The 48076-nt window shown below is 74.1% G+C and carries 38 protein-coding genes and 2 pseudogenes; 18 read left to right on the top strand and 22 right to left on the bottom strand.

Annotated features, from left to right (window positions below; genetic code table 11):
- Positions 1-208 (bottom strand): beta-ketoacyl synthase N-terminal-like domain-containing protein (locus B7P34_RS18015; protein ID WP_286157487.1); only part of this gene is annotated, 208 nt, incomplete at its 3' end.
- Entirely contained in the window at positions 208-1218 is a 1011-nt protein-coding gene (locus tag B7P34_RS18010) for a diiron oxygenase (RefSeq protein WP_106677733.1), read from the bottom strand. The genes B7P34_RS18010 and B7P34_RS18015, both read right to left, overlap by 1 nt.
- 244 nt (positions 1219-1462) lie before the next feature.
- Between B7P34_RS18010 and B7P34_RS18005 the strand changes: the two genes are divergently transcribed.
- On the top strand, positions 1463-3184 hold the full coding sequence (locus B7P34_RS18005; protein ID WP_106677732.1) for an acyl-CoA dehydrogenase family protein: 1722 nt from the start codon (positions 1463-1465) through the stop codon (positions 3182-3184).
- A gap of 21 nt (positions 3185-3205) precedes the next feature.
- On the opposite strand, the gene B7P34_RS18000 is transcribed toward B7P34_RS18005, so the two are convergent.
- From B7P34_RS18000 to B7P34_RS17980, 5 genes are all read right to left on the bottom strand, one after another.
- Positions 3206-3823 (bottom strand): maleylpyruvate isomerase family mycothiol-dependent enzyme, encoded by a 618-nt coding sequence (locus tag B7P34_RS18000; RefSeq protein ID WP_106677730.1) that lies wholly within the window; start codon positions 3821-3823, stop codon positions 3206-3208.
- 164 nt (positions 3824-3987) lie between these two features.
- Positions 3988-4359 carry an aspartate 1-decarboxylase gene (gene panD, locus B7P34_RS17995; protein WP_106677729.1) on the bottom strand — a complete coding sequence of 124 codons (372 nt, stop codon included), beginning with the start codon at positions 4357-4359 and terminating at the stop codon, positions 3988-3990.
- A 73-nt stretch (positions 4360-4432) separates the two neighbouring features.
- Complete coding sequence (locus B7P34_RS17990) at positions 4433-5713, bottom strand: beta-ketoacyl-[acyl-carrier-protein] synthase family protein (RefSeq protein WP_106677728.1); 1281 nt, start codon at positions 5711-5713, stop codon at positions 4433-4435.
- Positions 5710-5922, bottom strand: a complete 213-nt coding sequence (locus tag B7P34_RS17985) for an MbtH family protein (RefSeq protein ID WP_106677726.1) — start codon at positions 5920-5922, stop codon at positions 5710-5712. Before B7P34_RS17985 ends, B7P34_RS17990 begins: the two co-directional genes overlap by 4 nt.
- 78 nt (positions 5923-6000) lie before the next feature.
- Complete coding sequence (locus B7P34_RS17980) at positions 6001-12186, bottom strand: non-ribosomal peptide synthetase (RefSeq protein ID WP_223267962.1); 6186 nt, start codon at positions 12184-12186, stop codon at positions 6001-6003.
- Between the two features lie 384 nt (positions 12187-12570).
- On the opposite strand from B7P34_RS17980, the gene B7P34_RS17975 reads away from it, so the two are divergent.
- Both B7P34_RS17975 and B7P34_RS17970 read left to right on the top strand, forming a co-directional pair.
- On the top strand, positions 12571-13860 hold the full coding sequence (locus B7P34_RS17975) for a sensor histidine kinase (RefSeq protein WP_223267961.1): 1290 nt from the start codon (positions 12571-12573) through the stop codon (positions 13858-13860).
- A gap of 532 nt (positions 13861-14392) precedes the next feature.
- Entirely contained in the window at positions 14393-15751 is a 1359-nt protein-coding gene (locus B7P34_RS17970; protein ID WP_146166847.1) for a helix-turn-helix domain-containing protein, read from the top strand.
- 57 nt (positions 15752-15808) lie between these two features.
- Here the strand turns inward: B7P34_RS17970 and B7P34_RS17965 are convergent, their stop codons facing one another.
- The 5 genes from B7P34_RS17965 to B7P34_RS17945 form a co-directional block, all read right to left on the bottom strand.
- The gene (locus tag B7P34_RS17965; protein WP_106677722.1) at positions 15809-17056 is read right to left on the bottom strand and encodes an aminotransferase class III-fold pyridoxal phosphate-dependent enzyme; all 1248 of its coding nucleotides are present in this window, start codon (positions 17054-17056) and stop codon (positions 15809-15811) included.
- A gap of 236 nt (positions 17057-17292) precedes the next feature.
- Entirely contained in the window at positions 17293-18246 is a 954-nt protein-coding gene (locus B7P34_RS17960) for a TauD/TfdA family dioxygenase (protein ID WP_106677720.1), read from the bottom strand.
- Positions 18243-18509, bottom strand: a complete 267-nt coding sequence (locus B7P34_RS17955) for a phosphopantetheine-binding protein (RefSeq protein ID WP_223267960.1) — start codon at positions 18507-18509, stop codon at positions 18243-18245. Before B7P34_RS17955 ends, B7P34_RS17960 begins: the two co-directional genes overlap by 4 nt.
- A complete protein-coding gene (locus B7P34_RS17950) occupies positions 18506-19276 on the bottom strand; it encodes a thioesterase II family protein (protein ID WP_223267959.1) in 771 nt (256 codons plus the stop codon). The genes B7P34_RS17955 and B7P34_RS17950 overlap by 4 nt, the downstream gene beginning before the upstream one ends.
- Positions 19277-19683: 407 nt before the next feature.
- Positions 19684-21252, bottom strand: a complete 1569-nt coding sequence (locus B7P34_RS17945; protein WP_106677718.1) for a condensation domain-containing protein — start codon at positions 21250-21252, stop codon at positions 19684-19686.
- A 319-nt stretch (positions 21253-21571) separates the two neighbouring features.
- Between B7P34_RS17945 and B7P34_RS17940 the strand changes: the two genes are divergently transcribed.
- On the top strand, positions 21572-22990 hold the full coding sequence (locus B7P34_RS17940) for an MFS transporter (protein WP_106677716.1): 1419 nt from the start codon (positions 21572-21574) through the stop codon (positions 22988-22990).
- A gap of 67 nt (positions 22991-23057) precedes the next feature.
- Here B7P34_RS17940 and B7P34_RS17935 read toward each other — a convergent pair whose 3' ends face one another.
- Positions 23058-24446 carry an erythromycin esterase family protein gene (locus B7P34_RS17935; RefSeq protein ID WP_189382860.1) on the bottom strand — a complete coding sequence of 463 codons (1389 nt, stop codon included), beginning with the start codon at positions 24444-24446 and terminating at the stop codon, positions 23058-23060.
- 73 nt (positions 24447-24519) lie between these two features.
- Here B7P34_RS17935 and B7P34_RS17930 point away from each other — a divergent pair, with 73 nt between their 5' ends.
- The 4 genes from B7P34_RS17930 (at position 24520) to B7P34_RS17915 (ending at position 27802) form a co-directional block, all read left to right on the top strand.
- Positions 24520-26100, top strand: a complete 1581-nt coding sequence (locus B7P34_RS17930) for an alpha/beta hydrolase (protein WP_189382858.1) — start codon at positions 24520-24522, stop codon at positions 26098-26100.
- Positions 26101-26104: 4 nt separating this feature from the next.
- Positions 26105-26413, top strand: coding sequence for a DUF6980 family protein (locus B7P34_RS17925; protein WP_106677711.1), 309 nt, complete (start codon positions 26105-26107; stop codon positions 26411-26413).
- Between the two features lie 148 nt (positions 26414-26561).
- Positions 26562-26945 carry a hypothetical protein gene (locus B7P34_RS17920; RefSeq protein ID WP_106677710.1) on the top strand — a complete coding sequence of 128 codons (384 nt, stop codon included), beginning with the start codon at positions 26562-26564 and terminating at the stop codon, positions 26943-26945.
- A 41-nt stretch (positions 26946-26986) separates the two neighbouring features.
- Positions 26987-27802, top strand: coding sequence for a hypothetical protein (locus B7P34_RS17915; RefSeq protein ID WP_106677708.1), 816 nt, complete (start codon positions 26987-26989; stop codon positions 27800-27802).
- A 21-nt stretch (positions 27803-27823) separates the two neighbouring features.
- Here the strand turns inward: B7P34_RS17915 and B7P34_RS17910 are convergent, their stop codons facing one another.
- Positions 27824-28495, bottom strand: coding sequence for a LysE family translocator (locus B7P34_RS17910; RefSeq protein ID WP_106677707.1), 672 nt, complete (start codon positions 28493-28495; stop codon positions 27824-27826).
- Positions 28496-28577: 82 nt separating this feature from the next.
- On the opposite strand from B7P34_RS17910, the gene B7P34_RS17905 reads away from it, so the two are divergent.
- The 4 genes and pseudogenes from B7P34_RS17905 to B7P34_RS17890 all read left to right on the top strand — a co-directional run.
- Entirely contained in the window at positions 28578-29291 is a 714-nt protein-coding gene (locus tag B7P34_RS17905; protein WP_106677705.1) for an MOSC domain-containing protein, read from the top strand.
- An 882-nt stretch (positions 29292-30173) separates the two neighbouring features.
- A complete protein-coding gene (locus tag B7P34_RS17900) occupies positions 30174-30956 on the top strand; it encodes an ABC transporter ATP-binding protein (RefSeq protein ID WP_435693968.1) in 783 nt (260 codons plus the stop codon).
- Entirely contained in the window at positions 30950-33397 is a 2448-nt protein-coding gene (locus tag B7P34_RS17895; protein ID WP_106677702.1) for an FtsX-like permease family protein, read from the top strand. The genes B7P34_RS17900 and B7P34_RS17895 overlap by 7 nt, the downstream gene beginning before the upstream one ends.
- A 51-nt stretch (positions 33398-33448) precedes the next feature.
- Positions 33449-33607 (top strand): annotated as a pseudogene (locus B7P34_RS17890) (TROVE domain-containing protein); the annotation flags it as partial.
- 156 nt (positions 33608-33763) lie between these two features.
- On the opposite strand, the gene B7P34_RS17885 reads toward B7P34_RS17890, so the two are convergent.
- Positions 33764-34306: a hypothetical protein gene (locus B7P34_RS17885; RefSeq protein ID WP_146166845.1), complete on the bottom strand. Its 543-nt coding sequence runs from the start codon at positions 34304-34306 to the stop codon at positions 33764-33766.
- A gap of 368 nt (positions 34307-34674) precedes the next feature.
- Between B7P34_RS17885 and B7P34_RS17880 the strand changes: the two genes are divergently transcribed.
- The gene (locus B7P34_RS17880; protein ID WP_106677699.1) at positions 34675-35868 is read left to right on the top strand and encodes a saccharopine dehydrogenase family protein; all 1194 of its coding nucleotides are present in this window, start codon (positions 34675-34677) and stop codon (positions 35866-35868) included.
- A 164-nt stretch (positions 35869-36032) separates the two neighbouring features.
- Here the strand turns inward: B7P34_RS17880 and B7P34_RS17875 are convergent, their stop codons facing one another.
- Positions 36033-36998, bottom strand: a complete 966-nt coding sequence (locus B7P34_RS17875) for an alpha/beta fold hydrolase (protein ID WP_106677698.1) — start codon at positions 36996-36998, stop codon at positions 36033-36035.
- 150 nt (positions 36999-37148) lie between these two features.
- Between B7P34_RS17875 and B7P34_RS17870 the strand changes: the two genes are divergently transcribed.
- The 3 genes from B7P34_RS17870 to B7P34_RS17860 all read left to right on the top strand — a co-directional run bounded on the left by B7P34_RS17870 (position 37149) and on the right by B7P34_RS17860 (position 40270).
- Complete coding sequence (locus B7P34_RS17870; protein ID WP_106677697.1) at positions 37149-39152, top strand: glycosyltransferase family 2 protein; 2004 nt, start codon at positions 37149-37151, stop codon at positions 39150-39152.
- Positions 39153-39287: 135 nt separating this feature from the next.
- Positions 39288-39872 (top strand): hypothetical protein, encoded by a 585-nt coding sequence (locus B7P34_RS17865; RefSeq protein WP_223267956.1) that lies wholly within the window; start codon positions 39288-39290, stop codon positions 39870-39872.
- Positions 39873-39919: 47 nt separating this feature from the next.
- The gene (locus tag B7P34_RS17860; protein ID WP_106677736.1) at positions 39920-40270 is read left to right on the top strand and encodes a hypothetical protein; all 351 of its coding nucleotides are present in this window, start codon (positions 39920-39922) and stop codon (positions 40268-40270) included.
- Positions 40271-40291: 21 nt separating this feature from the next.
- On the opposite strand, the pseudogene B7P34_RS38655 reads toward B7P34_RS17860, so the two are convergent.
- Positions 40292-40396 (bottom strand): annotated as a pseudogene (locus B7P34_RS38655) (IS5/IS1182 family transposase); the annotation flags it as partial.
- A gap of 82 nt (positions 40397-40478) precedes the next feature.
- Positions 40479-41699, bottom strand: coding sequence for a beta-ketoacyl-[acyl-carrier-protein] synthase family protein (locus B7P34_RS17855; RefSeq protein ID WP_106677695.1), 1221 nt, complete (start codon positions 41697-41699; stop codon positions 40479-40481).
- Between the two features lie 186 nt (positions 41700-41885).
- On the opposite strand from B7P34_RS17855, the gene B7P34_RS17850 reads away from it, so the two are divergent.
- Positions 41886-43019 (top strand): permease, encoded by a 1134-nt coding sequence (locus B7P34_RS17850; protein WP_106677694.1) that lies wholly within the window; start codon positions 41886-41888, stop codon positions 43017-43019.
- A 26-nt stretch (positions 43020-43045) separates the two neighbouring features.
- On the opposite strand, the gene B7P34_RS17845 is transcribed toward B7P34_RS17850, so the two are convergent.
- The 4 genes from B7P34_RS17845 to B7P34_RS17830 all read right to left on the bottom strand — a co-directional run bounded on the left by B7P34_RS17845 (position 43046) and on the right by B7P34_RS17830 (position 47260).
- The gene (locus tag B7P34_RS17845) at positions 43046-43747 is read right to left on the bottom strand and encodes a lipoprotein (protein WP_106677692.1); all 702 of its coding nucleotides are present in this window, start codon (positions 43745-43747) and stop codon (positions 43046-43048) included.
- 102 nt (positions 43748-43849) lie between these two features.
- Complete coding sequence (locus B7P34_RS39410) at positions 43850-45763, bottom strand: caspase family protein (RefSeq protein WP_106677691.1); 1914 nt, start codon at positions 45761-45763, stop codon at positions 43850-43852.
- The gene (locus tag B7P34_RS17835) at positions 45760-46233 is read right to left on the bottom strand and encodes a hypothetical protein (protein WP_189382856.1); all 474 of its coding nucleotides are present in this window, start codon (positions 46231-46233) and stop codon (positions 45760-45762) included. Before B7P34_RS17835 ends, B7P34_RS39410 begins: the two co-directional genes overlap by 4 nt.
- Positions 46234-46351: 118 nt before the next feature.
- The gene (locus tag B7P34_RS17830) at positions 46352-47260 is read right to left on the bottom strand and encodes a LysR family transcriptional regulator (protein WP_106677735.1); all 909 of its coding nucleotides are present in this window, start codon (positions 47258-47260) and stop codon (positions 46352-46354) included.
- Between the two features lie 132 nt (positions 47261-47392).
- Here B7P34_RS17830 and B7P34_RS17825 point away from each other — a divergent pair.
- Positions 47393-48076, top strand: a 684-nt coding sequence (locus B7P34_RS17825; protein WP_146166844.1) for an MFS transporter, incomplete at its 3' end; no start/stop codon positions are given.

Here is a 48076-nt window from a genome sequence, read left to right as displayed (position 1 = left end):
GGGCCTCGGTGCGGCCCAGGACTCCGGCGGGGTCGACGGCGGCCGTCGCCGCCACCCGGGCCGGCAGGCCCGCGGCCCACTCCTCGGTGAGCGCACGGGCCCCGGACCGGCCCGCGAGGAGCGCCGCCCAGGTGGCCGCCGCGTCGCCGCCCAGCGGGGTGGTGGCGCCCAGCCCGGTGACGACCACCTCCTCGGTGCCGGCGCGCATCACGGCATACCGTGGAACGCCTCCGGCCGGGCCAGGGACTCGGCCAGGAAGAGGTCGCGGAGCTTGGGCGACAGCAGCCCGAGCTGCCGCAGGATGTGGATGACCTGCTGGAACAGCAGCTGCCGGTAGCCGTACATCATCGGGTCGGTGCGGGCGAAGCGCAGGCCGCGCTCGACGTCGAGGTCCATGCGCTCCCACACCTCGCGCAGCAGGAAGCGGCGCGACATCAGGTGGATCGCCTCCAGCAGGAACTCCTCGCGCCGGTTCATCTCGGCGCTCGTCATGTCCTCGTACATGCCGTTGAGGGAGACCGTGCCGAACGCGATGTGCCGGGCCTCGTCACGGGCGATCATGCGGGTGATCGAGGTGATGATCGGGTCGCCGAAGCCGCTGCTGGCCAGGCGGGTCGCGGCGAGCGCGAGCCCCTCGACGATCACCTGCATGCCGAGGTAGACGATGTCCCACTCGGACTCGGCCAGCAGGTCGCGCAGGAGCGCCTTCAGACCGGGGTTGATGGGGTAGGAGACGCCGAGCTTCTCGTCGATGTAGCGGGCGTACGCCTCGACGTGCCGGGCCTCGTCGGCGACCTGGGAGGCGGCGTAGACCTTGGCCTCCATGTCGGGGACGGTCTCCACCAGCCGGGCGGTGGCCACGAGGGCGCCCTGCTCGCCGTGGAGGAACTGGCTGACCATCCAGGCCTGGTACTCCCAGCGGAACTGGTTGAGCAGCTCGCGCGGCACGGGGCTGTCGTTGCCGACGACGAACGAGGCGACGCCCGCGCTGTGCTCGTCCTGCAGCTCGGCGCCGAAGCGCACGTCGTAGTCCCAGTCGATGTCCGTGGCGGCGTTCCACTGGGCGGTCTTGTTCTTCTCGTACAGGCTCCAGATCCGGTTGTTCCGCTCCCCGTAGTCCCAGTTGAGACAGGCGCGGAAGACCGCGTCGACCTCCATGAGGTCCGCCCTGGTCCGGTCGAGGGTGAAGAGCGTTGCGTCGTCGGGAGTAGTCGTCATCGGGGTGGAGGTTCCTTTCGGCCTGGCCGGCCCGCTCGGCACGGTCGCCCACCCCGGACTCTCCGCCCGCGCCGCCCCCTTCTCCAGGAAGGGCGCTGGGCAACTTGGCGGCAGGCCCGATTGCCGGTCGCTTGCCTGGGCCCGCCCCGTACCGCGCGTGACGATGGCGGGATCACCGTCGTGTCCGCACGCCGGCGGCCCTGTTGCGGGCCGCACGGCGCGACCCGCAACAGGAGCTGCCCTGATGACGCCGCCGCCCGCCGCCCCCGCACGGCCGACCCACCGGCTCGTCGCCGACTTCGAACGGGTCCTCGGCGATCCGCTCGCCGCCGGGGGGCCGTTCGCCTTCGCCGGCACCGTGGAGCACGAGGAGCGGGACGAACTCCCGCCCGGCGCCGTGGAGCTGCTGCGCGAGTGGGGCCTGGCGACGTGCTTCATCCCGGAGCGGGACGGCGGCCGGCTGCGCAACCTGGAGACCGCCTTCGGCCTGACCCGCTCGCTGTCGCGCCGCAACCTCACGCTCGCGGTGATGTTCGGCTCGGCCGCGCTCGGCGCCCAGCCGGTGTGGCTGTGGGGCGACGAGGAGCAGCGCGCGCTGGTCGCCGGCGGGATGCTGGCCGGTGACCTGGCGTGCTTCGGCGCGTCGGAGCCCGACCACGGCAGCGACCTGAACGCCAACGAGACGGTCGCGGTCGCCGACGGCGAGGAGCTCGTGCTCACGGGCGAGAAGTGGCCGGTGGGCAACGCGACCCGCGGGCGCTTCGTCACCGTCCTCGCGCGCCTGGAGGGCCGCGGCCACTCCCTGGTCCTCGTCGACAAGGAACGGCTGGCGGAGGGGGAGTGGAGCCACCGCCCGTTCGTCCGGCCGGTGGGCCTGCGCGGCCACGACCTGAGCGGCATCGTCCTGCACGGCGCCCGGGTCCCGCGCACGCACCTGGTGGGCCGGCCCGGACAGGGCCTGGTCGAGGTCCTCAAGACCCTGCAGATCACCCGCACGGCCATCGGCGCGATGTCGCTGGGCACGATGGACTCGGCCCTGCGCATCGGCCTGGACTACGCGCACGAGCGGCAGCTCTACGGCGGCGGCATCTACCGCCTCCCGGTGATCCGCGAACACCTCGTGGGCGCCCACCTGGACCTGCTCGCCGCCGAGTGCACGGCGCTGCCGGTGGCCCGCGCGCTGTCGGTCGTCCCCTCGCGCATGAGCCTGTGGTCCTCGGTGGTGAAGTACCTGGTGCCGGTCGTCGGCGAGGAGGTGACCGCCCACGTCGGCCGGGTCCTCGGGGCCCGGAGCTACCTGCGCGAGGGCGTGGCCGGCGGGGCGTTCCAGAAGCTGCAGCGCGACCACGCGGTGGCGAGCATCTTCGAGGGCACCACCCACGTCAACCTGCACAACATCGCCACCCAGCTGCCGCACGTCGCCGGGTTCGCGGGAACGCCCGCCGAGGGCGCCGACGCGGTGCTGCGGACCCTCTTCGACTGGTCGCAGGAGGCCCCCGTGTGGGAGCCCTCGGGCCGCGAGCTGCAGCTGACCAACGCCAGCCAGGACGAGATCACCCGCGGCTGGGGACCGGCCGTGGCCGCGCTCGCCCGCGAGGCCGGGGACCGGCTCGGCGCCGGAGAGGCCCGCGACCTCGCCCGCGCGGTGGCCGCCCTCGACGCCCGCCGCACCGCCTTCTACGCGGGCGTCGCCGAGCAGGGCCTGGACCCGGCGTCCACGGAGGCGGCCCGCACGGCCGCGGAGCACTGCGTGTACCACGCCGCCGTGTCGTGCGTGCTGGCCTGGCTGCACAACGCGCCCGGCCGCAGCGGAGCGGGCTGGCTGATCCTCGTCCTCCAGCGGCTCCTGCAGCGCCTGGACCCGGCAGCGCGCCTGGACTACGCGTACGTGCCCCAGGTCGAGCGCGTGATGGAGGAGTGCCGCGCGTCGGGGACGTACTTCTCGGTGACGGAGTTCCTGCGCTGACGCGCCGTGCGGCCGGCGGGCTCAGCCCGCGGCGGCGGCCCGCGGCACCGCGCCCCTGAGCCGGCCCTCCGGCAGCCTGCGCCCGAACGCGAACAGGAGCAGGTCCTGTGCCGGGCCGGTCAGGGGCGTCCCGGTGCCGAAGGACCAGTCGAGGTCGTCGGCCCGCAGCTGAAGACCGGTCAGGTCGGCGCCGAAGAACCGTGCGCCCTTGTGCGTCACGCCGTCCAGGAGCACCCGCAGGCGGTCCTCGGGCACCTGCCGGTCCAGGCCGAGCGCGACGGTGATGTCCAGGCCGTGCACCACGTCGTGGCCCAGGGCCGAGACGAGGCCGCCGACCGGCGGCGTCCAGGGGTGACGGGCATTGTCCCGCAGCCAGCCGGCCAGTTGGCCCGTGCTCGCGGCGGCCGCGTCGTGGCGGGCCAGGCGGTCGGTCATGCGGTGCAGGCTGCCGCGCGCCCTGACGAAGTGCGCGAGCACCTGGGGGAGCGAGTAGCGGAAGCCCATCGACATGTGGGCGGCGACGTCCCGCACCCGCCAGCCCGCGCACAGGCTCGGGGCCTCCCACTGCTGCGCCGTCAGCCCGTCCAGCAGGTCGGCGAACTCCCGCCGTTCGGCGGCGATCATGCTCGTGAGGTCCATGCCTCCACGATCACCTCCCGGCCGCCATAAGTCCAAGAGCGGATTCTTCTCACTCCCAGAACCAGTGGTTATGGAGTGGAAGCAGCCGCGGTGCTTCACCGAGGACACCATGCGCGAAGGGCCCCCTCCTCGGAGGGGGCCCTTCGCGCGTCCTGCCGCTACGGTCAGACCGACGGGTCGTCGCCGACGCTGACGGCCTTGTTGTTCTCGTCGACGAACACCACGCGCGGCTTCACGTCCGCGGCCTCGCCGTCCTCCACGGAGGCGTAGGCGATGATGATGACGATGTCGCCGGGGGCCACGAGGCGGGCCGCGGCGCCGTTGATGCAGACCACGCCGGAGCCGCGCTCGCCCTCGATGACGTAGGTCTCCAGGCGGGAGCCGTTGTTGACGTCGACGATGTGGATCTGCTCGCCGGGCAGCAGGTCGGCCTGCTCCATCAGGACGGGGTCGAGGGTCAGCGAGCCGATGTAGTTGAGGTCGGCCTCGGTGACGGTCGCGCGGTGGATCTTGGACTTGAGCATGATGCGGCGCATGGTGGCGTGCCTTTCGTACAGCAGTAACGGGTGTGACGGGAGGGATGAGCGAAAAAGGAAGGGGCGCGGCGGGTCAGGCCGCGGGGCGGAACGCGAGCACCACGTTGTGCCCGCCGAACCCGGACGCGTTGGCGATCACGGCGGCGTCGCCGGCCGGCAGCGGGCGCGGTGCGCTCCCCACCACGTCCAGGTCGAGGCCCTCGTCGAGGACGTCGAGGTTGGCGGTGGGCGGCGCGACGCGCCGGTGCAGGGCGAGCACGCTGGTGAGCGCCCCGAGCGCGCCGGCCGCGCCGAGCAGGTGACCGGTCATCGACTTGACCGCCGACACGGGGGCCGCGCCCGGCCCGAGGACCGCGCTGATGGCGCGGCCTTCGACCAGGTCGCCGCCCACGGTCGAGGTGGCGTGCGCGTTGACGTGCGCGACGTCGGCCGGGGCCAGCCCGGCCTCGGCGAGGGCCTTGCGCAGGGCGGAGGCCATGCCGCGGCCGCCGGGCTCCGGGCGGGCCATGTGGTGGGCGTCGGCGCTGAGTCCGGCGCCCGCGAGCTCGCAGTAGACGCGGGCGCCGCGGGCCCGGGCGTGCTCGGCGCTCTCCAGGACGAGGACGGCGGCGCCCTCGCCCATGACGAAGCCGTCGCGGGAGCGGTCGAAGGGGCGCGAGGCGCCCGCCGGGTCGTGGTGCCGCGCGGACAGCGCGCCCATGTTCGCGAACCCGGCGATCGCCAGCGGGTGGACGGCGGCGTCGGCGCCGCCCACCACGACCACGTCGGCCCGGCCCAGCCGGATCATGTCGAGGCCCGCCGCGACGGCCTCGGCGCCCGCCGCGCAGGCGGTGGACGGGGCGTGCAGGGCGGCGCGGGCGCCGATCGCCATGCTCGCCTGGGCGGCGGGGCTGTTGGCCATGAGCATCGGCAGGGCGACCGGCGAGACGAGCCGGGGCCCGCGCTCGCGCAGCTGGTCGTAGTTGCCGGTGACGGTGTGCAGGCCGCCGATGCCGCTGCCGATGACGACGCCCACCCGCTCGGCGTCGGGGGCCGCCGCCTCGCCCTCGCCGGGCTCGCGGGCGGGGCCGGTGAACCCGGCGTCCGCCCACGCCTCGCGCAGGGCGACCACGCAGAACTGGGCGGCGCGGTCCAGCCGCCGGGCCTCCACGCGGTCGAGCAGCAGGGACGGCTCGGCGGCCGCCCGCGCGGCGATGCGCACGGGCAGCCCGGCCGCCCACTCCTCGGTGAGCGCGGCGGTGGCGCTCCGCCCCGCGAGCAGTGCCGCCCAGGTGGCGGCGGTGTCCCCGCCGAGCGGCGTCGTGGCCCCGAGGCCGGTGACGACGACGGCGGGGGTCCGGGCGGGGCTCGTCATGCGGCGTTCATCGCTTCGACGAGGCTCTTGGGGCGCATGTCGGTCCAGTTGGCCTCCACGAAGTCGACGCAGGCCTGCCGGGTGTCCTCGGGGTGCGCGACGGTCCAGCCGGCGGGCACCTCCGCGAACGAGGGCCACAGGGAGTGCTGTCCCTCGTCGTTGGTGAGCACCAGGAAGCGGCCCTCGGCGTTGTCGAAGGGGTTGTCCATCTTTTCTTCCTCGGGTTCGGGTCCCGGCCGGTGCGGCCGGGGCGGTGGGTGGGCGAAGGGGTTCGGTGGCCCGGCCGGTCAGGCGAGCAGCGCGGCCAGGCCGCGCGGGGTGGGCCGGCGGAAGACCTCGCGGACGTCCAGCCGGGCGCCGAGGGCCGTCTCGACGCGGCCCGCGAGGCGCAGGGCGAGCAGCGAGTCGCCGCCGAGGGCGAAGAAGTCCTCGTCCTCGCCGACGGATCCGGCGCCCAGGACGGCGGCGAAGAGCGCGGCGAGCGCCGCGGCGTCCACCGGTGCCGGGATCCGGGTGGATCCGGCGAGGTCCAGGAGCCGGCCGACGGGGGCGTCGGGCTCCGCGCCGAGCGCGGCCAGGATCCGCAGCAGCCGCGCACCGGCGCGGGCCGCGGTCTCCCCGGCCACGAGGTCGGGCCGGTGGCTGAGCTCCAGGTAGAGGCGCTCTCCGGGCACGGCCATGAGCTTGAGCGGGTAGTGGTAGGCGTCGCGGCCCGAGAAGCCGGTGACGGTGAGCGACCCGGGTGCGGAGGGCAGTTCGGACGCGGTCGGGTAGTTCTCGAAGACGACGGAGGTGTCGAAGAGCTCGCCGGCACCCGCCAGGCGGCGGATCGCCGCGAGGCCCAGGTGGTGGTGGCCGCTCAGCGCCGCCTGCTCGTCCTGGACGCGCCGGAGCAGGGCTCCGAGGCCGTCGGCCGGGTCGAGCCGTACGCGTACGGGCACGGTGTTGATGAGCAGGCCGACGATGTCCTCGACGCCGGCCAGCTCCGGCGGGCGGCCGGAGACGGTGGCGCCGAAGACGATGTCGCGGCCCCCGGTCGCGGCGGCGAGCGTCAGCGCCCACGCGGCCTGCACGACCGTGTTGAGCGTGACGCCGTGGGCCCGCGCGGTCCGGGTCAGCGCGGCCGTCGCCGCCTCGTCCAGTTCGTGCGTGGTGCGTTCGGGCAGCGCCGGGACCTGCGCGGTCTCGGCGCCCGGTGCGACGAGGGTGGGGCCCGGCAGGCCGGCGAGGGCCGACCGCCAGGCCTCCTCGGCCGCGGCCGTGTCCTGCCCCGCGAGCCAGGCGAGGTGCGCGCGGTGCGGTGCGACGCTCCGCAGGCCCGGCACCGGGGCGTTCGAGCCGCGGTGGACGTAGAGCCGGAAGAGCTCGTCCAGCAGGATCGACGTCGACCAGCCGTCCGTCAGGATGTGATGGTTCGTCAGGACGAAGGCGTGCCGGTCCGGCGCGAGCGTGACCAGCAGGCCCCGCACCAGCGGCGGCGCGGCCAGGTCGAAGGCGCGGCGCCGGTCCTCGGCGAGCAGGGCGTCCAGGCGGGCGCGCTGGTCCCCGGCTGCGAGCCCGCTGAGGTCGGTCTCCTGCCAGGGCACGTCCGCCGTCGCGGCGATCACCTGGACGGGCTCGCCGTCGGGCAGGAGCGTGAACCCGGCCCGCAGCGCGGGGTGCCGGGCCACCAGCTGCCCGCACGCGGCGCGCAGGGCTCCGGCGTCGAGGGAGCCGCTCAGCTCGAAGACGAGCTGGATGTTGTGCACGTCCAGCGCCCGGTGGTCGTACCGCGCGTGGAAGAGCAGCCCTTCCTGCAGCGGGGACAGCGGCAGCACGTCGGCCAGGGCGTGCGGCGCCGTGAGCGCGGCGAGCCCGTCCAGCTCCTCCTGGCCGATCGTCACCAGCGGGGTGTCCGAGGGCGTGAGGCCGCCCGCTCCCGGGCGGGCGGCGTGCCGCACGAGGCCGCGCAGCGCCGCGGTCCACGCGTCGGCGAGGCCGCGCACGTCGTCCTCGGCGAGCAGTTCGCCGGGCCACGACCAGGTGGCGACGAGGTGCGGTCCCTCCGGTCGGTCCTCGGTGACGGCGTTGACCTCGACGGTGTGGGCCATCGGCATGCGGCCGTCGACGCCGGGGGCGACCGCTGCCGACTCGGGGGCGACGCTCCACTCGGCGCCGTCGCCCGCCGCGGCGTAGCGGCCCAGGTAGTTGAAGCCGATCTGGGGCGCGGGGAGGCCGGCGAGGGCGGGCGCGGTGCGCGGGTTGAGGTGGCGGAGCATGCCGTGGCCGATGCCGTGGCCGGGCACGGCGCGCAGCTGCTCCTTGACGCGCTTGAGGGCGCGGCCGGCCTCGGGGCCGCCGGCCAGGGCGTCGTCCCAGTCGGTGATGCCGGTGTCCAGGCGTACGGGGTACAGGCTCGTGAGCCAGCCGACCGTGCGCGCGAGGTCGGGTCCGGCGCCGACCGGCTCGCGGCCGTGGCCCTCCAGGTCGACGAGGACGGTGGTCCCGTCGCCCGTGCCGCGGTCCCGGCGCCAGGAGGCGACGGCCAGGGCGAGGGCGGTCAGGAGCACGTCGTCGGGTCCGGCGCGGAACGCGGCCGGGACGGTGGTGAGCAGGGCGTCGGTGTCCTCGGGCCCCAGGGCGACGGTGAGGCTGCCGGCGCCGGCGTGGACGTCGCGCGCGGGGTCGAGCGGCCGGGCGGCGAGGGCGGGGTCGTCGCCGGGCGTCCGCCCCCGCCAGTAGTCCAGTTCGGCTTCGCGGGCCGCGGTCACGGCGTCGGAGGCGAGGGCCCGGCCCCAGGCGTGCAGGGAGGTGGGCACGGGATCGAGGGCGGCCGGCTCGCCCCGCCCGGCGGCCTTCCACGCGGCGTGCAGGTCCGGCAGGAGGATGCGCCAGGAGACGCCGTCGACGGCCAGGTGGTGGACGACGACGAGCAGCCGTCCGGACCGGTCCGGGCCGGCGTCGAACCAGACGACCTGCACGACGTTGCCGCTGCGGGGCGCGAGCCGGGCCACGGCCGCCGCGGACTGCTCGCCGACGGCGGCGGTCAGGGCGTCCCCGTCCAGCGCGGTGCAGTCGACGCGCGTGACGCGGTCGGCCGCGCGGACGGTGCCGGGCCCGGCGACGGTCAGGGTCCAGTCGTCGCCCAGGACGAGGCGGAGCGCGCCGTGGTGGTCGAGGACGGACTGGACGGCGGCGACGAGCCGGTCGTGGCCGAGCCCGCCGGGCACGGTCAGCAGCGTGGACTGGTTGAACGCGTCGACGGGACCGCCGAGTTCGCGCAGCCAGTGCACGATCGGCGTGGGCGGCACGGTGCCGGTGCCCGCGTCGTGCCGGGCGGGCGCCGCCCCGGGCCGCCCCGCGACGGCGGCGAGGGCCGCCGGGGTGCGGTGCGTGAACACGTCCTTCGGGGTCAGGACGAGACCGGCCTTGCGGGCCCTGGCCACGAGCTGGATGGAGAGGATCGAGTCGCCGCCGAGGTCGAAGAACGCGTCGTCGGCACCGGCCCGTTCGATGCCGAGGACCTCGGCGAACAGCGCGCACAGCGCCTCCTCCGCCTCGGTGCGCGGCTCCCGGCCCGCCGGGGCGGCGGGCGCGGCGGCGGCCTGCGGCGAGGGCAGCGCCTTGCGGTCCAGCTTCCCGTTCGGGGTCAGCGGCAGCTCCGCGAGCTCCACCAGGGCCGCGGGCACCATGTACGCGGGCAGGCGGGCCTCCAGGCGCTCGCGCAGCGCCGCGGTGTCGACGCGCAGGCCGGGCGCGGGCACGGCGTACCCGACCAGGCGGGGCGCGCCCGGGCGCTCCCCGTCGACGACGACCACGGCGCTCGCGACGGACGGGTCCGCGGCCATGGCGGTCTCGATCTCGCCGGGCTCGATGCGGTAGCCGCGGACCTTGACCTGGTCGTCGGCGCGCCCGCCGTAGACGAGTTCGCCGTCGGGCCGCCACCAGGCGATGTCCCCGGTGCGGTACATGCGCGTGCCCGGCGCCCCGAACGGGTCGGCGACGAAGCGCTCCGCGGTCAGGCCGGGCCGGTTCACGTACCCGCGGGCGAGCCCGGCCCCCGCGACGTACAGCTCGCCGGGGACGCCCGTGGGCACGGGGCGCAGCCGGCGGTCGAGCACGTAGACCCGGGCGCCCGCGATCGGCCGGCCGATGGGCACGGCGCCGGGTGCCGGCGTCTCGCCGGGGCCGATGCGGTACTCCATGCAGCCGACGGTGGCCTCGGTCGGCCCGTACTCGTTGATGACCGTGGTGCCCGGGTGGAGCTCGCGCCAGGCGCACAGGGCCTCGCCGGTCAGCTGCTCACCGCCCACCACGAGGTCGCTGCCGGGGGAGAGGCGCGGGTCGGCGGAGGCCAGCAGCGGCAGGTGGCTGGGCGTCGCCTTGAGGAAGGCGGGGGCGCCGGGCGCCGTGGGCGGCGGCCCGTCGAGGTCGTGCAGGTGGACTTCGCCGCCCGCGGTGAGGGTGCCGAAGATCCCGGTGACGGTCAGGTCGAAGGACACGGGCGAGTGGACGAGGGCGCGCCCGGCGAGGCCCGGGTAGGCGCGGCGGGCGAAGTCCAGGTAGGCCACCGCCGAACGGTGCTCCACGAGCACGCCCTTGGGGCGGCCGGTGGAGCCGGAGGTGTAGATGACGTAGGCGCCGTGGGAGGGCCGGGCCGGGGCCGGGCGCTCGGCGGCGGTGAGGCCGTGGGCCGGCCGTGCGGCGAGCGCGTCGCGGACGCCGGGCGCGTCGAGGACGAGGTCGCCGGGGCGGGCGGCGGGGCCGGAGAGGCACACGCCCGTCACGGGGGCGGCGTCGGCGAGCATGAAGGCGACGCGCTCGGCCGGCAGCCCCGGGTCGACGGGCAGGTAGGCGGCGCCCGTCTTCAGGACGGCGAGGAGCGCGACCACCAGGTCGGCCGAGCGCGGCAGGGTCACGGCGACGAGCCGCTCGGGCCCGGCGCCGCGGGCCAGCAGCTCGCGGGCCGTGCGGTTGGCGGCCGCGTCCAGCTCCGCGTACGTCAGCGTGACGTCGCCCGCGGTCAGCGCGGGGGCCCCGGGGGTGCGCCGAGCCTGCTCCTCGAACAGCTCCGGCAGCGTCGTCGCGGGGGCCTCCGGGGCGGGGCCGGTGCCCTGGGCGAAGAGCTGCTCCCGTTCCGCCCCGGTGAGCAGGGCGATGCTGCCGACCGGTGTCCCGGGTGCGTTCGCGAACGTCTCCAGGAACAGGCGCAGCCGCGTGTGAATGCGGTCGATCTCGTCGGCGGGGAAGAGGTCGGCGCGGTGGTTGAGCAGGAGCGCCAGCCGGGGGCCGGGGACGGCGACGAGGCTGAGCGGGTAGTGCGTCGAGCCGCTGACGCCGGTGTCTTCCCCGGCGTTCGCGCCGGCGCCCGCGTCCAGTGTGCCGATCCGCAGCCCGGGCACGGGCAGGCTGAGGTCGTCCCCGCCCGAGGGCGCGTTGCCGAAGCCGACGGAGGTGTCGAAGAGCTCGCCGGTGCCGGCGATGCGCTGGACCTCGGCGAGGCCGAGGTACTGGTGGTCGGCGAGCGCGGCCTGCTCGTCCTGCAGCCGGGCCAGCAGGGCCTCGAACGGCTCGGCGGGATCCAGTCGTACGCGCACGGGGGCGGCGTTCATGAGGAGGCCGACCATCTCCTCGACGCCGCGCAGGCGCGGTGGCCGGCCGGAGACGGTGTGGCCGAAGACGACGTCGTCGCGCCCGGTCAGGGTGGCCAGCAGCAGCGCCCAGGCGCCCTCGACCACGGTGTTGAGGGTCAGGCCCCGCCGCCGTGCGGCCGCGGTGAGCGCGGCGGTGGTCTCCTCCGGCAGCTCGGCCGCGGCCAGCCGGGGCATGGCGGCGGTGCCGTCCGCGCCCGAGCCGGGCGCCACCAGCGTCGGCCCGGCGAGGCCGGCGAGGGCCGCGCGCCAGGCCTCCTCGGCCGCGCCGCGGTCCTGCCGGGCGAGCCAGGCCAGGTAGTCGCGGTAGGGCACGGCGGGCGGCAGCGCCGCGTCGTCCCCGCCGGCAGCGTAGAGCGCGAAGAGGTCGCGCAGCACCAGGGGGACGGACCAGCCGTCGAGCAGGATGTGGTGGTACGTCAGGGCCAGGACGTGGCGGTCGCCGGCGGTACGGGCCAGGGTGAAGCGCATGAGCGGCGGGGCGGCCGGGTCGAAGCGCCGCAGCCGTTCCTCCTCCAGGTAGCGCAGGAGCTCCTTGCGCCGGGTGTCCGCGTCGTGCTCCCGCAGGTCCAGCAGGGTCCAGGGGAGGTCGACCGCGCGCCGCACGAGCTGCACGGGCTGCCCGTTGGCGCGCAGCTGGAAGCCGGTCCGCAGCACGGGGTGGCGGCGCAGGAGCGCGGCGCAGGCCGTCCGCAGCCGCTCCGCGTCGAGCTCTCCCTCCAGGGGGAAGGCCACCTGGATGGTGTAGACGTCGACGCCGCCCTCGTCGTAGAGGGCGTGGAAGAGCATGCCCTCCTGCAGCGGGGACAGGGGGAGGACGGTTTCCAGTGGCGACTGTTTCACTTCGGGATCTCCAGGGTGCTTTCGCTCTGTGCCGGGCCCGCCTGAGGTCCGCCCGCCCCACGATGCTGACGGCCGGGCACCCCCCGTCACCAGGCAGCCGACCGGCAATCGGTGTTGCTGGTGCCTACCGGCAGCGCGGCCGGAGTTACCGGTCGGCCGGCGGCACTCCTCCGCCGTGCCTCCGCCATGCCTCTGTGCCGCCGGGCTCTCCACCCTTCTCCACCCCTGGGTGGAGAAGGGATCTCCACCCAGGAGCCGAGGCGGCCGGGCCGGGCGGGCTCGTACGGTGGTGCACGCACCGCTGATCTCCCCGCCCTCCCTCCTTCGCTGACGCTCCATCAGCAACGGCCCGCCCCTTCGTACGTGGTCCGGTAGCCTCCCCGCTTGCCGCGGCGGCTCACCGACGGCATGAGCACCGGCACCACGGCGAGCGGAGCGAGCACGATGGCACGACAGGTCACCTGGACCTCCTGGCCCTCCCCCGGGGCCCGGTACCGGTTCGACAGCCCCCGGATGCGTCTGGCCGGCCGCCGGCTGCGGGACGTCCTCACCGTGCTGGTGCTGGTGGTGGCCGTGGTCAAGCTGCCGGGCGGCGCCCACCCCGCCGGCCACCGCGTCGCCCTCGGCGGTCTGGGGCTGGCCGTGGCCGCCGCCGGTCACGCGGCGCGCCGGGCCGCCTTCCGCCGGGACGCGGCCGGGCTCGCCGGCTGCCTGGCCTTCCTGGCGGCCTCGGCGGCGGCCTGCGAGCTGCTGGGGTCCGAGTTCCTGGCGCTGGCCGTGCTGTGCGTCCCGGTCGTCTGGCTGATGCACCTGGCCCCGGCCGGGCTGGCCGTGGCGTACGCGGCGGCCGCCTGCTGCGCGGTGTCCGCCGCGGGGGGCGGCGGGTTGTGGGAGCCCGTCTCGGTGCTCGCCCTGAACTGCGTGCTGGGCGGCTATCTGAGCCGCCAGGACCGCGAGGCCCGGGCCTGCACCCGCAGGCTGCTGGAGCAGGAGCGCGCCGCCCGGGCCGCCGAGCGGGCGGCGCACGCCGCGCAGGCGGAGTCGGCGGCCCTCGCGGAGCGGGCCCGCATCGCCCGGGACATGCACGACGTGCTGGCCCACAGCCTCTCGGCCCAGCTCGTCCACCTGGAGGCGGCCAGGCTGCTGCTGGACCGGCCCGGCCCGGAGGGCTCCCGGGAGCTGGTGCGCGAGCGGGTGGTGACGGCCCGCCGGATGGCCGAGGAGGGGATGGCGGAGGCCCGCCGGGCCCTGTCGGCGCTGCGCGGCGAGGCCGTGCCGGTGGCGGGACTGGTGCGGGAGCTCGCCGAGGAGCAGGGGGCGCGTTTCCGTGCCGAGGGCACGCCGCGCCCCCTGGGGGAGGAGTGCGCGCAGACCGTCCGCCGCGTGGCCCAGGAGGCCCTGACGAACGCCCGCAAGCACGCGCCCGCCCATGACGTGACGGTGCGGCTGGTCTATGCTCCCGGCTCGGTTCTGCTGGAGGTGTGCGACCGGCCGTCACCGGAGCGGGCGGGGGAGGCGTCCTGTGCCCGGTCCGCGGCGGTGGAGGGCCTGGCCGGCGCGGGCAGCGGTCTGGGGCTGCTGGGCATGCGGGAGCGGGCCGCGCTGCTGGGCGGCTCCCTGCACGCGGGGCCGGCCGGGGAGGGCTTCCGCGTCGTCCTGGACGTGCCCGCCTGACTTCCCGTGCGGCCGGGCCGGCTCCTTACCGGACCGGAGGGTACGAATCCCATTCGGTGCGTCGCGTACGTCAATTCTGTGTCATGCCAGTGGTAATCGTTAGCAAGAGTACTTGCACATGACACACTTGCCTGAAGGGAAGTCAGGCCGTAATGTTCGCTTCCGGAAGTTACTGGTAGTTTCCGGGGCCCCGGCGGTGTACACCGCTTTACCCGCAGGTTGACAGGAATTCATTTCTGCGGGGGCCGCGGCTTCGACCGGTGCCGGGCGGGACCGGCTCGCACACCTTGGCCTGGAGCGGGGCCTGTTGCGGGGGCGGTCCGGGCTCTTCGTCCTATGGGGCGGCGAAGGGTTTCCGGAGTGAAAAGAATCAGAAAAGAATCGGCAAAGCCTTCCTCGGGGGAGTGGGCGAATTCACGGAAACGTGTGCGTCCGGCTCTTGAGTGGGCGCGGCGTCCGGCTCTCATCGGTTTTCCGGCGGGGGCGGGCGCCTGGGAGATCCGGGACCACCCGGGGACACCTTGGGGGTAAATTGAACATCGATCAGATTCGCACTCTCCTGCTGACCCAGCGCAAGGCGGTCGGCTGGAGTCAGGAGGAACTCGCGGAACGCTCCGGAGTCAGCGTCCGCACCATCCGGAACCTGGAGACCGGCACCAACAGGAACCCGCGCCGCGTCTCCGTCGAACTGCTCCTCGCGGCCTTCGAGGGGGCGTCGCTGCCCCTGCCGCTCGCCGCACTCGCCCACTTTCCCACCGACCCGGCCCCGCGCTCCTTTCCGCACTCCCCCCACGCGGAGACGGAGGACGGGCCGGAGGAGGACGGCGCGTCCTGCCGGGCCAGCTGGCGGGGCATCCGCCCCCGCCCGGACTCGATGGTGGGCCGCCAGGCCGACCTGCGGCACGTCCTCGACACCGCGCGCCGCAGCCGCCTCGTGGTCCTCACCGGGCCCGGCGGCGTCGGCAAGACACGGCTCGCCCTCGCCGCCGCCGAGGAGATGGCGCCCCTGTTCCGCGACGGGGTGGCCGTCGTCGAGCTCGGCTCCCTGACCGCCGAGGCGGGCGACGGCCGGGCGGCGTTCGAGGAGGTGCGCAGGACGGTCGACGCCGTCGTGGCCCTGGACCCCACCCTCGACGACCCCGCGCCCGCGGACGTCCGGATGCTGCTCGTCATCGACAACGCCGAGCACGTCATCGACTGCGTCTCGTTCCTGACGCAGCGCCTGCTCGACACCTACCCGGGGCTGCAGGTCCTGGTGACGTCGCGCCGGCCCCTCAACGTCTTCTCCGCCGACGCCTGGGACGTGGCACCGCTGGAGATCGACCCCCTGGACGGCCGGGCACCCACCCAGTCGGCCGCGGTCGAGCTCTTCCTGCGCCGCACCCGGTCCAGTGTCCCCACCCTGGACCTCGGCGACCGGCTGACGATGGTGGCCGAGGTGTGCCGCCGGCTCGCCGGGCTGCCGCTGGCCATCGAGATCGCCGCCCACCGGCTGCGCTCCGTCCCGCTGGAGGCGATGCTGCGGGAAGGGCCCATCCTGCCCATCCTGGACCAGGTCAACCTGGGCGGGCTGTCGCACCACCGGCCGCTGTCCGGCACCGTCAAATGGGGCTACGACCTGCTCGACAAGCCCCAGCGCAGCCTCCTGCACCACCTTGCGCACCAGCCGCACGCCTTCACCATCGAGGACGTCGTCGGCACGGCCCCCTTCGGCAGCAAGAACGGGGCCAGCAACATCAACCTCCTGGCGGAGCTCGTCGACGCCTCGATGGTGCAGGTGCGCCGCGGCCGGAACTACGAGTACCACGTCCTCGGCTTCGTCCGGGAGTACGTCAACGGCCTCGCGCACGGCCCGGCACCCGTGCCCGAGCGGGCCACGGTCAGCGCCTGACGCGGCAGGGCACGGCCCCCGGGCGGGGGCCGTGCCGCGGTCCGCGGTCCGCGGTCCTCAGCGGACCGTCTTGCGCTCCACGGCGCGGCAGGCCGCCAGCAGCGCGGAGGCCGCCTGCTCCCACTGCTCCGCGGTGGTCACCACCGGCGGCAGCATGCGCAGCACCCGGGGCGCGGTCAGGCACTGGGCCAGCAGCAGGCCGCGCCGGGACGCCTCCAGCAGGGCCAGCCCCGCCTGGGCCTCCGTGGCGAACTCCAGCGCGCCGAACAGCCCCTGGACCCGCGTCTCCACAAGCACCCGCGGATGCTCCCGGCGGGCCGCGGCGACCGCGCCGGCCAGGGCCTCGCCCGCCGCCGGGAACAGCTCCGCCGACGCGTCGAGCAGGTCGAGCGCCGCCAGGCCCGCGGCACAGGACAGCGGGTGCCCCGCGAACGTCGCTGTGTGGAAGTACGGGTCCTCCACCAGCGGCGCGAACAGCTCGTCCGTGGTGAGCGCCGCCGACAGGGGCATGACCCCGCCCCCGAGCGCCTTCCCGAACAGCACCGCGTCCGGCCGCATCCCCGCCTCCACCGACAGCGACACCGCCCCGCACCGGCGCAGCCCGCACTGGATCTCGTCGGCGATCACGAACGCCCCGGCCGCATGGGCGTCCTCGCTCCAGCGGCGCAGCAGCTCCGCCGGGAACGCCCGCCCGCCGCCCTCGCCCTGCACCGGCTCCACGATCAGCGCGGCGAACGGCTCCTCCGCCGCGGCGCGGGCCACGGCGTCCGGCTCGGCCGGAACGTGCCGGACCGCGCCCAGGAACCCCTGGACGGCCTTGCGGCGCTCGGGGTCGAAGGTCGTGGCGAGGGCGCCCAGCGTCTTGCCGTGGAAGCCGCCCTCGACGGCGAGGACCGTGCTGCGCCCGGTGCGGGCGAGGGCCAGCTTCAGCGCGGCCTCCACCGCGTCGGAGCCGTTGAGGCCCAGCCAGGCCCGGTTCAGGCGGCCCGGGTCGACCGTCTGCGCCAGCCTGGCGGCCAGCCGGGCCGCGTAGGGGTTGGCCAGCAGCCGGGTGGAGACCGGCATGGTGTCGAGGGCGTCACGTACCGCCCCGGTCACGGGTTCCGGCCGGTGCCCGAACAGGGGCACCGCGTAGCTGCCGAAGTCGAGGACCTTCCGGCCGCTGGAGAGGTGGACCTCGGCGCCCTCGGCGCCGGCTTCGAAGGCGCCGAGGCCGAGGAGCCGGTGGCGGTCGGCCATGCCGGGGACCAGGTGGCCGGCGGCGCCGGCCCACACGTCGGTTGCGCTGTCCGCGAGTGGTTGCATGATCCCAGTACCTCAGGGGCGGGACGGCGGCACCAGGAAGGGCGGTCGGCATCTTCCCTGCCGCCCGGTTGCCGAGGCGTTGCCTGCGGGAGGCGGGAGGCGGGAGGCGGGAGGCGGGGAGGCGGGGAGGCGCGTTAGGCGCAGGGTGCGCGGACGTGCGGAAACGCGGGACGGGTCCGGAAGCCGGGCGGCCTCCGGACCCGTCACCCGCCCGCACCCGCGCGGGCGGTCACGCCTCACGCCTCCCGGCTGATCGCGTCGGACATCGACACGAGGATGCGCCGCTCGCCCGTGAACGCCTCACGGCCGTGCGACCAGCGCATGTTGTCGATGACCAGCAGGTCGCCCGGGCGCCAGGAGAAGCGCCGGGTGTGCCGCGCGAACGCGCCCCGGACCGCGTCGACCACGGCGTCCGGGATCGGCGTGCCGTCCCCGTACAGCACGTCGTTGGGCAGCCGGTCCTCACCCAGGACGGCGATCAGGGCCTCGCGGATCTCCGGCCGCAGCGCCGACTGGTGGAAGAGCACGAGGTGGTTGAACCAGACGGGCACGCCGGTGCGCGGGTGCACGGCGAGCCCGGGCGCGTGCCGCACCGTCCGCAGGCAGTCGTCCTCCAGCCACTCCCACGACAGCCCGCCCGCGGCGCAGAACCGCTCGACGTCCTCCCGTGACTCCGTCTGGAACGCCGCCCGCCAGTCCAGGCCGACGCCGCTCCCGTAGTTCCGCACGTAGCGCAGGCCGCGGGCGCGCACCGTCTCGACGACGTCGGCGGGCACGTCGCGCAGCACGGCGGCGACGTCGGCGATGGGCGTGGCGCCGCCGCTCTCGGGGGCCGTCGCGCAGAAGAACGCGAGCCGGCCCGGCCAGGCGCCTGCGTAGGAGGACTCGCAGTGCTGCGGGATGACCTCGCGGGCGGGGTACTCGGTCGAGGTGTACACCCCGGACGTGACCTCGTCGCGCGGCGTCGACCGCTCGGTGTAGGGCAGCGGGGCGAACCCGAGGGCGTCCACGACGCGCCGGAACTCCTCGGGGCCGCCGCCGGCGCAGCCCCGCACCAGGAACGCGCCGTGCTCGGCCAGCGCCCGGCCGAGCTCCTCGGCGCGGCTCGCGACGAAGGCGGCGAGGTCGCCGCCGGGCGCCTCGGTCACGGCGATCCCGGCGAGGTCGTCCGTAGCGGCCTGCGCCGTCATCGGCCCTCCTCCTGCGCCGCCTTGGCGGCCACGAAGCGGGTGACGGCGTCCGGGGAGCCGAAGTTGGCGAAGGTGAGCTCCTCGGTGTGCACGGTCACGCCGAAGGCCTCCTCGACGAACGTGACGAGCTGGATGACGAAGAGGGAACTGGCCAGGCCGGCGGCGAAGATGTCCTCGTCGTCACCGATCCTCTGGCCGATGTACTCCTCCATGTAGGCGCGGGTCCGCTCGCGGACGGTGTCGGGCTGTGCGGAAGTGGTCAACGGACGGCTTCTTTCTGTGGATTCTCTTGGGCGAGGGCCGGGAGGGCGGCGAGCGCGGCGAGCACGGCCGGCGCGCCGGTGTACGGGTACGAGTGGCCGCCCGGCAGCAGGGTCAGGGTGTGTTCCCCGGCGGCGCACGCGCTCCACCGGGCGAGCTGGTCCGCGGGCACCAGCTGGTCCTCGGTCCCGCCGAACACGTGCAGCGGCGTCCGGACGCGCACGGGGTCCGGTGCGTGGTAGCGCTCGGCGAGCCCGAGGTCCGCGCGGATGACGCGCAGCGCGTGACGGAGGTAGGCGGGGTACCGGAGCAGGTCCTGCGGGATGCCGCCGATGGCGGTGAGCCAGGCGAGGAGGGCCTGGTCGTCACGGCCGGACACGCGGGCGGTGACCGGGACGTGGGGCGCGCGCGACGCGGACACCAGGAGGGCGAGCGGCGGGCGCAGGCCGCGCCGCTCGATGCGCACGGCGAGCTCGTAGGCGACCAGGGCGCCCATGCTGTGCCCGAACAGCGCGTACGGCATGCCGAGTTCGGGGGCTAGGGCGTCGGCCAGCCGGTCGGCGAGGGTACCGAGGCCGGCCGGCAGGGGCTCCGCGCCGCGCGTGCCCCGGCCGGGCAGGTCGACGGCGGCGAGCTCGAAGCCGGGCGGCAGGTGGCCGCGCCACGACGAGAACGTGCCCGCACTGCCGCCCGCCTGCGGCAGGCAGATCAGCCGTACGCGGGGCTCACCGGCGGCGACGCGGCCCACGACCGGGCTGGTGGACGGCACGGCGGCTGTGGTCGCCGGGGGAGCGGTTGGAGTCGCGGCCGGAGCGGCGGCAGGGGTCCGGGGAGCGGCCGAGGGCGTGGCAGGTGTCCGGGGAGCGGCCGGGGACGTGGCAGGTGTCTGGGGAGCGGCCGGGGGCGCCGGAGACGTGGCGAGGGCTGCGCCGGAAGGCATGCCCTGCCGGCCCGGCAGCCAGCCGATGGCGGTGAGCAGCGCGTCCAGCGGCCCGTCACCGGGACCGGAATCCGTACCGCTGCCGCTGCCTCTACCGCTGGTGGTCGTGCTCTCGGTGGCTGCCACGCCCGTGTCTCCTCCTCGTCCCTGTGCTGCCTGTCGCCGTTTCCGCCTGCCGCCGGTTCTGCCTGCCGCCGCCGGGCCTGGTCGCCGTTCCGCCGCGGGCCGTGCCCAGGTCAGGCGAGGTACGTCGTCAGCCGGGCGGTGAAGCGCTCGGCCAGCGAGCGGCAGAAGTCCCCGCTCGCCCGGTCCGGCTGGTAGCCGATCACCAGGCGGGCGCTGCCGTCCGCGGCGGGCCACACCTCGGTGTAGACCTCGCTGGCGACGCCCGGGTAGTCGGGGCGGAAGAAGTCGCTGCGCAGCCCGTCGAGGGGCAGGTCGCCCGGGTTGTTGTCCTGCAGCACGAACATCGTCTGGAACAGCGCGTTGCGCGACGCGGAGGCCGGGGCGCGCTTCATGTCGGCCACCTCGGAGACCGGCACGTCCTGCGCGGCGAAGGCGTCCAGGACGGCCCGCGCCGTACCCGTGACGGCCTCTTCGACGGGGGTCTGCGGGTCGGTCTCCGGGCGCAGGCACAGGATGTCGATGGCACAGCCGACCGTGTCGAACATGACCGTGTTGCCGCGCCGGTTGACGGGCGTGCCGACGCCGAAGCCCGAGCTGCCGGTCAGCTCGGCCATGGTCTGGCCGTACGCGCTCAGGTAGACCGCGAACGGGCTCACGCCGAGCCGGCGGGCCAGGGTCCGTACCCCGGTCACGGTGCCGTCGGGCAGCGGGGCCTCGACCATCCGGCAGGGGGTGCCGCGCGGGGCCTCGCCGCCTCCGGGGAAGTCGGCCTGTGTCACGTCCCGCACCGCCTCGCGCCAGTACGCGCGCTGCGCGTCGAGGTCGACGTGCGGCAGGTGCGCGTCGCGCGCGGCGGCGACCGCGGCGAGGGCGGGCGCCGGGGCCGGATCGGGCTCGGCGCCGGCCTTGAACGCGTTGTAGGCGCGCGCCAGGTCGCCGGCCATGAGCCCGGCCGAGCCGCCGTCGAAGGCGACGTGGTGGACGGCGAAGCCGAACAGCGTCAGGTGCTCCTGCCGCACGGCCACGAACACGGCGCGCCACACCTGGCCCGTCACCAGGTTGAACGGCCGGGCCAGCTCGCGGGCCAGGACCGCGCGGGCGTCCTTCTCGGTCTCCACGAGGAACTCGGCGAGCGGCGGCGCCGGCACGTCCACCGGCTTCGCGTACGGCACGTCCTTGAACTGGTACTCGGCGCTCAGGTAGCGGTGCTTGCCGTGGACGTGGGCGACGGCGGCCCGCAGAGCCGCGCGGTCCGGGCGCCCGGCGATGCGCCAGCTGCGCACGCAGTGCAGCGACAGGTCGCCCGGGTTGAAGACGTGCTTCATGAACATGAACGCCTGGGTCGCCGACAACGGCGCCTGCGCGTCGGGGGCGTGGAGGGCGGGAGCGGCCGGGGCGGCGTCCGCGTCCGCGGCCGGAGCGGTCGTCTCCAGCCAGGCGGCCAGGCTTTCGACCGTCGGCGTGCGGTACATCTGGGAGAGCGGGACGGGCCGTTCCAGGACGGTGCCGAGCCGCGCGCAGACGCGGCCGATCTCCAGCGACGTCGCGCCGAGCGCGGTCAGCGTGACGTCCGCGGGCACGTCCCCGACCGGCGTGCCGGTCACCTCGCTGACGCTCTCCGCGATGGTCCGCCGCAGCCGGGCACCGGCGCTGGCGTCGTGACGGGTACCGGCAGGCATGTTCGGACTCCCTCTGTGCTTCAAGTGGGCGCCTCGCCGGCGGCACGGGACCGGCCGCGGGGACGCAGGGGTGGCCGCCGCACGCGCCGGGTGCGGCGCCGCACCGCGCGGAGGATCCACGGCCAGGCCGGAATCATGTCAGCGGCCCCGGCGCGCGCTCCAGGCAAGCACCCGGCAACTGACGGGGAAACCGGACCCGCACCGGTCTGCCGGTTGATTGCCTGGCAGGCCCGGGAGGGGGAGGGAGAGCATCGACGGCGGGGCGGCGGGCCCGCCGCGCCGGTCGCCCGCAGACCGGCCGCCGACGGAAGAAGAACCGATGCCACACGCCGAGCCGCAGCCGACCGCCGTCCGGGAGCCCGCCGCTCCTGGGGAGCCCGAGCCCACGGCTTCCCAGGAGGAGGCTGCTTCCCCGGAAGGGGCCGCTTCCCGGGAAGCGGCCGCGCCGCCCTCGCTCTGGCGCAACCGCGACTACATGGCCTGGTGGACCGGGAACGGCCTCTCCGTCCTCGGCAACAGCGTCTCGTCGATCTCCTACCCGCTGCTGGTGCTCGCCACCACGGGCTCCGTCGCGCGGGCGGGCGTCATCACCGCCGCCACCATGCTCGGCTCCCTGCTGACGACGCTCCTGGGCGGCGCCCTCGCCGACCGCGTCTCGCGCCGCGCCATCCTCCTGTGCAGCCCGCTCGTCCAGGCGCTCGTGCTCGGCACGATCGCCCTGCTGGTGCGGTCCGGGGAGGTGTCCGTGCCGCTGCTGGCCGCCGCCGCGGCCGTCAGCGGCATGGCCTCGGGGCTGGCCATGGGAGCGATGACGCCCGCGCTGCGCCGGATCGTCCCCCGCGAACAGGTGGGCGCGGCCACCGCGCAGGGCCTGGGCCGCGACATGACGGCCCAGCTGGTGGGCTCGCCGCTGGGCGGCCTGCTGTTCTCCGTCTCCCGCTGGTTCCCGTTCGCGGCCGACGCGGTGTCATATCTCTTCGCGGCGCTGGGGGTCGCGCTGGTGAGGAAGCCGCTGGGGCCGGGCGGCGAAGCGGGGGAGGTGGGGGAGGCGGACAAGAGCAAGAAGAGCAAGGACGGCCTCTTCGCCGACATGGCCGCCGGCCTGCGCCTGGTGCGCAGTCACCCCTACCTGCGGTTCACCGTGGTGTGGGGAGCCCTGCTCAACGCCGTTGCGCAAGGCTTCTTCCTGCTCTTCGTCGCCCTGGTCAAACACCGCGGCGGCGGCCCCGCCACGGTCGGCCTGGTCAACTCGATGGCCCTGGCCGGCGGCGTCCTCGGCGCGATCGCGGGCCCGCTGGTCCTCAAGCGGATGCGGGCCCGCCGCGTCGTGATCGTGGCCCTGTGGGTGTTCGTCGAGTCCTTCGCGGTCGTCGCCTTCGTCCCCGAGCCCTGGCAGATCGGCTGCGTCCTGCTCGTCGCCATGACCACGATGGTGCCGCTGAACGTGGTCCTGGAGTCGTACGAGGTGCGCCTCGTGCCGGACGAGTACAGCGGCCGGGTCGCCGCGGTCACCCGCTTCGGCATGCAGGCCCTGCAGTGGACGGGCCCGCTGGCCGCGGGCTTCCTGGCCGACGCCTTCGACGTGCCCGGCGCGATCCTCGCCCTGATGGTGGTGATGGCGGGCCTCGCCGTCTCCCTCCACCTCAGCCGCCCCACCCTGGCCGTCCTCGACCGCCCGCTGGACGAGGTCGAGGAGATGGCCGTCCCCGGGGCCGAGCGCCGGTCACGTACCCGCTGACCGCCCGGCGCCGACCGCGGCGCCGAGGGCGGCGAAGGGGTGCGGCCGTGGCGGCCAAGGGGCGCGGTTACCGCGCCGGAGCCACCGGCACGGACGCCCGCACGTGGTGTAGGTGCACCACGACGTCGAACGCGCGGCCCAGTGCGAGCGGCGGCGCCGGCTGGTTGGGGTAGCGGCCGGGGATGACGAACGTGGGGCGCGCTGTGGTCAGCCAGCCGCCCACGACCGGGTCGCGGCCCGCCGCCCGCAGGTCGACGTAGAAGTCGCGGTGACGCACCTTGTCGAGCGTGTACTCGTTGCTGCCGGGCGCGGCCGGGCCGACGCTGTACGTGCCTTCCCCGCCCGTCGCCGTCCTGGCGCGGTAGTCGCCGCCGTAGAGGGAGGTGCCGACGGCGAGGTACTTGCGGCCGGCGAGCTCGCGCAGGTCCGCGCCCATCGTGACGGGGTAGGCCTCGGGCATCACGGTCTCGTAGGAGACGTGGCCGTCGTGGGCCGAGACGGCGATCCGCTCGCCGGTCTGCCGCTGCCACCACACGGCGGTCTCGGCCATGGTCCGGTCGCGCAGGCGGCTCGCGGCCTTCGCCTGGGCCGGGTCGCTCCAGTCGACTGTGTACTCGGCGGCCATGTGTGAGAGGACCAGCGCCTCCTGCAGCACCCAGGGATCCCGCTTTCCGGCCCCGGACAGCAGCTGGTGGGCGGCCGCCGCGTCCTTCGCCATCGTCTTCTTCTCGGCGAGAGGAAGGGCGTTGTACGCGGCCATGCGCGCGGCCACGCCGGTGGGCAGGGCGCGCAGCGCGGCGTAGCGGCGGCGGAGCTCGGGCAGGAGGGCGGGTTCGTTGCGCTCCGCCCAGGTGAGGATGCGGTCGTACTGCTCGGGGTCGGCGTCGGAGTAGTCCAGGCCCACGACCCGCAGCTGCCGGCCGCCGCCGCGGTTGTGCTCGCGCATCCAGCTGAACAGGTGCGCGAGCTCCTCGGTGTTGAGCAGGGAGTACCCGTCCTGGAACTCGTCCCGCATGATCTGCCGGACGTCGCCCTCGCCGGTGGCGAGGTACGTGTTGAGGCGGACGGCCGCCGACCAGCTGATCTCCATGGCGTACGCGGAGAAGCCCTCGTGCTCGGCCAGCTGCCGGAACAGCCGCTCCTTGACGGTGAAGACGTCCTTCGAACCGTGCGAGGCCTCGCCGAGGCCGACGATGTCCGCGCCCCGGGTCATCCGCCCGAACGCCCGCAAGTCGTCCATGGACCCGCCGGGCTCGGTGCTGCGCAGCGGGTGGGCGTACCGCTCCAGCCCGGCCACTACGGCGCGGTCGTCCGCGCTGGCGGCAGGGGCGGGCCGGGACCCGGCCGCCGGCGTGACTGCCGCCGCACCGCCGGCGGCCGGGCCGAGAAGGGCCGTCAGGGCGAGCGCCACGGTCATGGCCGGTACCAGGGAACGCCGTCGTGATATGTGTGCCATGCAGTCGTTATACAGGGTGCCGTGAATCCACTTGCCGGGGTGATCGCAACCGGGCTGGGATAGGTCTATGTTCATGAACAAGACCCGGACACAGACCCGGACTCGGCACCGGCGCACTCCGCGCCCCGTACGCCACGGCGTGGCCCTCGGCGCCCTGACCTTACTGGCGACGACCGCGCTCGCCCCCGCGACTCAGGCGGCCCCTGCCCCGACGCCTTCCGTCCCGGCGCCTTCCGTCGCGTGGCAGCCCTGTGCCGAGGCCCCCGCCGGATACCCCGTCCAGTGCGGCACGATGCGCGTACCGCTCGACTGGAAGAAGCCGGCCGGAGAGCAGACCGACGTCAAGGTCGCCCGCGTGCCGGCCCGGGACCAGGAACACCGCGTCGGCGCGCTGTTCTTCAACCCCGGCGGCCCCGGCGGTCAGGGAGCCTCCATGCTCGCCTACGGCTACGCCGACACGCTCTTCAAGGGACCGCTGCGGGACCGGTTCGACATCGTCAGCCTCGACCCGCGCGGAACCGGAGGCAGCCGGCCGCTCGACTGCGGGCCCGTGCTCGACCCCGGCCAGGTCGTCCTGCCCAAGAGCGCCCGCGAGTACGAGGAGATGAAGCGGAACAGCCGGGCCAGGGGCGATCGGTGCCTGGCCCGCCACGGCGACTTCGTCCGGCGCGTCGACACCGCCTCGGTCGCCCGCGACATGGACGCCTTCCGCGCCGCGCTCGGCGAGCAGCGCCTCACCTACCTCGGCGTGTCCTACGGCACCTACCTCGGCGCGACCTACGCCCAGCTGTTCCCGCACCGGATCCGGGCCATGGTGCTGGACGGCCCGCTCGACCACGCCTCGGGCTCCAGTCGCTTCATGCTGGAGGAAGCCGCCGTCATGGAGGGCGAGTTCGACCGCTTCTCCGCATGGTGCGCCGCGACCGCTTCGTGCGCCCTGCACGGCGAGGACGCCGGGAAGGTCTACGACCGGGTGGTCGCCCGGGCCGACCGCACCCCGATCCCCGCGCCCGGCGCGAAGGGACAGCCCGCCGTCAACGGCGACTGGATCCGCATGGCCCTGCCGAACCAGCTCGTGCGCGTCCGCCTGCTGGAGGACACCCTGGGCTTCGACGCGTGGGCGAAGCTGGCCGAGCGGCTGGCCGCCGCGGACCGGAAGAACGACGCCACGGGCCTCGTCGAAGGCGGAAGCTACGTCGGCGACCAGGAGATCGCCTACACCGCCGTCTCCTGCCTGGACCTCCCGCCGCAGTTCACCGGCTACGCCGACGCGGCGGCCCGTCTCGCGCAGGCCCGCAAGGTCGCTCCGCGCACGGGCGCCGCCGTGGAGGGCTGGGTCATCTCCGCCAGCTGCGCGGACTGGCCCGTCGAGCCGACCAGCCCGTGGCAGCCGACGACCGTGCGTGGCGCGCCCCCCGTTCTGATCGCCGCCAACACCCACGACCCGTCCACGCCCCTGGCCGGCGGCCGCCGCCTCCAGCGGGAGATCGACGGCAGCCGGCTGCTGGTCACCGACGTGAACGGCCACGTCTCCTACTACAACTCCGCCTGCGCGAGGGAGCGCGAGACCGCATACCTGATCAGCACCAAGATCCCGGAGCAGCTCACCTGTCCGGCCCCGGGGACGGCGGCCGCCGCTGGTGGGAGAGAATGAGCGGATGTACGACCACTGCTGTGAAGAGATGACGCGCCAGGTTGACTGGCACTGCGACACCCATGCCGACCCGTACGCCTGCCCCGATGCGCTCGTCAACTTCAGCGCGAAGTTCCGGGAGTACGGCCTGATCATCCACGACGGCGGTACGGCGTGCAGCGGCATCGACTTCTGCCCGTGGTGCGGCCGGCGCCTTCCCGAGTCGCAGCGGGACCGGTGGTTCGAGGAGATGGAGGCCCGCGGCATCGACCCGTGGGAGGACGAGGTTCCCGCGGAGTTCGAGGACGGCAGCTGGCTGGCGTCCTCCTCCTGAAACGCGGGGCGCATGGGGCCCTCTCAGGGCCCCATGCACAGGAACTGCGCCGGCGGCTGGGACGCCCAGGCGAGATGGATCCCTCGCACGCACATGTCGTACGTCTATGCTGAACATGACGCGAATGCGGGGCAGTTGGGGGCGGGGGATGGACGAGCGAAGCGCGCTGGGCGAGTTGTGCGGCCTGCTGCCGGACCTGCGGAACCGCTGGAGCGGGGCCCGGCTCGCACTCCTGGAGGAGGGCATCGACGGGCTGCGCACCGGGACGGTCTCCGCCGTCGAGGTGTGCGCACGGGTCGGGATCCCGCTCCCGCCCGTCACCCGCGGCACCCTGCCGGGCGCGCCTTCGCCCAATGCCTACAGCCCGCTGCCCGGCCTGGAGCCGCCCCGCATCCCTGTCAGCACGTACACGTGCCCCCGGCGGCAGTGCGGCCGCCGCGAAGGACGCGACGCGGACGGCAGGATCCCCGCCTGCGTGCTCTTCGAGGAACCGCTGCGGCTGCGCCCCGGCGCCACGGGCGACGGTGGCTGACGGGTGAGGGGCCGGCCGGCAGGGCGGGCGAGGGGCGGGCCGTGGGCGGCTTCCTGACCCACCTGGCCGACAAGCTGGCCGAGAAGTGGCTCAGCCTGCTGGTCCTGCCGGGCCTGCTCTTCCTCGCGGCGGCGTCCTGCGCCCGCCTGCTGCACCACGGCGCCCCGTTCGACCACCGGCCCCTGACCGCGGCCCTGCGGCACGTGGGGCCGCGGCTGCACGAGCCGGCGTCCGCCGTCCTCGCGCTGGCGGGCGTGCTGCTGGCCGCGGCCGCGGCGGGCCTGGCCGCGCGCTGCCTCGCCGCGCTCGTGCAACGGGTATGGGCCGGGCCCTGGCCGGCCTGGGCCGCCCCGGCGGCCCGGGTGATCACCCGCAGCCGCCGCAGCCGCGCCGCACGATCGCCCGAGCCCCCGGCCGTCACCCGCTACCTGCCCGACCGCCCCACCTGGATCGCCGACCGCCTGCGGCTCGTCGACGACCGGGTGCACGCCGAGTACGGGCTGCGCATCGCGCTGCTGTGGCCACGCCTGTGGCTGGCCCTCCCGCCCGAGCAGCGCGCCCCCGTGGACGCGGCGCGCACCGCGTTCGCCGAGGCGGCCGCCCTCACCGCGTGGGGCCTGCTCTACCTGCCCCTCGGGCTCGCCTGGTGGCCGGCGGGCCTGGCCGGCCTGGTGGCCGCGGCGGCGGGGGTCCGGCAGGGGCGGGCCGGCGCCGCGGCCTTCGCCGACCTGGCCGAGGCGGCCGTGGACGTCAACCAGCAGCTGATCGCGAGCCTGTTCGGCCTGACGCTGCGCGACGGGCGCATCACTCCGGACGACGGAGCCCGCGTCAACGATCGCCTCAACAAAGGCGCGTGACGGACCGTACGGCCGTGAGGTTCAGTCGCCGAGGGCGAGCCGGACCCCGAAGGCGGCGATGACGGTGCCGGTGACCCGGTCCAGGACCCGGCGCGCCGAGGGCTTCCGGAGGGTGGTGCGGAGCGCCCGCGCGAAGGCGATCAGAACGGCCGCCCAGAGCGAGGCGAACACGATGTGCACGCCGGCCAGCAGGGTGCCGGTCGCCACGTGCGGGGCGCCGGCCGGGATGAACTGAGGCAGGACGGCCACATAGAAGGCGCCCATCTTGGGGTTGAGCAGGTTGGTCACGACGCCGCGCCGCCAGCCGGCGCGGAAGCCGCCGCCGGCGTCCGAGGCGTCTTCCGTGTCGTCCGCGTCTTCCGCGTCTTCCGCAGCAGCGGACTCCGCCGCGCTGCCGCTCCGGCGCAGGGCCGGTATGAGCATCCGGCCTCCCATCCACACCAGGTAGGCGGCGCCCACCCAGCGGAGGATTGTGTAGGCGAGGTGGGAGGCGGTCAGCAGGGCGGTGATGCCCAGCGAGCTGAGCACGCCCCAGACGAGCGTGCCGGTCTGGATCCCGAGCACCACGCCCCAGGCGCGACTGCGGTGGCCGAGGGCGGCGGTGCGCAGGATGAGGGCGGTGTCGAGACCGGGCGTGAGCGTGAGGAGCCCCACGATCAGGGCGAAGGACCCCAGGGCGGAGAGTGTGATCATGGGCTGCCACTGTACCGCCGGAACCGCGAACTCCCTATTTTCTGCCCGTAATCGGGCAGGAATCCAAGATATCGTCGATCAAATGACAGAACTGATAGGAACGATCGAGGCCATCTGGTGCTATCCGATCAAATCGACGGGCGGTGAACGGCTACAGCACGCGCACGTCGGTACGCGAGGCATCGCGGGCGACCGCCTGTTCGCGGTGCGGGACGCCGAAGGCAGGCTCGGCTCGGGAAAGAACACCCGCCGCTTCCGCCGCATGCCTGGCCTGCTGCACCTGCGCTCCTGCTACCCGGACGGCCCCGAGGGTCGGCCCGAACTCCTGGACCCGCACGGCGCCGCCGTACCCGACCCGGACGCCTACCTCCGCCGCTACCTCGGCCGGGACGACGTCGGACTGGCCCGCGAGGAGACCGTCTCCCACTTCGACCAGCTCCCCCTCAGCGTCCTCACCACCGCCACCCTCGACTGGGTGCGCGCGGCCGTTCCCGGCGTCCCGGCCGACGAACGCCGCTTCCGCCCGAACCTCGTGGTCCGGACCCCACCGGGCACCCGCCCGTTCACCGAGGACGACTGGCTCGGGCACACGGCCCGGATCGGGGACACCCTGCGCGTGCAGTTCATGCGCTCCAGCGAACGCTGCGCGATGACCAACGAGGCCCAGCAGGACCTCCCGCACTCACCGCTGATCCTGCGAGCCATAGCCCGAGCCCACGACACCCGCCTGGACGCCCTGGCCACGGTGGCGACACCGGGCCCGGTGAACACCGGTGACGTCATCCGCCTGACGTGATTCCACCCGGCACGCCCCCACTCGGCGCCCGGCGGGGGCGTCCGGCCCGGCAAGCTTGGGGCGCCGGGAACGCGTACGCGAGCCGTCGGACGCGGAGGAACGCCACCAGGTCAGCAGTCATGGTTGACGCCTCGGCCGACCGCCCTTGCGCGCGACGTTCAGCCAGTTCCTTCTCCGCGGCCTCCAGGCCGGCGAGGTCTCGGTCGTCGCCATGTTCACGTACGCGGCTGCGCATGTGGTCAAGGAGGTCGCCTGTGCGCTCAGTGCCGAGCCGCTCGCAGATGCGTCCGTAGGCGTTCCAGAGCAGGTCAGGGACACGGATGGGCTGGGCGTCGTATGCCTGGGCGCGGTGGCCTCGGGTGCGTCCGCCACGGCCACCGCTCCTGGTACGGCCGCCACGCCACCAAGGCCTGCCGCACCGCACACCTCGGCGCCGACGCCATCAAGGTCTGGACCCGGCACCGCACTACAGGACAAGTGGATCCACGCCCACGTGTACGCCCCCACCGACCCCGCCCTGTACGCCGCGCTCCAGACCTGCACGGCCACCCGCCACCTCGCAGCCGCGACGTTGGCAAGGTCATGGTCACCGTCGCCTGCGACGACGGAAGGCATCCTCGGCCAGCAGGTCGACGGCCAGGCGGCCGGCGTCGTAGTAAGCCGTCACAGCCGGGCGCGGCTGGTGCGCCGACGAAGGCGAACTCCGAACTCACCACCGGGCTGTCATAGCCGCCACGAGTAATGAAAGGGCTCAAACGCGAGCTGGTCAGGGTCGGTTTGAGGGTGGTCTCAGGGTGGACCCGGAGGCACCGCCATCGCGGCAACACCTAGCGTGAGCGTGATGTTTCGTGAACACCCCGAGGAAAAGGCGCGAGAGTGTTTCTGAGCAAGAGTGGGCGGACGCCGTCTCCCTCCGGCGCAGCGGTGGGCGGCCGTGCGGTCGTCAGCTTGTCCGCCGCGTACAGGAAATACGGAAGCGGTGAGAATCAGGTAACTGCGCTCGCCGGAGTCGATCTGTCTTTCTTCTCGGGCACGTTCACGGCCATCATGGGCCCGTCCGGGTCCGGCAAGTCGACATTGCTGCAGTGCGCCGCCGGACTGGACCGGGTGGACAGCGGTCAGGTGCTTCTGGCCGGCACCGACCCGGCCCGGATGTCCGAGACGGCACTGACGGTGCTTCGCCGCGAGAAGATCGGTTTCGTCTTCCAGCAGTTCAACCTGCTGCCGTCACTGACTGCCCGTCAGAACGTGGAGCTGCCTCTGCGTCTCGCCGGACGGTCACCGCGCCGTGACGACGTGGACCAGGTACTCAAGGACGTGGGCATCCGGGATCGCGCCGGGCACCTGCCGAGTGAACTGTCCGGCGGCCAGCAGCAGCGCGTGGCCATCGCCCGCGCGCTGGTCACCCGCCCCGAGGTGCTCTTCGCCGACGAACCGACCGGCGCGCTCGACTCCAAGACTTCCCGCGACGTGCTCTCCCTGATGCGGCGGATCGTCGCCGAGCGCGGCCAGACCATCATCATGGTCACCCACGACCCGGTCGCCGCCTCCTATGCCGGGCGAGCGGTCTTCCTGGCCGACGGCCGGATCGTGGACGAGATCGACCGTCCCACCGCCGAAGGCGTCGCCGCTCGCATGGCGCGCCTCGAGGTGACGCCGTGCTGAGCATCGCCATGGCCACCGTCCGCACCCGGTGGGTCAGCTTCCTGGGCGCGTTCGTCGCGCTCGCTCTCGGCACCGCCATGATCGCGATGATGGCCCTCACCCTCTTCGCCACCACGGGGACTCCGCACTCCGGGCCGCAGCGCTTCAGCCGGGCGGACAGCGTGGTGGTGCCCGCCGATCCTCGCGGTGATCCCGTGCGCCGGCCCGCAGCCGTCCCCGCCCGCACGGTCGCGCGCATCGCCACCGACGCCGAGGTGACTGCCGACCGCACCTTCGATGTGACGCACGACGGTTCGGCGGGCGTGGGCCACGGCTGGTCCGTCGCCCGGTTCGCGCCGTACCGCCTCGCTGCGGGCCACGCCCCGACGGCCCGGGACCAGGTCGTCATCGGCGGCGGATCCCGGTCCCGGCTCGGCCGCACCGTGCAGATCAGCACCCCGGCCGGTGTCGGCGCCTATCAGGTCGTCGGTGTCACCGATCAGGTCTGGTTCGAGGACGCGGTGTTCTTCACGGACGCCGAGGCGGCCCGGATCTCGCCGCCCGTCAACGCCCTGGTGGTCACCGGGAACGCGGACGTCGAAGACATCAGGAAGGCCGCCGGCCACGGCATGCTCGTCCTCGACGGGAACGACCGCGTGAAAGCCGACCCCGACCCGTCCGGCGGCGCGAACGCGCTGGCCGGCGCCAGCTCCATGGCGGGTACCACGATGGCCATCGCCACGTCGGTGGCGGCCTTCATCGTCATCGCCACCTTCGCCTTCGTCGTGGACCAGCGCCGCCGCGAACTGGCCCTGCTCCGCCTGGTGGGCGGCACACCCCGGCAGGTACGCCGCATGGTGCTGACCGAGTCCGCCCTGGTGGGTGCCGCCGCGGCCGCCGTGGGCTGTGTCCTGGGCACGGTCGCCTCGGGCGCCCTGAACACCTGGATGATCGACCACGGGGTCGCCCCGCGATGGTTCGAGATCGGGGTCAATCCCTTCGCGCTCCTCCTCGCCTTCCTCCTGGGCGTCGCCTCAGCCCTGGCCGGAGCGGCCACCGTCGCCCTGCGCGCCTCCAGGGTGCGCCCGGTCGAGGCGCTGCGCGACGCCGCCGCGAACCGCCGTTCCATGACCGCGCCGCGCTGGCTGCTCGGTCTCGGCATGCTGGCCGGCGCGGTCATCACGGGCTACGCGCTCCGGGACACCCCGGAGATCGCGGTCAACCCGCGCAAGTACGGCGCGGTCCCCCTCCTGTTCACAGGCGCCTTCGCACTGCTGTCCCCGGTCGTCGTCTGGCCGATCGCCCGCCTGCTGACCTGGCCGCTGACCCGCTTCGGCGCCGGCCCCCTCCTGGTGCGCCAGAACATGCTCAACGCCCGCCGCCGCACCGTCTCCACCGTCGTTCCCGTCGTGGTCGCCGTGGGCCTGGTGGCCACCATGCTGTGCGTCCAGGTCGCGGGCGACCGGGCCAGGGTCGATCAGGCCCGCCGGCAGACCCGGGCCGATTTCGTCGTCACCCCCCAGCAGGGCTCGGCCCTGAACGACCAGACCGTCCAGGCCCTGCGTGCCGTGCCCGGCACCACGGTGACGACGGTGGCCCCCATGCGGATCTACGTGAGCACCCTGAAGGGCGAGGTCGTCGACACCCTCACCGGCCAGGCCGTTCCCTCCCGCGCCCTGGGCAGCGTCTTCACCCCTAAGGTGATCGAGGGATCCCTGAAGAACCTGGGCGACGACTTCCTCGTCATCGACGAGAGGACCGCCAAGAGCGACAACCTCACCCTCGGACAGCACGTCTACACCTGGCTGCCGGACGGCTCCCGCCGCCCGGCGAGGATCGGCGCCATCATCCAGACCGGCCTCGACGGGGACGCCACCTTCCTGTCCGCCGCCCGGGCACCCGCCGGCACGGACGTGAAGCATGCCTGGGTGACGCTCCGCCCCGGTGCCGACATCAAGGACGTACGGCAGCGACTGGCCGCCGCCCTCGCCCACCAGCCGGTCGAAACCGGCCCGGCGGAGGCCTACTTCGCCCGCGTGAAGGACGCCCACGCGCAGAAGACAGCCACGGCAGCGACGGTCATCCTCGGCATCTCGGTGGGCTACTCACTGATCTCGGTCGCCAACACCCTCATCATGGCGGCGGCCGGCCGACGCCGCGAACTCGCCGCTCTCCATCTCGCCGGTGGCACCCGCGCCCAGACGCTGCGCATGGTGGGCGCGGAGGCGGTACTGGCAGCGGCGATCGGAACGGTCCTGGCGCTCGGCGCCGGCGCTGCCGTGATCGCCACGCAGAGACTGTCACTGGAGCGCATCGTCACGTCCCCCCGACTGACCGTCCCCTGGCCGGATATCTGGCACACCGCGGCACTGTGCATGGTCGTCGCGACGGTTGCGGCGGTCCTGTCGACCTGGCGCACGACACAGGGACGAGCCATCGACGTCATGGGCATGCGGGAATAACCCCCGCCTCCCGCACACAAGGGCGTGTCGGCGGGCTGGCTGCAGGGGCCGATGGACGCGGCGGCGCGGGAGGCCGTCATCCCGTCCATGGGGACCATGGCCCTGGTCCGCAACCTGCGCAACTTCGACCAGGCCGGCGTCAGTGACGAGGTCGCCGGGCAGGCGGCCGCGCGGATCGCCGACCCCGAAGAGGTCGCCCGCTCCGGGCAGTTCCCCTTCCGCCCGACGAGGCGTTCCGCATGGTGCCGCTGCTGGAGCGCGGCCGCGACGCCCGCCGGCCCTGGGAGGACTGAACCGCTTTGCGGGGCGCGGCGCCGTAGCGGACGGACATCCGGGTCCCCCGGTCACCCGGGGGACCCGGGGCGCCTAGGACGATATCGACCACTTCAGCGGCGCCGGCGCCGACGCCGGGCTGCCGGTGTACTTCGTGGTGTACGCGGGCGCCTTGCCGTAGTCGTCGCCGCTGCTGCCCAGGTACCAGCCGTTCCCCTCGTTCTTGACGAGCTTGGTGGAGGCGTCGTAGGACCACTTGAGCTGCGGGGGAGCGGAGGCCGGGTCGCCCGTGTACTTGGTGGTGTACGCGGGGGCCTTGTCGGACGAGGAGTCGCCGCCGCTGCCCAGGTACCAGCCGTTCGCCTCGTTCTTGATGAGCTTGGTCGAGGCGTCGTAGGACCACTTCAGGTTGCCGGGCGCCGACGCCGGCTCGCCCGTGTACTTCGTCGTGTACGAGGGCGCCTTCGCGGAGGAGGTGTCACCGCCGCTGTCGAGGTACCACCCGGCCCCCTCGTTCTTGATCGGCGCCGGTGCCGGGGAGTCGGCCCGGGCCGTGCCGGGGGCCAGGGCGGCCAGTGTTGCGGCGGCCACGAGGATCGCGGACCGCCGGGCGAGCGGGAGCGGGTGCACTGGCATGGTCGTCCTGCCGTTTCTGCGCGTGGTGCCGGGGAGGCGAACCGTTCGCCCCTGAGAACCGCGCTGTTCGCACATGAGCATGGGCCCGGCGGCCGTTGCGCCCCCACCGGAACCGTTCCCCACCACCGGTTCGTGCATGGGCATACGGGTCCGCCGCGTGCGCGGCCGCGGCGCCGCGCGTCCGGGGGCGCCGGGCGTGCGGCCGGTGCCGGTGCGGGCCGGAAGCGGGGCGTCGGTGCGGAAGCGGGGCGTCGGTGTTTCCTGAGCGCACGTCAGCCGGATGTGGACAATGGGTTCGATGCTGTTCGGACGCGAGAAGGGACGTATGCCCGGTGACTTCGATCGCAGCGGACTCGGCCGGAGGCTCCATGAACCGGCGGAACGGCTCTGAACGGCCGTACGACCTCGTGCTCTTCGGCGCCACGGGGTTCGTCGGGCAGCTCACCGCCGAATACCTGCTGGAGAACGCCCCCGAGGGGCTCCGGTGGGCCCTCGCCGGGCGCAGCCGCGCGAAGCTGGAGCGGCTCCGCGAGCGGCTGGCCGCGCTCGACCCCGTACGGGCCGCTGAGCCGGATCTCGTGACGGCAGATGCGGCCGATCCAGACGCCATGCGCGAGCTGGCCGGGTCCGCGCACGTCGTCGCCTCGACCGTCGGCCCGTACATCCGCCACGGCCGGGAGCTGGTGGCGGCCTGCGCGGAAGCCGGCACCGACTACACCGACCTCACCGGCGAGCCGGAGTTCGTGGACCTCACGTACGTGCGCCACGATGCCGAGGCACGCAGGACCGGCGCGCGGATCGTGCACGCCTGCGGCTTCGACTCCGTCCCGCACGACCTCCTCGCGTACTTCACCGTCCAGCAGCTGCCGGAAGGGGTGCCGCTGACGGTCGACGGCTTCGTCCGGGCGTCGGGGCTCATCTCCGGCGGGACGCTGGCCACGTCGATGCTGATCGCCGCGCGGCAGCGGCAGGCGAAGGCCGCGGCGGAGGAACGGAGCCGGTACGAGCCGCAGCCGGCCGGGCGCCGGGTCCGGGCCCCGCTGGGCGCGCCGCGGTTCAGCAAGGAGACGGGCACGTGGGCGCTGCCGATGCCCACGCTCGACCCCCAGGTCGTGCGCCGCTCGGCCGCGGCCCTGGAACGCTACGGCCCCGACTTCCGCTACCGGCACTACGCGTCCGTGAAGACGCTGCCCATGGCCCTGGCCGGGCCGGTGGGCCTGGCCGCGCTGGCGGCCGCCGCGCAGGTCGCTCCCGTCCGCTCCTGGATCTCCCGCCGCTGGGAGCCGGGCCGGGGGCCGAGCGAGGAGCAGCGGGCCCGCGCCTGGTTCCAGGTGCGGGCCGTCGGGGAAGGCGGCGGACGGCGCGTGTTCACCGAGGTCACGGGCGGCGACCCGGGCTACGGCGAGACGGCGAAGATCCTCGCGGAGGCGTCGCTGTGCCTCGCCCTGGACGACCTGCCGAAGACCTCGGGGCAGGTCACGACGGCCACGGCGATGGGGGACGCGCTGATCGGGCGGCTGGAGGCGGCGGGCATCCGGTTCCGCGTCCGGCACAGCCGCTGACGCGTCGCCGACTGACGCGTCGCCGTAGCCTCAGAGGCGCGTGCTCAGCACTGTGGGCGCCTGCCGTGGTTCGCGGCCTTGCGGCGGGCGCGGGCCTTCTTCTTGCGGCGTCGCTTGGAGGACATGCGGGTCTCCTCTCGTGGACCTCCGCCTAATCTATCCCGCTATGGCGTGACCTGCCCGTTCTGTTCCCATTGATCCCGCTGCCCCGCCGCCTCCAGCAGGCGTTCCACCTCCGCCACGATGATGCCGGGTTCCGCCGTCGGCACCATGTGATCCGCGTGCCGCGCGAGCACGTGCCGCCCGCGGGGCGACTGCCCGGCCCGGTGGGCGTGCGCCGCGTTGATGGACGCGCGGGCCTGTGCGTTCATCCCCGGGGTGGGCAGGGTCGCGGAGATGACGGTGACGGGGATGTCACCGAGGACCGGCGGGTCGTCGCGCAGGGCGCGCAGGTCCGCCGCGATGCCGGCCTGCTCGGCGCCCATCGTGCGCATCGTCGCGACGGTGAACGCCTCCGCACGCATGTCGGCGGCCGCGTCGGGCGGCAGGGCGGCCGTCACCTTGCGGAAGAGGAGGCCGAGCAGCCCCAGGCGCGCCAGCAGCAGGGCGGCCCCGTACCGGACCTTCTCCAGGCGGCGAATGGAGTTGTCGAAGAGCAGGTCGCAGGCCTCGTCCGTGGGGTCGACCAGCACCAGGCCGGCGATCCGCCCGGGCCGGGCCGCCGCGGCGAGCCGTATGACCGGGCCGCCCCAGCTGTGCCCGACCAGCACGTACGGGCCCGGCCCGAGGCGGTCGAGCAGGTCACCCAAGTCGTCGGCGAGCCGGGCGAGACGGCGTTGCCCCGACGGGTCGGGGGCGCTGCGGCCGAGGCCGCTGCGGTCGTAGACCACCGCTCGCGCCGAGCCCGCCACGGCTTGCTGGACGAGCGCCCAGTACGAGCGGACCGACGCCAGGCCGCCTTCGAACACCACCGTCACGGGGGCGTCCACCTCCGTGACGGGGGCGTCCACGGCCGTCGCGGAGGCGTCGCCGCCGACCGGTCCGGCGAGCTCCATGAAGTGCAACTCCCGGCCGTCACGGGTCCGTGCGATACCGGGTGTGCCCTGGCTGTGCTGCTGCAGTCGCTGCATCGTGACCGTCCTCGACGAAGGGGGACTTAGGTTAACCTAAGTTGCGGGTGGGGCGGCTCTGATGGCGACTTTTCCCCGATAAAGCCATTCCGGGCTGCGGATTCTGCGGAACTGTGGAGTCCGCGGGGCCCGCGGGCGGAGCCTGGTGCCGTGCCTGGGCCCGAAGTCACGGTCATCATCGCCGCGTTCGACGCCATGCCGTACGTGACCCGCAGCGTCGGCTCCGTCCTCCGCCAGTCCCTCGGGGCGGACCGGATCGAGCTCATAGCCGTCGACGACGGTTCCACGGACGGTACGGCGGCCGAGCTGGACCGCCTGGCGGAGCGGGCGCCGCTGATGCACGTGATCCACCAACCCAACTCCGGCGGCCCGGCGGGCCCGCGCAACCTCGGGCTGGACCGGGCGACCGGGCGCTACGTCTTCTTCCTCGACGCGGACGACCATCTCGGCCCCGAGGCCCTGGAGCGCATGGTCGCGGCGGCGGACGAGAACGGCTCCGACGTCGTCCTCGGGCGGATCGTGGGGGAGGGTGGCCGCCGCGCGCCCGGGTCGATGTTCCGCCGGAACCAGCCCCGGACGGACGTCTTCTCCTCCCGGGTCTACTGGACGCTCAACCCGATGAAGCTGTTCCGCCGCGAGCTGATCGACCGGCTCGGGCTCCGCTTCGACACCGGCCTGTCGATCGGCGAGGACCAGCCGTTCGTCGCCACCGCCTACCTGGAGGCCGCCGCGATCTCCGTCGTCGCCGACCACGACTGCGTCCACTGGGTCGCCCGCGAGGACGGCAACAACATCACCGCGGAGGAGCACGCCGCGCGGACGCGCGTCGACCTCTTCCGGAAGATGACCGGGCTCGTCGCCGCACGCGTCCCCGCCGGCCCCGGCCGCGACACGCTGATGCACCGGCACTACGCGATCGAACTGCGCGACGCCGTCCTCCAGCTGAGCCGCGAACCGCAGCGCGAGACCCAGGACAAACTGCTCTACGAGCTGGCCGACTTGGTCGCCCTGCACTGGACCGACGGCCTGGCCGCCCGCCTGCCCGCCGTGGTCCGCCTGCGCTGCCACCTCATCCGCCACCGGCTCCTCGACGAACTCCTCACCCTCGTCCACTGGGAGCTCGACCGGGGCGCCGCGACGTACGGCATCACCACCCTCGCCGCCAAGGTCGCCACGGGCCCGGAGCTCCGGATCGAGGCGGGCCGGGCTTACGCCCTCTACCCGTACTTCCGCGATCCCGCGCTCAACATCCCCGAGGACTGCTACGACATCACCGCCGAACTGCCCGTCCGCCACCGCGTCGACTCCGCCGGCATCAGCGCCACGGGCCTGCGCCTCACGGGTCACGCCCGCATCCACCGCATCTCCACGCGGGACGTCACCACCGAACTCGTCCTCCGCAAGCGCGGGACGGACGCGGAGCGCCGTCTCCCCGTCCATCACACCCCGACGCCGGGCCTGGGCGCCGACGAGGACGGCGGCCTGTACACCTACGACCTGGCCGGGTACGACGTGACGGTCGACCTCGCGTCCCTGACGCCCGGCCTCTGGGACCTCTCACTCGCCGTCGGCGCCCAGGGCATCGTGAAGGAAGTCCGCCTCGGCAGCAGCCGCGCGGACTCCGTGACCACGGCGACGACCATGCTCGTCACGGACACGGGCACGGCGGTCGCCCTCTACACCACCAAGCCTTACGGCAACCTCACCCTGGACGTGGGCGAGACCCGCCACCGCGTACGGCCGCACCTGCGTGTCACCGGCGCGGAGTGGTCCGCCGACGCCCCGGCCACCCTCGTCGTGAAGGGCCGCTGCGGCCTGGCGAGCCGGCCTCAGGGCGCCCTGACCGTACGAGCCGCGGGGCCGCACGGCGAGGAGGAGCGCATCCGGGTCGAACCCGCGCCCTCCGACGGGACTTTCACCGTACGGATCCCCTGCACGATCCCCGGCGAACGGGAACTGACGCTCAGCCTCGCCGTGGCGGACAAGGAGTGGTCCGTACCCGTACCGCCCCAGCCGTCCCTGAAGCCCGCCCGCTGGCGGCGATTCGGCCTCCCTTGGTATGCGAAGCCGCTCCCGGGACGCGACGCCCTGACCCTGCGCGTCGGCCGCGTGGAACTGCTGAAGGCGGTGCGCAGGCGGCTGGCGAAGCGTTGAGCCCCTCCGTGTGCCGTTAGTGTGACGGCGATGAGTGAAACGAGTGGACGGCAGGGGCAGGAGACAATGGGCGGGCGCGAGGCGACGACCGTGGTACCCGGTGGAACGGTCAAAGGTCCGGTGTACCGCCCGCCAGTGCCTGTGTCCGGCGCACGGAAGGCCCTCGGGTCCCTGCTGTGGGCCGTCGGGCTCACCGCCCTGCTGTTGTTCGGCGCCGGGCTCGCCCAGTGGGTGCTGTTGCTCGGTGTGGTCGTCATGATGGCGGGGGTCGCGGTCACCGCCTGTCTGATCGGGGGCGTCTGGCACCGCGCCGGGGCCGCGACGCTCGCCTCGGTCGGCGGCTTCGCGCTGATGCTCTTCGCGGGCCCCGCGATGTACGAGGTCTACATGAAGACCGTGGGCGAGCCGGTCCCGGCCGTGGTGACCGAGGTGACCGACCGGCACGCCCGGAAGGGCGCCAGCATGTTCTGCACCGTCGAGGAGACCGGCGGCGGCCACGAGAAGCACTCGGTGTCCGAGCAGCAGAACTGCTTCGGACAGGCCCGGGAAGGCGACCGCGTCGAGATCCGCAAGGACCCGCTCGGCCTGCTCGAACCCCGGCTGCCCGACGGCCCCGACCAGCAGGACAGCACCCGCATCGCGGTCTACGCCTCCGCGGGCCTCGGCCTGCTGACCGCCGCCACCATCTTCTACGGGGGACAGCGCCGCCGGGCCGGTTAGGGCCTGTCCGGCGGATCATGTTCGGGCAGGGCTCGGTAGGTGGCTGCATGTCTTCTGCACTTGTTGTTGGTTACGACCCGCAAGCGATACCTGGCGTCGACGGAGAGGCTCCTCGTGCGGCGCTCGACGCGGAGCTGGCCCGGTTCGGTGAACACGGCATCGACGCGGCCATGACTCTGATCGTGTTCGACGAATCGGCAGAGTCCACCCTCGTCGCATCGTTGACCAAGCAGCCGTGGGATGTCGTGGTCGTCGGCGGCGGGATCCGCAAGGCCGAGCCACTGCTTCCGCTCTTCGAACAGATCGTGAACCTGATCCGGCGCCATGCGCCCCAGGCCGCGATAGCGTTCAACACCAGTGGCGGGGACAGTGTCGAGGCGGCACAGCGGTGGCTCTGAATCCCGGCCGCCCGACCACGTCCTGAGCCACAGCCGGATCGTGGCAACGGTAACGGTAACGGTGCCGTGGAAGACGTAGACGCGCTTGTCGAACCTCGTGGCCACGGCCCGGAAGCTTTTGGTACGCCTTGTCACCGCTGAGATGGTCCGGTCGGGTGCGGGGACGCCCGCCGCCGTCCTCGCGGATCACCACGAGGCTCCGGGCCGGCTAACCCTCGCGGGTCACCACGAGGCTGACGTTGTGACCGCCGAAGCCGAAGGAGTTCACCAGCCCCGCCGACCAGTCGCCGGCCCGGCTCTCGCCGTGGACGACATCCAGGTCGATGCCCGCGCCGGGCGTCTCGAAGTTGCGGGTCGCGGGCAGCACGCCGTCCCGGAGCGTGAGCAGGGCGGCGATCGCGGCCACCGCGCCCGACGCGCCCAGCATGTGACCGGTCATCGACTTCGTGGCCGTGACCGCCACGTGCCCGCCGAGCGCGCTCGCGATCGCCTGCGCCTCGGCCAGGTCCCCGGACTCCGTGGACGTGGCGTGCGCGTGCACGTTGTCGATGTCCCGCGGCCCGAGGCCCGCGTCGCGCAGCGCCGTCCGGACGGCGTGCACCTGGCCCTCCGCGTCCGAAGCGGTGATGTGGTGCGCGCTGGAGGACACGGCGGCCCCGGCCAGCTTCCCGTATGCCCGGGCCGAGCGGGCCCGCGCGAACCCGGCGCGCTCCAGGACCACCACGCCCGACCCCTCGGCCATGACGAAGCCGCTGCGGGCGGCGTCGAACGGCCGGGAGACCGCCGCCGGGTCGCCGTCGTCCGTGGACAGGGCCTTCATCTGCGCGAACGCGGCGACGCAGAACGGGTGCAGGGACGCCTCGACGCCTCCCGCGACCACCACGTCGGCGCGCCCGGCCCGGATCAGGTCGAGGCCCATGGCGATCGCCTCCGCCCCGGAAGCGCACGCGCTCACCGGCGTCCGCGCGCCGCCCCGCGCACCCAGCTCCATGCTGACCCAGGCGGCCGGGCCGTTCGGCATCAGCATGGGCACGGCGTACGGGGAGAGCCGGCGCGGGCCCGACCGCTCGTAGACGTCGTCCTGCCCGAGGGTGGTGAGGATGCCGCCGGTCCCCGTGCCGATGACGACGGCCAGCCGCTCGGGCTCCACCTCCGGCTCCCCGGCGTCCCGCCACGCCTCACGCGCACCGATCATCGCGAGCTGCTCGCACCGGTCCCACTTACGGGCCTCCACGCGCTCCAGCAGCGACAGCGGATCCACGGCGGCCGCACCGGCCACCCTCACCGGCAGGTCCGCCGGCCACTCCTCGCCGAGCCGCGTCACGCCGGACTCGCCGGCGACCATCCCCTTCCACGACTGCGCCATGTCCGCGCCCAGCGGGGTGATCCCGCCGACGCCCGTCACGAGCACCTCGGTGTTGCTGCTCATCCTCGCCCCTCCATGCACAAGTAGGAAGTCAACAAGCCGCCGCCGTATGCGCGCAGCTTGATCCGTACGGCATGAACACGAGACTGCCAGCATGTTGCGGGTGAACCTGCTCGATCCGGTCCACCGAATCGAAGGCGGGAATCTGTATGGTCAAGACAATGACGGGAGAAGAGGGGGCGGAGACACATGCAGGCGATCGCGCACGCGCTGTCCATCGCCGGGTCCATGACCTGGGAGATCACCTGGGCCCTGATCCTGGGATTCGCGCTGTCCGCCGTGGTCCAAGCGGTGGTGCGGAAGGCGACCGTCGTCGCCCTTCTCGGCGACGCCCGGCCCCGTACGCTGGCGCGCGCCGCGGGGCTGGGCGCGGCCTCCTCGTCCTGCTCCTACGCGGCCGTGGCACTGGCCCGCACCTTGTTCCGCAAAGGGGCGCACTTCACGGCGGCGATGGCTTTCGAGATCGCCTCCACCAACCTGGTGGTCGAGCTCGGGGTGATCCTGGCGCTGCTCATGGGATGGCAGTTCACGCTCGCGGAGTTCACGGGCGGACCGCTCATGATCATCGCTTTGGCGCTGCTCTTCCGGCTGTTCCTGCGGCCCGCCCTGCTGGACGAGGCCCGCGCGCAGGCCGCGCGCGGGGTCGCCGGCTCCATGGAGGGGCACGCGGCCATGGACATGTCCGTACGGCGCGAGGGGACGTTCGCCCGGCGGCTGTTCTCCGGCGAGGGCTTCACGGCCACGGCGCACGTCTTCGTCATGGAGTGGGCCGCGATCCTGCGCGACCTCGTGGCCGGCCTGCTGATCGCCGGTGCCATCGCCGCCTGGGTCCCGGAGTCGTTCTGGCAGGCGTTCTTCCTCACCGACGACCCCGGGCTCGCGAAGTGGTGGGGACCGCTCGTCGGCCCCCTGGTGGCGATCGCCTCGTTCGTGTGCTCCATCGGGAACGTGCCGCTCGCCGTCGTCCTGTGGAAGGGCGGCATCAGCTTCGGCGGCGTGGTCGCGTTCATCTTCGCCGACCTGCTGATCCTGCCGATCCTCAACATCTACCGGAAGTACTACGGCGCGCGGACGGCGCTCTTCCTGCTGGTCACCTTCTACGTGGCCATGGTCGCCGCCGGGTACGCCGTCGAGTTCGTCTTCGGCGGCCTGGGGCTCGTTCCCGGCCGCGGGCACGCCACGATCCCCGAGGAGGGCGTGAGCTGGAACTACACGACGTGGCTCAACCTCGCCTTCCTCGGCCTGGCCGCCGCGCTGCTCGTGCGCTTCCTCCGCACGGGAGGGAGGAACATGCTGCGGGCGATGGGCGGCGGCCCGCACTGAACACCGGACGGTCAGACGGTCAGACGTCAGGGGAGCTTCGTGGTCCTCTTGGCGAGTTCGTAGGCCGGGAGCATCTCCTTGTGCTCGCCGGATTCGAGCCCGCCGAGGTGTACGACGGTCACGCCTTTCGGCGTCGTCACGGCGAAGGCCTGTTCCGGCTGCGGCTCGTCGAAAAGAGGGCTCTTCCGCTCGTAGGCGACCTCCGCGGCGGGCAGGTCACCGGCCTTCGTGTCGCTGAACTCCTTGCTCGTGACGTTCTTCTCCTCGGCCACGAACGTCTCCAGCGCCTGACGCGGCGACATGTCCGTCCGCTCGGACGTCCACACGCGGATGTAGCCGATCATGCCCGCGGGCTTCGCGTCGATCTCGCACGCGCCCTTGAACGACGGGTGGCCCAGCCACTTGCTGAGGAACACCGCGCCCTCGGCGTCGACCCCCTTGGGCTGCCACGCCTTCGCCACCTCGAACGACACCGGGAACTCGCAGACGGCTCCGGCGCCCCCGACCCGGCCGCCGTCCTTCCACTCGGCCTTCTTCCCCTGCTTGCCGGCCGCGCCGCCCGAACCGGCCTTGTCCTTCGGCTTCTCGCTCTCGTTCGCCGCCTTGGCGGAGGCGGGGGCCGGGCTCTGCTCGGCGGGGCCGCCGCTCTTCCCGGCACCGGACGAGCAGCCGGTGAGCATGCCGATCGAAACGACGGCGGCCACCGCGCCCGACGTGAGCTTGTGCATGAAGTTTTCCTCGCTAATCGAACTAACGAGGCAAAACCTAGCTCTACGGGTGCTGACCGCTCAAACCGATATCGGTCCCGGGCCGTTGCCGGGCGGCCGCGTTCACGCCTGCGCCGCGGCGACGAGACACATGACCAGGGCGAGGACCGCCAGCGCCAGCGCCGGAACGGCGAGGGCCTTGGCGGTCAGGGTGAGGGTGCGGGTGGTGCGCACCGGTGCGGCCGGGCGGAGGGTCCGCCGGGTCATGGAGACGAGGATCAGCGCCAGTACTGAGGTGATCAGACAGATGACGAGCGGCGTCATCATCCCGCTTTTGTGGATCTCGTCATTGAGGGTCCACGTCAGGTGCAACCGGTCGTTCCTCGCCTGGTTCGCCAGTGCACGGGCCGCCCCGACGGCAGTGAGGACCAGGGTGATCAGCGAGGTGACGGCCAGGCCGAGTGCGGCGGCCGCCAGGGCGGAGGCGCGCTTGGCGGTGGAGGGCGCCGGATGGTGCGCTGGCGCCGGAGGGTGCGCGGGCCGGGCGGGAGCGGGCGGTGAGGTCCGTGCGGCCGGCACCGGAGGGGGCTTCGGCGCCGCGTGCGGTCTGGTCGGCGGGCTTGCCGGCGGCGGGCGGAGCCTCGCGGGCGGCGGGCTCGCCGGCCGTGTCGCGCCGTGCGGGGGCGGCGCCTTCGGGACTTCCGGCGGCACGGGCGGGCTGTCCGGGGGCGCCGGCGGCCTGTCCGGGGGCGCGGGCGTCGGCAGCACCTCGGCCTCCACGTGGACCACGGCCTCTCCGGCGGCGCCCTTCAGCACGATGTCGCCGCTGCGGCGCCCCGGCCGGGAGGTGTCGACGCTGACGTCGAGCCCGTCGGAGGACTCCGTGGCCCGCAGCCAGTCGTCCTCGACGTGCACCGCGCAACTGCGGGCCAGGGGCGGCCCGAGGAGCCGTACGGGCCGGTGCGGCGAGGGCGCGTGCTCGGGCACCGGACCGAAGTCGAGCCGGGCCGGTCGCGGGGTGACGCGGACCTCGTCCAGCGCGCGGGCGGCCTCGTCCGCGACGGCCCGGATGTCCCTGCGCGCCATCTCGTCCAGGGCCTCACGGGCCCCGGCCGCGACGGCCGGGTCGGGGTTGTCCATGCGGGCCCGGAGTTCGGCGATGGCGCCGCGGCGGGAGTAGAGGTCGGGGCTGTGCATCGCGGCGCGCACGTCGTCCGGCACGGGCGAGGGGGCGATCCGCCGCCGGCGGCTGCGGGCCAGGTACAGGTCTCCCTGCATGTCAACGCTACGGCTCGGTGTCTGGTGGGGGTTCTCCTGCCGGACGCGGTCGAAGACGTAGTCGTACAACTCGTCGAGGGAGATCCTGCCGTCCTGGTCCAGGTCGGCCTCGCCGGTGGCGAGGCCGGAGACGAGGGCGCTGGTGAAGACCGAGGGCCGCGGGCCGGAGGTCCTGGTGAGCTCGGTGCCCTCGAAGGCGTACTCCATGGAGCTGGAGGCGGTGATGACGGCCCAGCCGCGGCCGCCGCCGGGCCTGTCGCCGGCGAACGAGTCGAGGACGTTGACGTCGCCGGAGGCGCGGGCGGCCGCGCCCTGGGGGAAGGCGCCGCCGTAGCAGCAGTCGAGGAAGAGGGCGACGGAGCGCGCGCGGGTGCTGGACATGCAGCGCCGCACGAAGTCGGCCGGGACGGCGGTGGAGGCCAGCCGGCGGGGACGGGTGTTGCCGGCCGCGAAGTAGAGCTCGCCGGACTCGCTCTTGAGTCCGTGACAGGAGAAGTGGACGACGAGCGTGTCGCCCGGGCGGCGGTCGGAGAAGAAGTCGTCCAGCCGCGTGGCGATGGTGTGCGAGGGCTCGTTCCGTACGACCTGGACGTCGAACCCGCCGATCTGCGGGTCGCCCAGGACCGCGGCGAGAGCCTCGGCGTCCTGCGCCGGGGACGTCAGCTGCCGGAGGCCTTCGTCCTGGTAGGTGTCGTTGGCGATGATCAGGGCGTGCCGGGACGCGGGCGGGTACGGGGACGCCCGGGCGGGCGAGGTCATGGCGGTGCCCCGCCGCCGGCGGCGCTGCCGGCACCGGCACCGGCGTCGGCATCCGCGCTGGCATCCGCACCGGCATCAGCACCGGACCCGGCGGCGGAGTGGCGGCGCACGAAGAGGTCGAACGCCTCGGTGACCTGTTCCGGGGTCGCCTCGGAGAGCTCCAGCACGTCGTCGTCCATCGCGAGCCGCATCGACGGGCGGGAGTCCCGGCAGCGGCCCCACCACTCGTGGACGGCGCCGATGACCTGCCGCAGCGCGTTGGCGGAGCTTCCGAGGCTCACGAGCAGGGCGCCGACCTGGGCGGGGTCCACCGCCCGCGCGCCCGGCGGCACCTCTTCGGCGGCGGGGAGGGCCGTGACGTCGTCCACGTCGAGCTGGAGGAGTTCCCGGCGGAGGTAGCCGGTCAGCTTGTCGACGTCCTCGGCTTCCGCGCCCTCTTCGGAGAGGAGGATCTGCAGTCGGTTTTCCACCGTTTCCGCCCCTTCGTCCTCGCCTTCATTTCCAGTCTGTGATCCCTCCTGCCACGGCGCAACCAGCTGCCCCGGCCGCGGACCGGCGCGTCGCTCACTCGCGGATCGCGCGCGCCGCTCACTCGCTGATCCGCGGGCCCAGCTCCTTCGCCAGGGCGAGGGTCAGCGCGCGGAAGATCTGGACCTCGGGGTTGCGGTCCGCGGCACGGACCGCCAGGTAGCTGCTCTCGCGGGGAGCGTCCAGGACGGGGACGAAGACCGCGCCGGGCCAGGCGTAGTAGCGGGCGAAGGACTTCAGGCCCGAGCCGGCCGCGCGTCCGGAGACCACCCCGGTGAGCACTTCCTGCGGCGTCAGCGCGTAGTGCGTGCTGCGGCGCCGGGCCGCGCGGTCGAAGTACAGGTAGTCGGTGAAGGAGCGCGGCGTGTGGCCCGGTACCCGGAAGAAGGGCAGGTCGGTGATGTCGTCGAGCCGGGCGCCGGTGTCGCGGGCGTCCGCGAGCGCGTGCGACTCCGGTACGGCCACGATGCGCTGCTCGGTGGTGAGGACGTCGGCGATGACGCGCTCGTCCGCGGGCGTGGGGCGGACGAACGCGACGTCGACGCGGTCCTCGACGAGCGCCGAGACGTGTTCCGTGAAGTCGAGCTGCCGCAGCTCGACGGCGATGTGCGGGCGGGCCCTGCGGTAGGCGTTGACCGAGGCGGGGGTCAGCTCCGCCGAGCCGTGGCCCATGATGCCGACGCGCAGCGGCCGGTCGGCGGCGAACGGCGCCCGGTCCGCCGCCTCGGCCACGTCGTCCAGCGCGGCGTTGGCGGCCGCGAGCAGGGTGCGGGCGTGGCGGGCCAGCCGTTCGCCGGCGGGAGTGGGCGACACGGGGTTGCGGTGCAGCAGGCGGGTGCCGAGGTCGGACTCCAGCCGCCGGACGTGCTGGGTGACGGCGGGCGGGGAGAGGAAGAGCCGCGCGGCGGCCCGTCCGAAGTGCCCTTCCTCGACCACCGCCAGGAAGGACGACAGCAGGCGGAGATCCATGACGGCCACGATAGACACGACCACCGGCCGACTCGTACGCACGTTCACAAGTCGTGAACGGGGGCGGCGGGGCCCCGGGCGGGGCCCGTAGGACTGGATGGCGTGAGTACTTCTGTGACAAAGAACGCGGCAATGGAGCAGCGCACTTCCGCCTCCCGCACTTCCGCTTCCCGCCCGTCCGGCCCCGACGCGAGCCTGGCGGCCGGGACCCGCCCTTGGCTGCGCACCGGCTGGATGATGACCGCCTCCGGCTGGAGCGCGAACCAGTTCTCCGCCCTGCTCGGCGCCTACCGCTCCGAACTCGGCCTGTCCGAGTCCACGGTCACCGGCCTGTTCGCGGTGTACGTCGTGGGCCTCGTGCCGGGCCTGCTGCTCGGCGGGCCGCTGGCCGACCGGCGCGGGCGCCGCCCGGTGGCGCTGACCGCCCTGGCCGTCAACCTGCTCTCGTCCTGTCTGCTGATGGCGGGCTCGGCCGCCACGGGCTGGCTCCTGCCCGGCCGCTTCCTGACCGGCGTCAGCGCGGGCGCACTCCTGGCCGCCGGCAGCGCCTGGGTCAAGGAATTGTCCTGCCCGCCGCACGCACCCGACGCAGCGGCGGGGACGGCCGCCCGGCGGGCCGGGCTGTTCGTCTCGGCGGGCTTCGCCTCGGGCGGGCTCGTGGCCGCGCTGATCGCCCAGTGGCTGCCGCACCCGATGGCGACCGCCTACCTTCCGCACGTGGTCCTGGCCGCGGTCGCCTGGGCGGTCGCGCACGGAGCGCCGGAGACGGGCCGCCGGGCGGCCCGGACGCGGCCCGGTCCGGAGCCCGGCGCCCCC

This window comes from Streptosporangium nondiastaticum (assembly GCF_003011965.1).
GTDB classification, from domain to species: Bacteria; Actinomycetota; Actinomycetes; order Streptomycetales; family Streptomycetaceae; genus Streptomyces; species Streptomyces nondiastaticus.
Note: the sequence above shows the minus strand (reverse complement) of the source record. Positions and strands in the feature narration are given on the sequence as shown.

Excerpts from the sequence above, each read along its gene's own strand:
- B7P34_RS17855 (WP_106677695.1), bottom strand. The coding sequence starts at position 41,699 with ATGAGCAGCAACACCGAGGTGCTCGTGACGGGCGTCGGCGGGATCACC.
- B7P34_RS18005 (WP_106677732.1), top strand. The coding sequence starts at position 1,463 with ATGACGCCGCCGCCCGCCGCCCCCGCACGGCCGACCCACCGGCTCGTC.
- B7P34_RS17990 (WP_106677728.1), bottom strand. The coding sequence starts at position 5,713 with ATGACGAGCCCCGCCCGGACCCCCGCCGTCGTCGTCACCGGCCTCGGG.
- B7P34_RS17845 (WP_106677692.1), bottom strand. The coding sequence starts at position 43,747 with ATGCACAAGCTCACGTCGGGCGCGGTGGCCGCCGTCGTTTCGATCGGC.
- B7P34_RS17905 (WP_106677705.1), top strand. The coding sequence starts at position 28,578 with ATGACAGAACTGATAGGAACGATCGAGGCCATCTGGTGCTATCCGATC.
- B7P34_RS17985 (WP_106677726.1), bottom strand. The coding sequence starts at position 5,922 with ATGGACAACCCCTTCGACAACGCCGAGGGCCGCTTCCTGGTGCTCACC.
- B7P34_RS17930 (WP_189382858.1), top strand. The coding sequence starts at position 24,520 with ATGAACAAGACCCGGACACAGACCCGGACTCGGCACCGGCGCACTCCG.
- B7P34_RS17925 (WP_106677711.1), top strand. The coding sequence starts at position 26,105 with ATGTACGACCACTGCTGTGAAGAGATGACGCGCCAGGTTGACTGGCAC.
- B7P34_RS17965 (WP_106677722.1), bottom strand. The coding sequence starts at position 17,056 with ATGCAACCACTCGCGGACAGCGCAACCGACGTGTGGGCCGGCGCCGCC.
- B7P34_RS18010 (WP_106677733.1), bottom strand. The coding sequence starts at position 1,218 with ATGACGACTACTCCCGACGACGCAACGCTCTTCACCCTCGACCGGACC.
- B7P34_RS17880 (WP_106677699.1), top strand. The coding sequence starts at position 34,675 with ATGAACCGGCGGAACGGCTCTGAACGGCCGTACGACCTCGTGCTCTTC.
- B7P34_RS18000 (WP_106677730.1), bottom strand. The coding sequence starts at position 3,823 with ATGGACCTCACGAGCATGATCGCCGCCGAACGGCGGGAGTTCGCCGAC.
- B7P34_RS17935 (WP_189382860.1), bottom strand. The coding sequence starts at position 24,446 with ATGGCACACATATCACGACGGCGTTCCCTGGTACCGGCCATGACCGTG.
- B7P34_RS17910 (WP_106677707.1), bottom strand. The coding sequence starts at position 28,495 with ATGATCACACTCTCCGCCCTGGGGTCCTTCGCCCTGATCGTGGGGCTC.
- B7P34_RS17940 (WP_106677716.1), top strand. The coding sequence starts at position 21,572 with ATGCCACACGCCGAGCCGCAGCCGACCGCCGTCCGGGAGCCCGCCGCT.
- B7P34_RS39410 (WP_106677691.1), bottom strand. The coding sequence starts at position 45,763 with ATGACCTCGCCCGCCCGGGCGTCCCCGTACCCGCCCGCGTCCCGGCAC.
- B7P34_RS17850 (WP_106677694.1), top strand. The coding sequence starts at position 41,886 with ATGCAGGCGATCGCGCACGCGCTGTCCATCGCCGGGTCCATGACCTGG.
- panD (WP_106677729.1), bottom strand. The coding sequence starts at position 4,359 with ATGCGCCGCATCATGCTCAAGTCCAAGATCCACCGCGCGACCGTCACC.
- B7P34_RS17960 (WP_106677720.1), bottom strand. The coding sequence starts at position 18,246 with ATGACGGCGCAGGCCGCTACGGACGACCTCGCCGGGATCGCCGTGACC.
- B7P34_RS17945 (WP_106677718.1), bottom strand. The coding sequence starts at position 21,252 with ATGCCTGCCGGTACCCGTCACGACGCCAGCGCCGGTGCCCGGCTGCGG.
- B7P34_RS17885 (WP_146166845.1), bottom strand. The coding sequence starts at position 34,306 with ATGCCAGTGCACCCGCTCCCGCTCGCCCGGCGGTCCGCGATCCTCGTG.
- B7P34_RS17875 (WP_106677698.1), bottom strand. The coding sequence starts at position 36,998 with ATGCAGCGACTGCAGCAGCACAGCCAGGGCACACCCGGTATCGCACGG.
- B7P34_RS17830 (WP_106677735.1), bottom strand. The coding sequence starts at position 47,260 with ATGGATCTCCGCCTGCTGTCGTCCTTCCTGGCGGTGGTCGAGGAAGGG.
- B7P34_RS17860 (WP_106677736.1), top strand. The coding sequence starts at position 39,920 with ATGTCTTCTGCACTTGTTGTTGGTTACGACCCGCAAGCGATACCTGGC.
- B7P34_RS17920 (WP_106677710.1), top strand. The coding sequence starts at position 26,562 with ATGGACGAGCGAAGCGCGCTGGGCGAGTTGTGCGGCCTGCTGCCGGAC.